General features: G+C 71.5%; 61 protein-coding genes. 31 read left to right on the top strand and 30 right to left on the bottom strand.

The window, feature by feature from the left end; all coding sequences use genetic code 11:
* Positions 1-265 precede the first annotated feature (265 nt).
* Complete coding sequence (locus VM324_17145; protein HVM01020.1) at positions 266-628, bottom strand: hypothetical protein; 363 nt, start codon at positions 626-628, stop codon at positions 266-268.
* A gap of 87 nt (positions 629-715) precedes the next feature.
* Between VM324_17145 and VM324_17140 the strand changes: the two genes are divergently transcribed.
* The 3 genes from VM324_17140 to VM324_17130 are packed head-to-tail and all read left to right on the top strand — an operon-like array spanning position 716 to position 5,796.
* Positions 716-2,509, top strand: coding sequence for a DNA polymerase (locus VM324_17140; GenBank protein HVM01019.1), 1,794 nt, complete (start codon positions 716-718; stop codon positions 2,507-2,509).
* 35 nt (positions 2,510-2,544) lie between these two features.
* Positions 2,545-3,723, top strand: coding sequence for a thiolase family protein (locus tag VM324_17135; protein ID HVM01018.1), 1,179 nt, complete (start codon positions 2,545-2,547; stop codon positions 3,721-3,723).
* 6 nt (positions 3,724-3,729) lie between these two features.
* The gene (locus VM324_17130) at positions 3,730-5,796 is read left to right on the top strand and encodes a 3-hydroxyacyl-CoA dehydrogenase NAD-binding domain-containing protein (protein ID HVM01017.1); all 2,067 of its coding nucleotides are present in this window, start codon (positions 3,730-3,732) and stop codon (positions 5,794-5,796) included.
* Positions 5,797-5,866: 70 nt separating this feature from the next.
* On the opposite strand, the gene VM324_17125 is transcribed toward VM324_17130, so the two are convergent.
* Positions 5,867-6,958 (bottom strand): heparan-alpha-glucosaminide N-acetyltransferase domain-containing protein, encoded by a 1,092-nt coding sequence (locus tag VM324_17125; protein HVM01016.1) that lies wholly within the window; start codon positions 6,956-6,958, stop codon positions 5,867-5,869.
* Positions 6,959-7,021: 63 nt separating this feature from the next.
* Here VM324_17125 and VM324_17120 point away from each other — a divergent pair, with 63 nt between their 5' ends.
* Positions 7,022-7,180 carry a hypothetical protein gene (locus VM324_17120; protein ID HVM01015.1) on the top strand — a complete coding sequence of 53 codons (159 nt, stop codon included), beginning with the start codon at positions 7,022-7,024 and terminating at the stop codon, positions 7,178-7,180.
* Between the two features lie 31 nt (positions 7,181-7,211).
* On the opposite strand, the gene VM324_17115 is transcribed toward VM324_17120, so the two are convergent.
* Both VM324_17115 and VM324_17110 read right to left on the bottom strand, forming a co-directional pair.
* A complete protein-coding gene (locus VM324_17115) occupies positions 7,212-8,780 on the bottom strand; it encodes an SPFH domain-containing protein (protein HVM01014.1) in 1,569 nt (522 codons plus the stop codon).
* 44 nt (positions 8,781-8,824) lie between these two features.
* Positions 8,825-9,334, bottom strand: coding sequence for a hypothetical protein (locus VM324_17110; GenBank protein ID HVM01013.1), 510 nt, complete (start codon positions 9,332-9,334; stop codon positions 8,825-8,827).
* Between the two features lie 48 nt (positions 9,335-9,382).
* On the opposite strand from VM324_17110, the gene VM324_17105 reads away from it, so the two are divergent.
* Together VM324_17105 and VM324_17100 are read left to right on the top strand one after the other, a co-directional pair.
* Positions 9,383-10,630, top strand: a complete 1,248-nt coding sequence (locus tag VM324_17105) for an arginine deiminase (protein ID HVM01012.1) — start codon at positions 9,383-9,385, stop codon at positions 10,628-10,630.
* A 107-nt stretch (positions 10,631-10,737) separates the two neighbouring features.
* Positions 10,738-11,283, top strand: a complete 546-nt coding sequence (locus VM324_17100; protein ID HVM01011.1) for a YceI family protein — start codon at positions 10,738-10,740, stop codon at positions 11,281-11,283.
* A 76-nt stretch (positions 11,284-11,359) separates the two neighbouring features.
* Here the strand turns inward: VM324_17100 and VM324_17095 are convergent, their stop codons facing one another.
* Positions 11,360-11,770 carry a helix-turn-helix transcriptional regulator gene (locus VM324_17095; GenBank protein ID HVM01010.1) on the bottom strand — a complete coding sequence of 137 codons (411 nt, stop codon included), beginning with the start codon at positions 11,768-11,770 and terminating at the stop codon, positions 11,360-11,362.
* A 71-nt stretch (positions 11,771-11,841) separates the two neighbouring features.
* On the bottom strand, positions 11,842-14,109 hold the full coding sequence (gene hypF, locus VM324_17090) for a carbamoyltransferase HypF (GenBank protein ID HVM01009.1): 2,268 nt from the start codon (positions 14,107-14,109) through the stop codon (positions 11,842-11,844).
* A gap of 73 nt (positions 14,110-14,182) precedes the next feature.
* Between hypF and VM324_17085 the strand changes: the two genes are divergently transcribed.
* Genes VM324_17085 through VM324_17075 form a run of 3 tightly spaced genes read left to right on the top strand, consistent with a single transcriptional unit; the run spans position 14,183 to position 15,675 of the window.
* Positions 14,183-14,941: an ArsA-related P-loop ATPase gene (locus VM324_17085; GenBank protein HVM01008.1), complete on the top strand. Its 759-nt coding sequence runs from the start codon at positions 14,183-14,185 to the stop codon at positions 14,939-14,941.
* Complete coding sequence (locus VM324_17080) at positions 14,938-15,255, top strand: AAA family ATPase (protein HVM01007.1); 318 nt, start codon at positions 14,938-14,940, stop codon at positions 15,253-15,255. Before VM324_17085 ends, VM324_17080 begins: the two co-directional genes overlap by 4 nt.
* A 51-nt stretch (positions 15,256-15,306) precedes the next feature.
* The gene (locus VM324_17075) at positions 15,307-15,675 is read left to right on the top strand and encodes a hypothetical protein (GenBank protein ID HVM01006.1); all 369 of its coding nucleotides are present in this window, start codon (positions 15,307-15,309) and stop codon (positions 15,673-15,675) included.
* 58 nt (positions 15,676-15,733) lie between these two features.
* On the opposite strand, the gene VM324_17070 is transcribed toward VM324_17075, so the two are convergent.
* The 3 genes from VM324_17070 to VM324_17060 all read right to left on the bottom strand — a co-directional run bounded on the left by VM324_17070 (position 15,734) and on the right by VM324_17060 (position 17,354).
* Positions 15,734-16,030, bottom strand: coding sequence for a hypothetical protein (locus tag VM324_17070; GenBank protein HVM01005.1), 297 nt, complete (start codon positions 16,028-16,030; stop codon positions 15,734-15,736).
* A gap of 25 nt (positions 16,031-16,055) precedes the next feature.
* Entirely contained in the window at positions 16,056-16,502 is a 447-nt protein-coding gene (locus tag VM324_17065; GenBank protein ID HVM01004.1) for a heavy metal-responsive transcriptional regulator, read from the bottom strand.
* A gap of 78 nt (positions 16,503-16,580) precedes the next feature.
* On the bottom strand, positions 16,581-17,354 hold the full coding sequence (locus VM324_17060) for an AAA family ATPase (GenBank protein ID HVM01003.1): 774 nt from the start codon (positions 17,352-17,354) through the stop codon (positions 16,581-16,583).
* A gap of 168 nt (positions 17,355-17,522) precedes the next feature.
* Between VM324_17060 and VM324_17055 the strand changes: the two genes are divergently transcribed.
* From VM324_17055 to VM324_17040, 4 genes are read left to right on the top strand one after another with little or no spacing between them, the layout of a single operon-like run.
* Positions 17,523-17,771 carry a hypothetical protein gene (locus VM324_17055; GenBank protein ID HVM01002.1) on the top strand — a complete coding sequence of 83 codons (249 nt, stop codon included), beginning with the start codon at positions 17,523-17,525 and terminating at the stop codon, positions 17,769-17,771.
* Positions 17,772-17,788: 17 nt separating this feature from the next.
* Complete coding sequence (locus VM324_17050) at positions 17,789-18,040, top strand: hypothetical protein (protein HVM01001.1); 252 nt, start codon at positions 17,789-17,791, stop codon at positions 18,038-18,040.
* Between the two features lie 40 nt (positions 18,041-18,080).
* A complete protein-coding gene (locus VM324_17045) occupies positions 18,081-18,254 on the top strand; it encodes a DUF1059 domain-containing protein (GenBank protein HVM01000.1) in 174 nt (57 codons plus the stop codon).
* 11 nt (positions 18,255-18,265) lie between these two features.
* Complete coding sequence (locus VM324_17040; GenBank protein ID HVM00999.1) at positions 18,266-19,150, top strand: hypothetical protein; 885 nt, start codon at positions 18,266-18,268, stop codon at positions 19,148-19,150.
* A 34-nt stretch (positions 19,151-19,184) separates the two neighbouring features.
* Here the strand turns inward: VM324_17040 and VM324_17035 are convergent, their stop codons facing one another.
* The 4 genes from VM324_17035 to VM324_17020 form a co-directional block, all read right to left on the bottom strand.
* Positions 19,185-19,988 carry a biotin--[acetyl-CoA-carboxylase] ligase gene (locus VM324_17035; GenBank protein HVM00998.1) on the bottom strand — a complete coding sequence of 268 codons (804 nt, stop codon included), beginning with the start codon at positions 19,986-19,988 and terminating at the stop codon, positions 19,185-19,187.
* A 2-nt stretch (positions 19,989-19,990) separates the two neighbouring features.
* A complete protein-coding gene (locus VM324_17030) occupies positions 19,991-20,434 on the bottom strand; it encodes a hypothetical protein (protein ID HVM00997.1) in 444 nt (147 codons plus the stop codon).
* Positions 20,435-20,511: 77 nt separating this feature from the next.
* Positions 20,512-21,810 carry a tetratricopeptide repeat protein gene (locus VM324_17025; protein ID HVM00996.1) on the bottom strand — a complete coding sequence of 433 codons (1,299 nt, stop codon included), beginning with the start codon at positions 21,808-21,810 and terminating at the stop codon, positions 20,512-20,514.
* 107 nt (positions 21,811-21,917) lie between these two features.
* The gene (locus VM324_17020) at positions 21,918-23,000 is read right to left on the bottom strand and encodes a helix-hairpin-helix domain-containing protein (GenBank protein HVM00995.1); all 1,083 of its coding nucleotides are present in this window, start codon (positions 22,998-23,000) and stop codon (positions 21,918-21,920) included.
* 99 nt (positions 23,001-23,099) lie between these two features.
* Here VM324_17020 and VM324_17015 point away from each other — a divergent pair, with 99 nt between their 5' ends.
* From VM324_17015 to VM324_16990, 6 genes are read left to right on the top strand one after another with little or no spacing between them, the layout of a single operon-like run.
* Positions 23,100-23,945 carry a hypothetical protein gene (locus VM324_17015; protein HVM00994.1) on the top strand — a complete coding sequence of 282 codons (846 nt, stop codon included), beginning with the start codon at positions 23,100-23,102 and terminating at the stop codon, positions 23,943-23,945.
* On the top strand, positions 23,945-24,439 hold the full coding sequence (locus VM324_17010; protein ID HVM00993.1) for a hydrogenase maturation protease: 495 nt from the start codon (positions 23,945-23,947) through the stop codon (positions 24,437-24,439). The genes VM324_17015 and VM324_17010 overlap by 1 nt, the downstream gene beginning before the upstream one ends.
* Positions 24,440-24,470: 31 nt before the next feature.
* Complete coding sequence (locus tag VM324_17005) at positions 24,471-24,803, top strand: hypothetical protein (GenBank protein ID HVM00992.1); 333 nt, start codon at positions 24,471-24,473, stop codon at positions 24,801-24,803.
* 37 nt (positions 24,804-24,840) lie between these two features.
* Positions 24,841-25,722, top strand: a complete 882-nt coding sequence (locus tag VM324_17000) for a MoxR family ATPase (protein ID HVM00991.1) — start codon at positions 24,841-24,843, stop codon at positions 25,720-25,722.
* Entirely contained in the window at positions 25,715-27,079 is a 1,365-nt protein-coding gene (locus VM324_16995; protein HVM00990.1) for a VWA domain-containing protein, read from the top strand. The genes VM324_17000 and VM324_16995 overlap by 8 nt, the downstream gene beginning before the upstream one ends.
* Entirely contained in the window at positions 27,076-27,513 is a 438-nt protein-coding gene (locus VM324_16990; protein ID HVM00989.1) for a hypothetical protein, read from the top strand. Before VM324_16995 ends, VM324_16990 begins: the two co-directional genes overlap by 4 nt.
* 15 nt (positions 27,514-27,528) lie before the next feature.
* On the opposite strand, the gene hypE is transcribed toward VM324_16990, so the two are convergent.
* From hypE to VM324_16960, 6 genes are read right to left on the bottom strand one after another with little or no spacing between them, the layout of a single operon-like run.
* Complete coding sequence (gene hypE, locus VM324_16985; protein HVM00988.1) at positions 27,529-28,734, bottom strand: hydrogenase expression/formation protein HypE; 1,206 nt, start codon at positions 28,732-28,734, stop codon at positions 27,529-27,531.
* Positions 28,731-29,855, bottom strand: coding sequence for a hydrogenase formation protein HypD (hypD, locus tag VM324_16980; protein HVM00987.1), 1,125 nt, complete (start codon positions 29,853-29,855; stop codon positions 28,731-28,733). Before hypD ends, hypE begins: the two co-directional genes overlap by 4 nt.
* Positions 29,852-30,541: an SIS domain-containing protein gene (locus VM324_16975; GenBank protein ID HVM00986.1), complete on the bottom strand. Its 690-nt coding sequence runs from the start codon at positions 30,539-30,541 to the stop codon at positions 29,852-29,854. The genes hypD and VM324_16975 overlap by 4 nt, the downstream gene beginning before the upstream one ends.
* Position 30,542: 1 nt before the next feature.
* Positions 30,543-30,791, bottom strand: coding sequence for a hypothetical protein (locus VM324_16970; GenBank protein HVM00985.1), 249 nt, complete (start codon positions 30,789-30,791; stop codon positions 30,543-30,545).
* Positions 30,788-31,414, bottom strand: coding sequence for an SIS domain-containing protein (locus VM324_16965; protein ID HVM00984.1), 627 nt, complete (start codon positions 31,412-31,414; stop codon positions 30,788-30,790). The genes VM324_16970 and VM324_16965 overlap by 4 nt, the downstream gene beginning before the upstream one ends.
* Before the next feature lie 10 nt (positions 31,415-31,424).
* Entirely contained in the window at positions 31,425-31,703 is a 279-nt protein-coding gene (locus tag VM324_16960; GenBank protein HVM00983.1) for a HypC/HybG/HupF family hydrogenase formation chaperone, read from the bottom strand.
* A 193-nt stretch (positions 31,704-31,896) separates the two neighbouring features.
* On the opposite strand from VM324_16960, the gene VM324_16955 reads away from it, so the two are divergent.
* The 4 genes from VM324_16955 (at position 31,897) to VM324_16940 (ending at position 35,105) form a co-directional block, all read left to right on the top strand.
* On the top strand, positions 31,897-32,688 hold the full coding sequence (locus VM324_16955; protein ID HVM00982.1) for a DUF6390 family protein: 792 nt from the start codon (positions 31,897-31,899) through the stop codon (positions 32,686-32,688).
* A 325-nt stretch (positions 32,689-33,013) separates the two neighbouring features.
* Positions 33,014-33,697 carry a hypothetical protein gene (locus VM324_16950; protein HVM00981.1) on the top strand — a complete coding sequence of 228 codons (684 nt, stop codon included), beginning with the start codon at positions 33,014-33,016 and terminating at the stop codon, positions 33,695-33,697.
* Between the two features lie 11 nt (positions 33,698-33,708).
* Positions 33,709-34,422: a hypothetical protein gene (locus VM324_16945; protein ID HVM00980.1), complete on the top strand. Its 714-nt coding sequence runs from the start codon at positions 33,709-33,711 to the stop codon at positions 34,420-34,422.
* An 8-nt stretch (positions 34,423-34,430) separates the two neighbouring features.
* On the top strand, positions 34,431-35,105 hold the full coding sequence (locus VM324_16940) for a hypothetical protein (protein HVM00979.1): 675 nt from the start codon (positions 34,431-34,433) through the stop codon (positions 35,103-35,105).
* A 40-nt stretch (positions 35,106-35,145) separates the two neighbouring features.
* Here VM324_16940 and VM324_16935 read toward each other — a convergent pair whose 3' ends face one another.
* Complete coding sequence (locus tag VM324_16935) at positions 35,146-35,745, bottom strand: PsbP-related protein (GenBank protein HVM00978.1); 600 nt, start codon at positions 35,743-35,745, stop codon at positions 35,146-35,148.
* 50 nt (positions 35,746-35,795) lie between these two features.
* Between VM324_16935 and VM324_16930 the strand changes: the two genes are divergently transcribed.
* From VM324_16930 to VM324_16910, 5 genes are read left to right on the top strand one after another with little or no spacing between them, the layout of a single operon-like run.
* Positions 35,796-36,083, top strand: coding sequence for a hypothetical protein (locus VM324_16930; protein ID HVM00977.1), 288 nt, complete (start codon positions 35,796-35,798; stop codon positions 36,081-36,083).
* The gene (locus tag VM324_16925) at positions 36,080-36,352 is read left to right on the top strand and encodes a hypothetical protein (GenBank protein ID HVM00976.1); all 273 of its coding nucleotides are present in this window, start codon (positions 36,080-36,082) and stop codon (positions 36,350-36,352) included. Before VM324_16930 ends, VM324_16925 begins: the two co-directional genes overlap by 4 nt.
* Before the next feature lie 5 nt (positions 36,353-36,357).
* A complete protein-coding gene (locus VM324_16920; protein HVM00975.1) occupies positions 36,358-36,615 on the top strand; it encodes a hypothetical protein in 258 nt (85 codons plus the stop codon).
* 12 nt (positions 36,616-36,627) lie between these two features.
* A complete protein-coding gene (locus tag VM324_16915; GenBank protein HVM00974.1) occupies positions 36,628-36,873 on the top strand; it encodes a hypothetical protein in 246 nt (81 codons plus the stop codon).
* Positions 36,874-36,883: 10 nt separating this feature from the next.
* Positions 36,884-37,126, top strand: coding sequence for a hypothetical protein (locus tag VM324_16910; GenBank protein HVM00973.1), 243 nt, complete (start codon positions 36,884-36,886; stop codon positions 37,124-37,126).
* Between the two features lie 355 nt (positions 37,127-37,481).
* Here VM324_16910 and VM324_16905 read toward each other — a convergent pair whose 3' ends face one another.
* The 9 genes from VM324_16905 to VM324_16865 form a co-directional block, all read right to left on the bottom strand.
* Complete coding sequence (locus VM324_16905) at positions 37,482-37,967, bottom strand: hypothetical protein (GenBank protein ID HVM00972.1); 486 nt, start codon at positions 37,965-37,967, stop codon at positions 37,482-37,484.
* Between the two features lie 61 nt (positions 37,968-38,028).
* Positions 38,029-38,802: an AAA family ATPase gene (locus VM324_16900; protein HVM00971.1), complete on the bottom strand. Its 774-nt coding sequence runs from the start codon at positions 38,800-38,802 to the stop codon at positions 38,029-38,031.
* A complete protein-coding gene (locus tag VM324_16895) occupies positions 38,799-39,179 on the bottom strand; it encodes a helix-turn-helix transcriptional regulator (protein HVM00970.1) in 381 nt (126 codons plus the stop codon). Before VM324_16895 ends, VM324_16900 begins: the two co-directional genes overlap by 4 nt.
* Before the next feature lie 53 nt (positions 39,180-39,232).
* The gene (locus VM324_16890) at positions 39,233-39,646 is read right to left on the bottom strand and encodes a hypothetical protein (GenBank protein ID HVM00969.1); all 414 of its coding nucleotides are present in this window, start codon (positions 39,644-39,646) and stop codon (positions 39,233-39,235) included.
* Entirely contained in the window at positions 39,639-39,956 is a 318-nt protein-coding gene (locus VM324_16885) for a hypothetical protein (protein HVM00968.1), read from the bottom strand. The genes VM324_16890 and VM324_16885 overlap by 8 nt, the downstream gene beginning before the upstream one ends.
* A gap of 4 nt (positions 39,957-39,960) precedes the next feature.
* Positions 39,961-40,221, bottom strand: a complete 261-nt coding sequence (locus VM324_16880) for a hypothetical protein (protein HVM00967.1) — start codon at positions 40,219-40,221, stop codon at positions 39,961-39,963.
* Positions 40,218-40,496 (bottom strand): hypothetical protein, encoded by a 279-nt coding sequence (locus VM324_16875; protein ID HVM00966.1) that lies wholly within the window; start codon positions 40,494-40,496, stop codon positions 40,218-40,220. The genes VM324_16880 and VM324_16875 overlap by 4 nt, the downstream gene beginning before the upstream one ends.
* Before the next feature lie 90 nt (positions 40,497-40,586).
* Positions 40,587-42,308, bottom strand: coding sequence for a nickel-dependent hydrogenase large subunit (locus VM324_16870; protein ID HVM00965.1), 1,722 nt, complete (start codon positions 42,306-42,308; stop codon positions 40,587-40,589).
* Positions 42,309-42,519: 211 nt separating this feature from the next.
* Positions 42,520-42,993 (bottom strand): hypothetical protein, encoded by a 474-nt coding sequence (locus VM324_16865; protein HVM00964.1) that lies wholly within the window; start codon positions 42,991-42,993, stop codon positions 42,520-42,522.
* A 126-nt stretch (positions 42,994-43,119) separates the two neighbouring features.
* Between VM324_16865 and VM324_16860 the strand changes: the two genes are divergently transcribed.
* Positions 43,120-43,287, top strand: a complete 168-nt coding sequence (locus VM324_16860) for a hypothetical protein (protein HVM00963.1) — start codon at positions 43,120-43,122, stop codon at positions 43,285-43,287.
* Between the two features lie 117 nt (positions 43,288-43,404).
* Here the strand turns inward: VM324_16860 and VM324_16855 are convergent, their stop codons facing one another.
* Entirely contained in the window at positions 43,405-43,899 is a 495-nt protein-coding gene (locus VM324_16855) for a hypothetical protein (GenBank protein ID HVM00962.1), read from the bottom strand.
* Between the two features lie 369 nt (positions 43,900-44,268).
* Here VM324_16855 and VM324_16850 point away from each other — a divergent pair, with 369 nt between their 5' ends.
* Entirely contained in the window at positions 44,269-45,384 is a 1,116-nt protein-coding gene (locus VM324_16850; GenBank protein ID HVM00961.1) for a hypothetical protein, read from the top strand.
* A gap of 34 nt (positions 45,385-45,418) precedes the next feature.
* The coding region (locus VM324_16845) for a nickel-dependent hydrogenase large subunit (GenBank protein ID HVM00960.1) at positions 45,419-46,156 on the top strand (738 nt) is incomplete at its 3' end.

The following is a 46,156-nucleotide window of genomic DNA, read 5'->3' as shown; positions in this document are numbered from 1 at the left end:
ACGCCGGCCCGCCCGCGCACGCCGGTCCGCCCGCGCACGCCGGTCCGCCCGCGCACGCCGGCCCGCCCGCGCACGCCGGTCCGCCCGCGCACGCCGGTCCGCCCGCGCACGCCGGCCCGCCCGCGCACGCCGGCCCGCCCGCGCACGCCGGCCCTCGGGCGCCGAGCCCCCGCACCTGACCGCCGCGGAGGGCCAGGCCGGCGGCCCACCCCCCAAGGCCAGGCCTGGCCCTCACCCGCGTTTCCGCCACAGGTGGTGAGGGCGCCTATTCGCCGTTGAGGACCTCCTCGGCCCGGAAGACCGTGCCGACCTGGCAGACCGTCATCATCTCGGCGTCGATGTGTCCGCGGACGCGCAGCACCTCGCCCTCCTCGGCGACGACCTCGCCGTCCGGACCGACCACGCGGACGGGGTCGAAGGCGATCGTGTAGCCGTCGGGGTACATGACGTCGTAGCGGCCGTCCGCCGCCTCGAGCCAGGCGCACCCTCCCTCGAGATCGGCATCCCCCCCGAGGGTGCCCTCAACGAGCTCGCCCTCCGTCGGCTCCTCCGGGGGCGGGGCCGTGGCGGGGTCCTGCCCGCAGGCGACGAGCAAAGCTCCGCCCAGCACGAGCGACATGAACCGCATCCCCGTCCTCCTTCGCTTCGAGCTTCCCACAGCCCATGGGACGCCGGCGGGTCATCGGGGGTTCCCGCCTGGTGCACACTGGCCGCCATGGCCGAGCCGCAAGCCTACGTCCACGCGACGACCGCGGCGCAGGTAGCCCAGTGGTTGGCCGGGGTCGACGGCGCGGCGTACGTCGCCGTGGACACTGAGACGGCCGGCTGGGACCCCTATGCCGACCGGCTGCTGCTCGTGCAGGCCTGCGCCGGGCCCGACCGACCGGTGCTCGTCCTCGACGCGACGCGGGTCGACCCGCGGGCCCTGCAAACGCTGCTCGGCGACCCCGGCATGCTCAAGGTCTTCCACCACGGCTCGTTCGACCTGCGCTTCCTGGCGGTCGCCGGCGTCGAGGTCCGCCGCGTCGCCGACACGATGCTCGCCCAGCAGCTGCTCGACGGCGGCGAGAAGACCGACGCGGGCGTCGGCCTCGCGGGCCTCGCCGAGTTCCGTCTCGGGATGCGGCTCGACAAGTCGGTGCGCGAGACCTTCGGGTCGCCGGCGCCCCTGACCGGCGAGCAGCTGCGCTACGCCGCCGACGACGCCGCCGCCACGTGGGGGGTGTTCGACCAGCAGTGGCGCGAGCTCGTCGGCCACGGACTCACCCGCGTTGCCCGGCTGGAGTTCGCCGCGCTGCCGGTGCTCGCCGACCTCGCCCTGCGCGGTGTCGCCTTCGACGCGCCCCGCTGGCGGGCGCTCGTCGGCGCCCTGGAGGCGCAGCTGCCGGAGGTCGAGCAGCGGGTGCAGGCCGCGCTCGTCACCGACGACAGCCCCCGCGACCTGTTCGGCCCCGAGCCGGTGAACCTCGACTCGCCCGAACAGGTACGTGAGGCGCTCGCCCGCACCGGCGTGCACGTGGACGGCACCCGGGAGGCCCTCCTGCGCGACCACACCGACCACCCGGCCGTGGCGGCGTTCCTCCACTACCGTCAGGTCCGCAAGGTCACGACGAGCTGGGGCGGGGACTGGGCGGAGCGGGTCGTCCATCGGGTGACCGGACGGGTGCACGCGGACTGGCGGCAGATCGTCGGGGCGGGGCGGATCGCCTGCAACGAGCCCAACCTCACCCAGGTGCCCCGGGATGCCGACTACCGGGCCTGCTTCGGGGGCCAGCCGGGGCGGGCGCTCGTAATCGCCGACTACTCCCAGCAGGAGCTGAGGATCCTCGCCGCGGTGTCCGGCGACGCGGCACTGACGGAGGTGTTCCGCCGCGGCGGCGACCTCCATGCCACGACCGCGGCCATGGTGTTCGACGTCGCGGAGGAGTCGGTCGACGCCGAGCAGCGCGCCGCCGCGAAGCAGCTGAACTTCGGACTCATGTACGGGATGGGCGCGCCGGGCTTCGCGCGTGCGACGGGCATGGACGTCGCGACCGCGGAGCGGACCATGGCGCGTTACTTCTCCGCCTTCCCGAAGGTCGCCGCCTGGCTCGCGGAGGCGGAGGCCACCGCCAAGCGCACGGGGCGGGCGCGCACGCCCCTGGGCCGGGTCCGCGCGCTCACCGGCGACGGCGGGCCGCCCCCCGCCTCACTCGCGCGCAACGCCCCGATCCAGGGTGCGGGGGCGGACATGACGAAGCTCGCACTCGCGGAGGTCGCCCGCCGTCTCCGCGACCGCTTCGGGAGCCGGGGTCCCGTCGCCGCCGACGGGCTGGTGCTCGTCGTCCACGACGAGCTCGTCGCCGACGTGCCGGCGGGCGATGCCGAGGAGGCCGCAGCGCTCGTCACCGACGGCATGCTCGCCGCCGCCCGGGAGGTGCTCGGGGAGGTCCCGGCGGCGGTCGACGCCGCGGTCCGCCCCCGCTGGGGGACTTCCGAGTCGGGAGCGCACGAAGTTACCGCGCGGTAACATGAGCGGCGACGCCGACAAGAGGAGCAGACCCGATGCCCGAGGTACGCGACGCACTCTATGTCGACGGGGTGCGCCTGCCCATCGGGCGGGCCAAGCCGGACGGCTACTACGCCCACACCCGCGCCGACGACATGGCGGTGCGCACCATCCGCAAGCTGCTCGAGCGCAACCCCAGCCTCGAGCCGGCGCGCATCGACGACAACGTGTGGGCGGCAACCGCGCAGGTGGGGGACCAGGGCCTGACCCTCGGGCGCTCCACGGCCGTGCTCGCCGGCCTGCCGAAGTCCGTCCCGGGCTACGCCCTCGACCGGATGTGCGCCGGCGCGCTGACCGCGATCACCAACGCCGCGAACGCCATCCGCGTCGGCGCGCAGGACGTCGTCATCGCCGGCGGGGTCGAGCACATGGGCCGCCACCCGATGGGCAGCGACATCGACCCCAACCCGCGCTTCCTGTCCGAGAAGATCGTCGAGCCCTCGGCGCTCGTCATGGGCACCACCGCCGAGAACCTCCACGACCACGCACCCGACATCACCCGCCAGCAGGCCGACGCCTACGCCCTGCAGTCACAGGAGCGCGTCGCCAAGGCGTGGGCGGACGGCGCGTTCGACGACCACGTCGTGCCGATGACGGTGTGGAGCGACGGTGGCTGGCGGGTGGTCGCCCGCGACGAGCATCCCCGCCCCGGCGTCACGATCGACGACCTCAACCGCCTCCAGCCGGCGTTCCGTGAGGGAGGGCGCGTCACCCCCGGCAACGCGGCCGGCCTCAACGACGGCGCCGGCTGCACCTTGCTCGCCAGTCCCGGCGCGGTCGAGGACATGGGCCTGGTCGCCAAGATGCGTCTCGTCGACTACCAGTTCGTCGGCGTCGAGCCCGAGACGATGGGCTGGGGACCGATCCCCGCCACCGACAAGCTGCTCGGCCGCAACGGCCTCACGATGGACGACATCGACGACGTCGAGATGAACGAGGCGTTCGCGGTGCAGTGCGTGGCGTTCCTCGACCACTACGGCCTCGCCCACGACACGACGAAGGTCAACCCCTACGGCGGGGCCATCGCCCTCGGGCATCCCCTCGCGATGTCGGGTGCGCGCCTCGCCCAGCAGCTCGCGCACTACTTCTCGACGCACGACGACGCCCGCTACGGGATCACGACGCTGTGCGTGGGGCTCGGCATGGGCGCGAGCGTCCTGTGGGAAAGGGTCTGAAGTCCGATGGCCGACAGCCCCGTCACGCAGTTCAAGCTCACCCACTACGACTCCCGCCGCGCGGGACGCCTCGCCCTGCTCACCATGGACAACGGCCAGGATCACCGGAAGCCGACCACCTTCGGCCCCCTCGCCCTCGAGAGCCTGTCGCGGGCGCTCGACACCCTCGAAGGAGAAGGTGACGTCAAGGGCCTGCTGCTCACCGGCAAGCCGTTCGTCTTCGCCGCCGGCGCCGACCTGAAGAGCTTCCACGGCGCCGACGAGACGTTCGCCCGCGGGGCCGCCGAGGCGGGGCATGCCGCGTTCCAGCGCCTGCAGAACCTGCCGTTCCCCACGCTCGCGGCGATCAACGGCGCCTGCCTGGGGGGCGGGCTGGAGATTGCCCTGCACTGCGACTACCGGACGCTCTCAACGGGGGCGGGGGCGATCGCCTTTCCCGAGGTCTTCCTGTCGATCTTCCCGGCATGGGGGGGAACGCAGCTTGCTCCCCGCATCATCGGCGCCGAGAACGCACTCACGGTGATCGTCCACAACGCCCTGAGCAACAACAAGCTGCTGCGGCCGAAGGAGGCCTTCGCCCTCGGCCTCGCCGACCGGCTGTTCGACGCGGTGGACTTCCTCGACCGCTCCGTGGCGCTGCTCGAGCGCCTCGTGACCGGCGAGGAGACCATCACCCGCGCGGAGCCGCCGGCCGGCGACCTCGACGAGGCCCTCGCCGCCGCACGCGAGGCCGCCGACAACCGGGTGCGCGGCGCGACCCGCGCCCCGTACGTCGCCATCGACCTCATCGCGTTCGCCGCGCGGGGAGGCGACCTCGACGAGGGCCGCCGCAAGGAGATCGACGCACTCGCCGAGCTCCTGCCCGCACGCCAGGCACAGGCGGCCGTCTACAGCTTCGAGCTCACCCAGCAGCGGGTGAAGCGCCAGCCGTGGCGTCCCGACGTGGCCCCGCGCAGGGTCCGCAAGGTCGGCATCGTCGGGTCGGGCTTGATGGGCGCGCAGCTCGGCAGCCTGTTCCTGCAGCGCCTCGAGGTTCCCCTCGTCATGAAGGACATCGACCAGGGGGTTCTCGACCGCGCAAGGCTCCACATCGAGGGCGAGCTCGACAAGCGGGTCGAGCGGGGACGGCTCGGCCAGGGCAAGGCGCGGTTCCTGAAAGAGATCGTGACCTACACGCTGGACGACGAGCCGCTCGGCGGCAGCGACTTCGTCCTCGAGGCGGTCCTCGAGCGCATGGACCTGAAGCAGCGGGTGTTCGCCGACGTCGAGCGGGTCGTCGACGAGGGTGCCGTCCTCGCCACGAACACCTCTTCCCTCTCGGTCACCGAGATGGGCTCGCGTCTCGCGCACCCGGAGCGCCTCGTCGGGTTCCACTTCTTCAACCCGGTGGCGGTGCTGCCGTTCCTCGAGATCGTGCGCACGGAGCGTACGAACGACGGCACGCTGTCCACCGCGTTCGAGGTGTCGAAGGGGCTACGCAAGTCGGGGGTGCTCTGCGCCGACACGCCGGCGTTCATCGTGAACCGCCTCCTCACCCGCTTCAACGGCGCGTGCATCGACGCCCTGCGGCGCGGAAACGACTTCGCGGAGATCGACGACGCCGTCAAGGCGCTCGGCCTGCCGATGGGCCCCTTCGAGCTGCTGGGGTTCGTCGGCGTGAAGGTCGCCTTCCACACCGCGGAGACGCTCCACGCGGCCTACCCCGACCGTTTCCCGATCAACGAGAACTTCCGACGTCTCGCCGCCCTTGACGTCGACGGGATCTACGACTGGAGCAAGGGGCGCGTGCCGCACGAGGCGGTGACCGCGGCGGTCACGACCGAGCCCGGCGCCGAGCGGCTCACCGCCGAGCAGATCCGCAGCCAGGCGATCGAGGCGGTCGCCGACGAGGCGAATATCATGCTCGACGAGGGCGTGGTCGCCGACGCCCGTGACATCGACACGGGTCTGCTCCTCGGGGCCGGCTGGCCGTTCTTCATGGGGGGCGTGTGCAAGTACCTCGACGAGACGGGGTTGTCGGAGAAGCTCTTCGGGCAGCGTCTCGTCGCCGAGGAGGACCGCGCGTTCGTCTGAGGTCCGCCAGTAGGGCAGTCATGACCATCGCGACGACGATCGGCCCGCTCCTGCCGCCTGACCGCGGGCGTCACCCCGCGGCGGCGCGGCGCCACGCCCACGGCAGGCGCAGCACCGCCTCCAGGGGGCCCCGGGAGGCGACCGCCCGCCAGGCCACGCAGAGGGCTGCGGTCACGGCGGTGAAGCCGAGAACCGTCCGCACCGCCTGGGCCGCCGTGTCGCGCTGGAGGAGCTCCGGCGCGGCGGCGAGCACGAGCAGGTGGCCCACGTAGACGGTGAGTGCGAGCTGACCCAGCGCGACGAGCGGCCACGTCAGCCGCGGCAGGCGGTCGACGACGAGGAGGCAGACGGCGAGGACCGCGGTCGCCACCGCCGTGGCGCCCGCTAGCCAGGGCGGCATCTGGCTGTGCGCCTCGGCGACCATCAGCCGCCCCCAGGACGCGCCGCGCGCCGGTCCGCCCGTCGCCGCCACGAGCAGCGTGGACGTGCCGTAGATGACCACGGCGCCGACGACCCCGCCGGCGAGCAGCCGCCAGCGGACGGCCGCCGCGCGCAGGTCGCGACGGCCCAGCCAGACGCCGAACAGCACCGGCCCCGACCAGGTGAGCAGGGGATAGGAGCCCGTGAGGAGCAGGTCGCGGGTGATCTGCGCCGGCCCGTCGGTCCACGCCGCCGGGCCTCCCACGGCGAACCAGCCGGGCCGGGACATGCCCAGCGCGAGATAGGCCACCGGTCCCCCGACGACGACCAGGACCGCCAGGGCAAGCAGGACCCGGTCGCCCATACGCACGGCCGCAGCCGCGACGACGAAGTAAAGGGCGTAGTACTGCAGGATCACGAGCACGTTCGTGTCGAGCTCCTGGAGCGCGAGGCCGAGGGGGAGGAGAAGCGCGGCCCGGTAGAGGAGCTTGGCCGTCGCCGTGCGGCGGCGTCGGGGGGCGCCGTCGCCCGCGAGCAGCGTGACGCCGACGCCCGCGAGGACGACGAAGAGGATCGACGCCCGGCCGTGCGACAGGACGTAGAGCCGGTAGAGCGGGTCACCGCCGACGGGTTGGGTCGGGCCGAAGTGCACCATCACCATGCCGATGATGGCCAGGGCGCGGGCCGCGTCGATGCCCCGGATCCGCCCGGACACCGCGGGCGCTGCGGGGTAGGTGCTCACCGTGGCCAGGATACGGACGATGGGACGACGGATGGCGAGGATGCTCGCGAGGACGGCGCCATCGTGCCGGCCTCGCAGAGCCGGCGGGTCTACGAGGCGGCCCCGGGTCCGAAGCGCTGCATGCTCGTGACCGGCGCCGACCACAACGACCGGGCGCTGCTCGACGGGCCGGAGGTGCTCGGCGCGGTGCGGGGCTTCCTCGACGAGGTCGTGGCTCCCTGAGGGGCGACGACCGCCGGAGCGGTCCGGTGCGCTAGGAGGAGGCGGCGCCCCCGTCGCCGACCGGCGACCCGTCACCCGGCGACGACCGGGCGGCGGCCAGTGCCTCGCCTGCGCCCCCCTGACGACCCAGCCGGGACAGCAGGGCGCGCAGGTCGAGGCCGAGCAGGTCCGAGCCGACCTGAAGCCCCTGCTCGAGGTTCGAGGCGACGTTGCGGGTCAGGTGGGAGGCCCCCTCGGTGGATATCACCGTCATCTTCTCGACCGCGGCGATGGGCTCGGCGGCCGCCCGCACGGTGTCGGGCAGGATGCCGGCGAGGATGTCGAGGACCGCGGCGTCGTTGTAGTGCGCGAAGGCCTCGGCATTGCGCCCGCGCGCCTCCGCCTCGGCCTGGCCCTTTGCGAGGATCGCCGCGGCCTCCGCCTCGCCCTCGCGCTGCACGGCCGCGGCGATCGCCTCGCGCTCCGCACGCTGGGCTGCGCCGCGGCGCTCGCCTTCGATCTGCTCGGCGTCGGCGAGCGCCGTGCGGCGCGCCTTCTCCGCCTCTCCGGACAGGCGTGCCTCCTCCGCCCGCGCCTGCGCCTCGGCGATGACGCGCTGGCGCTCGGCGTCGGCGTCGAAGACCGCGGCGTTCTTGCGCCCCTCGGCCTCCTGCTCGACGCGGTAGCGCTCGGCGTCGGCGGGCTTGCGGACCTCCGCGTCGAGCTGGCGGTCGCGCAGGAGGGCCTGGCGCTCGGCCACCCGCTCCTGCTCGGCGATGACCTCCTGGTCACGAGCGGCCTCCTGCAGCGGACCGGCCGCCGCTGCTCGGGCGTTCGCCTCGTCGATCTCCGCGCGGATCTCCGCGCGGCGCAGCTCGAGCTGTCGCTCGGCGTTGGCGATCTGCTCCTCGGCCCGGAGCCGTTCCTGCTCGCTCGCCTGACGGGCACGGGCCTCGGCGATCTGGGCGTCCTGCTGCACGCGCGCGGCCTCGGGCCGCCCGAGGTCGGCGAGGTAGTTGCCCTCGGCCTGGATGTCCTGCAGCTGGAACGTGTCGAGGGTGAGCCCCTGGTTGGTGAGCGACGTCTCCGCCTCCTCGGCCACGGCGGAGGCGAACGCGGCCCGGTCCTTGATGATCGCCTCGACGGTCAACCGGCCGACGATGGCGCGCAGGGAGCCGGCCAGGACCTCCTGGGTGAACTCCTCGATGCCCTCCTGCTGGGTGAGGAAGCGCTGCGCGGCGGCGCGGATCGCGTCCTCGTTGCCGCCGACCTTGACGATGGCCACGCCTTCGAGGTCGCACTTGATGCCCTGCTCGCTGACTGCCCCGGTGATCCGCACGGAGATGCGTCGGCTCCGCAGGTCCATGATGTGGAGCCGCTGCACGAACGGCAGGACGAAGACGCTTGCGCCCATGATGACGCGCTGGCCCGACATGTCGGTGGAGACCTCACCCGTCTCGGGGTTGCGGACCGGCCTGCCCTTGCGCCCGGTGATGATGAACGCCTCGTTGGGACCGCCCACCTGGACGCGCTGGACGATGAGGTAGCCGACGAGGATGAGCAGGACGACGGCACCGAGGATGCCGAGGATGAGCGGGCTCTCGAAGACGAAGTCGAGCATTGCGGGCTCCCTGTGTCGCTTGCGTCAGGGCCGGAGGACTCCGGCTAGGGTTCGACGGGCCGGACGATGACCGAGGACGACGACGTCACCTGGGTGACGACGACGGTGCGGCCCGCGGGAACCGGCTCCGCGGCGCGAGCCGACAGCTTCTTCACCTGGCCCGAGTGGATGAGGGTGATCTCGCCGAAGCCGTCATCGGGGATCCGGGTGACGACGACGGCGGTGGCCCCCACGACGTCCGCCGTGCGCACCGGCGGATCCGTCGGCATGTCGATGAGGGCGCGGGTCATCATGAGCGCGAGCGCCCCGATCACGACGCCGCTCGCGAGGCCGCCGAGTGCCCCACCCGCCGCCCCGATGCCGGTGCCCGTCATGATGAGGGCGGCCCCGAAGCCGAACGCGGCGAGGAACGAGCCGATCACCGGCGCGGAGAACAGGCCACTGCCGAAGTCGACGTCGAACGCGTCGAACAGCCCCTCGAAGATGTCTCCGAGGATGAGCGACGCGAGGACCACCGCCAACCCGACGGCGCCGATGACGAGGAATCCCGTCACGCCGGCCCGCTCCTTCCCTCTCGCCGGGCGAGTATAGGCTGCACGGTCGTGACCGCGCCCGGCGTCTCCGTCGCATCCGAGACCGGTCGGCTCCGGGAGGTGATCCTGCACCGCCCCGGGCTCGAGCTTCGTCGCCTCACCCCGGCGAACAAGGACGCGCTGCTCTTCGACGAGCTCGTGTGGGTCAGCGTGGCGCAGGCGGAGCACGACCGGTTCGCCGCGCTGCTCCGTGCCGAGGGCGTACAGGTGCACCTGTTCGCAGAGCTGCTGGCCGAGACGCTCGCGGACGACGGTGTGCGCGCCGACCTCGTCCGTCAGGTCGTGACCGCTGACACGTGCGGCGTGGAGCTCGTCGAGCGGGTGCGCCACCACCTGGCGGACCTCCCGCCCGAGGACGTCGCCACCGCCCTCGTGGGCGGTGTCACGGTGGCCGAGGTGCCCGGCGCGCGCGAGGGCTTCGTCGGAGGGGTGCTCGGCACCGCCGCGTTCCTCGTCCCGCCGCTGCCCAACACGGTGTTCACGCGTGACCCGTCCGCCTGGATCGGCGACGGCCTCGTGCTCGGGCCCCTCCACAAGACCGCTCGCCAACCCGAGCGGCGGCTGTGGCGCACCGTCTACCGCCACCATCAGCGCTTCGCCGGCGCGCCGACGCGCACGTGGTACGGCGAGGACGAGGGCGACCTGCTCACCGCGACCATCGAAGGCGGCGACATCCTCGTGCTGTCCCCGGAGTGCGTCGCGATCGGCCTGTCGGAGCGGTCGAGCCCCGTGGCGGCGGAGAACCTCGCAGCGCGCCTGTTCGCGGCCGGGGCGGCGCGCTGGGTGCTCGCCGTCGACCTGCCGAAGGCCCGCGGGACGATGCACCTCGACACCGTCCTCACCGTGGTCGACACCGACGCCGTGGTCCTGTGGCCGCCTGCGCGGACCGCACTGGCGGCCTACCGCATCGCTCCGGGGGCGCCGCGCATGCGCGTGACCGAGGAGCCGGATCTGGCGCGCGCGCTCGCCGACGGCCTCGGCGTCGACCGGATCCGCGTCGTGACGACCGGCGAGGACGAGGTCACCGCCGACCGCGAGCAGTGGGACGACGGCAACAACACCCTCGCGCTGCGCCCCGGCGTCGTCGTCGCCTACGAGCGCAACGTGGACACCAACCGGCGCCTGCGGGAGGCGGGGGTCACCGTCCACGAGATCGCGAGCCACGAGCTGCCGCGCGGACGGGGTGGACCACGCTGCATGTCGTGTCCCGTCCGGCGTGACGGCGGGCCGTCCAGCGTCACGGCGGCCACCGTCTAGAGTGATCCCGCCTCGCGGCTCTGCCTTCTCGTCGAGTGGAGCGCCGAGGCGCGTTGCCCCTGCCGGTACGTCGAAGCGCCCACACGCGCGAGAGAGGACGATGACCCATGATCAGTCCGGGAACCTACGAGTTCGGGCCACACAACGCCAAGCTGCAGTTCGAGACGTTCCGCGAGGGGATGGCGAAGAAGGTCGGCCACGACCTCCTGCTCGAGGCCGGGCAGTGGCAGGCGACCGTGGAGGTGCCCGATGACCCCACCCAGTCGGTCGTCACCGCGTCGATCGACACCCGGTCGATCAACGTGGTGCAGGGCACCGGCGGGGTGAAGCCCCTCTCCGACGGTGACCGCGCCGACATCAAGAAGAACATCGACAAGAAGGTGCTCGACACCGCCAAGCACCCGGAGATGACGTTCCGCTCGACGAACGTCGAGGTGAAGGGCGACACCGCGCGCGTCGACGGTGACCTCACCCTGGTCGGCAACACCCGCCCCGTGACCCTCGACGTCACGCTCGACCAGGGACGCCTGATCGCGACGACGAGCATCGTGCAGTCGCGGTGGGGGATCAAGCCGTACAGCGGCCTCATGGGGGCGCTCAAGGTCCGCGACGACGTCGCGGTGACCATCGAGGCGTCCCCGCCGAACGGCTGACCGCCGAGGTCCGTGGCGGTGCCGAGGGACTGACGTCCCGTGCGCTCGTGCACCGCCTGGCACCCCGGCCCTCGGGCTAACGCGCCTGCTCGGAGGTCCCCTTCGTGGCCTTGTGGTAACGCTCGAGGTACTCACCGAGCATGCGCGCGCTGCTGCGGAGCGACTCCGCCCATGCGGACAGCATCTCCTCACCGTACGGCGTCAGGGCATAGCTGCGCTTGGCCGGTCCGGAGTGGGAGTCCTCCCAGGCGGATTGCACCAGGCCTTCACGTTCGAGGAACCGCAGGGTGCGGTAGACGACGCCGCGGTCCCGCCGGCTGCCCATCTCCTCGAGACGCTCGATGAGCGCGTACCCGTGGGAAGGGGCCTCTCGCAGAAGCAGCAGGAGGCACGCCTGGAGGAAGTTCTTCGGTTGGGCACTGTCGGAGTCACCCGGGGTGGCAAGACGCCGCTGCGTCTGCGCCCGGGTGTCCTCGGCTTGTCGCATGGTCTTCTTTGGGCCGCGGGACGTCGGTGGAACTCTCGAGACCGGCATGCACGCACAAATTGACGCGCGCGTCAATCCCTGCGGTCGGCGGCTGCGGCGACCGCAGCCTGGCCAAGGCTGATCCCACCGTCGTTCGGGGGCACTTGGCGGTGGAGCAGCACGGCGAGCCCACGCGCCTCGAGCCCGTCCACCGTGCTGCCGAGCAGGCGCAGGTTCTGCCAGACGCCTCCCGACAGCGCCACCGTGCCGATGCCCGTCTGCTCGCGCACCCTCGCGCACACCTCGGCGACGGTTGCCGCGAGGCTGTTGTGGAAGCGGGCCGCGACGACCGCGACATCGGTGCCGGCCCGTTGGTCGGCGACGACGGCCCGCACGAGGTCGGTGGTCCGCACCCGCAGCGGGGCGCCGGCGTCGAGGGTGACGGGATAGGCCCCTCGCTCGGCCGGGTCTGCGCGCTGCTCGAGCTCGACCGCCGCCTGCCCCTCGTAGTGGACCCGGTCGCGGACCCCGAGCAGCGCCGCCACCGCGTCGAACAGGCGCCCCGCGCTCGAGGTGAGCGGGGCCGAGACACCGGACCGCGCGACGGCGAGCACGCGATCCCACCACTCGGCGTTGCGCTGGGCGACGTCGTGGTGCTCGGCCGCGAGGCCGGCGGCGTCGAGGTAGGACGCCGCCATCCTCCAGGGCTCCCTGATGGCCTTCGCCCCTCCGGGCATCGGCAGGGTCGCGAGGTGCGCCGCCCGGTCGAAGCCGTGGAGATCGCAGACGAGCACCTCGCCCCCCCACAGCGTGGCGTCGGTGCCGTAGCCGAGCCCGTCGAAGGCCACCCCGATCACCGGTCCCGGGTGCCCGTTGTCCGCGAGGCACGACGCGATGTGGGCGTGATGGTGCTGGACACCGAGCAGCTCCGCGTCGGGCAGGTCGAGGGCGTACTTGGTGGACAGGTACTCGGGGTGGAGGTCGTGGGCGACGAGCTCCGGGACGATGTCGAACAGGCGGCTGAAGTGCGCGATGCCGTCCACGAACGACCGCAGCGTCTCGTAGTTCTCGAGGTCGCCGATGTGGTGGGACACGAACGCGTGCCGTCCGCGGGCGAGGCAGAAAGTGTTCTTCAGCTCGGCGCCGCAGGCCAGGACCGGGCGGCGGGCGGGCGCGGCAAGCGTGATGGGCCGGGGCACGTACCCGCGCGAGCGCCTGATGACGAGCTCGCGCTCGCGGAACACCCGCGTGACCGAGTCGTCCGTGCGGATGTGGATGGGTCGGTCGTGCACGAGGAACCCGTCGGCGATGGGAGACAGGCGCTCCCGGGCGTCCCCGTCGCGGTAGGCGATCGGCTCGTCGGAGACGTTGCCGCTCGTCAGGACGAACGGCTCGCGGACCTCTGCGGCGAGCAGGTGGTGCAGTGGCGTGTAGGGCAGCATGAGGCCGAGGTGGCGGTTGCCGGGCGCGACCGCCGCGGCGACGGGCGCGTCCGGGCGGCGCCGCAGGAGGACGGCGGGACGACGGGTGCTCGTGAGCAGCGCCTCCTCTGCGGGGGTCACCGTGCACAGGGCACGGGCAGCCGCGACGTCGGTGACCATCACCGCGAACGGCTTGTCCTCGCGGTGCTTGCGGTCACGCAGAGCGGCGACCGCGTCCTCGTCGGCGGCGACCGCGGCGAGGTGGTAGCCACCGAGGCCCTTCACGGCGACGACGCGCCCGGCCCGCAGCAGCGACGCGGTCGCGGTGATCGGGTCGCCCTCGACCGGCTCGTAGCCGGCGTCGAGCAGGGACAGCGCCGGACCGCAGGCCGGGCAGCACACCGGCTGGGCGTGGAAGCGGCGGTCGGCGGGGTCGTCGTACTCCGCGGCGCAGTCGGCGCACATCGGGAAGGCCGACATGGTGGTGTTCGGCCGGTCGTAGGGCACGTCCCGCACGATCGTGAAGCGGGGCCCGCAGTTCGTGCAGTTCGTGAACGGGTAGCGGTGACGGCGATCGGCGGGATCGGCCATCTCGGCGAGGCAGTCGGCGCACGTCGCGGTGTCGGGCGACACGAGCGTGTCGCGGCGCCCGCCCGTGGCGCTGTCGACGATGACGAAGCCGCGCTCCCCCCGCAGGGGCACCGGCTCCGTCTCCACGCGTTCGACGACGGCCAGCGGCGGCGCCTCCCGGTCGAGCGCGGAGACGAAGTCCGCAACGTGCTCCGGCGCGCCCTCGACCTCGATGAACACCCCACGCGTGTCGTTGCCGACCAGCCCCGCCAGGTGCCACCGCGTCGCGAGCGAGTGCACGAAGGGACGGAAGCCCACGCCCTGGACGATGCCGTCGACCCGGACGCGGGTGCGCACACGTGTGGCCATCTGCCCGCCATGATAGGAGCAGCGCGCGCCCGGGCTGTTACCGCCCTGCTCACCGACCGGATACGGTAGCCGGATGCGCGTTGCATTCGTAGGCAAGGGCGGAGCCGGCAAGTCCGCGATCGCGGGGACGTTCGCCCGCCTCCTCGCCCGACGTGGGGAGCCGGTGCTCGTCGTCGACTCCGACCCGCTTCCCGGCCTGGCCTACTCGCTCGGCGTCGAGACCACCGACGCCGGGATCCCCGACGAGGCGGTGGTCGAGAACCCGGCGGAGGCCGGCCCCCGGTACGTGCTGGCCGGGGAGCTCACGGCCGCCGACGCCGTCGAGCGCTACGCCGTGCGCGGGCCCGACGGTGTGCGCGTCCTGCAGTTCGGCAAGATCCGCGACTCCGGGCGCGGGCTCATTCGCTCGCAGTTCGCGTTCCGCCAGATCACCGCCCAGCTGCCCGACGACAAGTGGAACATCGTCGGCGACCTCCCCGGGGGCACCCGCCAGCCGTTTCTCGGCTGGGGTCGCTACGCCCGCACCATCCTCGTGGTGGTGGAGCCGATGGCGAAGTCGATCCTCAGCGCGAAGCGCCTGGCGCGCCTCGCGCTGGCCGAGGACGCGCCGCGGGTCGTGGCGGTCGTGAACAAGGTCTGCGAGGACGGTGACGTCGAGCGGGTGCAGGACCGCACGGGCCTTGAGGTCGTCGGTGCCGTGCCGCTCGACGAGGAGCTCGCCGAAGCGGACCGGAAAGGCCGTCCCCCGATCGAGGAGGCCCCGGACTCACCGGCGGTCAAGGCGATAGACTTGCTGGTGGAACGGCTCCGTGCTGAGGAGGCAGGCGCATGAAGATCGCGGTCGTCGGCAAGGGCGGCTCTGGCAAGACGACGACGTCGGCCGTGCTGGCGCGCACCATCGGCCGCCAGGGCCGCGGGGTGGTCGCGCTCGACTGCGACAGCAACCCGAACCTCGGCATCTCGCTGGGCATCGGTGACACGGAGACCGAGCGGCTCGACGCGATGCGTCAGGCGCTCGCCGAAGGCGAGGAGGAGCACGCCCCTGGCTGGGCCGAGCTCATGGACCGCTTCGGCTCCGACGCGCCGGACAACGTGCGGCTCGCCGTCGTCTCGCGTATCGAGAACCCGGAGCCGGGCTGTCCCTGATGCGGGCTCTCACCCGAGCAGTTGCTCGGGTCCGGGGAGTTCGGCGCATCGGTGGTCATCGCGGACTGCGAGGCGGGGATCGGCACGCTCACGCGCCTGGCGGAGAACGCCGTCGACGTGGTCGTCATCGTCGTCGAGGCGATGTCGAAGTCGCTCGAGGTCGGCGCCCGTGCCGCCGAGCTCGCGGGGGAGCGCGCGGCGATGCGCACGGTGGTCCTCGCCAACCGCATCCGGGGCGAGGACGACCTCGAGCGGATCCGTGCGGCCTTTCCGCCCGGGGTGGAGGTCGTGGGTGTGCCCGACGACCCGGTGATCGTCGAGGCCGACCGCAAGGGGATCGCGCCCCTTGACCTCGACCCCGACGCGCCGGCCGTGGCGGCGCTCGCGGCGCTCGCCGAGGACCTCCTCCCCGCGTCCTAGCTGAGGCAGCAGGGCGGGGAGGTCGGTCCTCCGACGGCTGCCGGCCGAGCCGGCCGGGTCAGGAAGCGACCTGGCAGCAGTCGCAGCCGCAGGCGCACGGTTCGGCCGGGCCGGAGCTGCTCGCGCTGCCGCAGCCGCAGCCGCATGCCGCGGCGGCGCCTTCGCCGCTCGCCTGGAGCGTCTGCAGGCGCTGCTCGACGTTCTCGCGAAGCTGACGCAGCTGGGTGATCTCCTCCTGGGCGCTCTGTGGGACGGCGGCGCAGCACTCGCAGCCGCAGCCGCAGGGCTCGGCCGCCTCCGTGACGACGGTCATCGTGCTGCAGCCACACTGGCAGCCGGTGTCGGTGGTGCTCATGGTCGGTGTCCTTTCTCGTCTCTCATCAGGCTTCAAGGTTGGTGTTGGCGTGGTGATCGGGGGGGCGGCGGGTCAGCGTGACGAGCTCGCCGCCGCAGGCCCAGTCGGCGCGGTCCTCGCTGGACGGCAGGTCCTCGACCATGCGCTCGATGTCCTGGCGCAGCCGGGCGAGGCCGGCCATCTCCTCGTCGATCTCCGCGAGGCGCCCCGCGAGGAGGTCGCGGGTGTGCCCGCACGGACACTGCCCGCGCTCGCGGATGGACAGGAGGTCACTGATCTCGTCGAGGCGCAGGCCGAAGCGCTGGGCCCGTTTGATGAACCGCACGCGCTCCTCGGCGGTCTCGTCGTAGAGCCGGTAGCCCCCGGCGCTCCGCCGGGGGGCGGGCAGCAGGCCGATGCGCTCGTAGTAGCGCAGCGCGGACGGCGTGCTGCCGACGCGTTCAGCGAGCTTGGAGACGGTGAGGCGGGTCATGCCCCCAAGGTAGACCCTGCATCCAGGTTGAATGTCAACCGGGTTGGCGAAAAAAACTTCGCCCGCCCCCCGTGGGGGTCAGCGCACGGGGGCCTGGTCGCTCACTGAGGAGCCCTCGATGAGGTCGATGACGGCGTCGAGCGCCGCACGCACCGCCTCGGGGGGTGTGGCGGTCACCGCGGACCCCGCCCGGTCGGCGTCGGCCACGGCGGGATCGAGGGGGATGACCCCCGCGAGGGGGACGTTGTACTCCGCAGCCAACTCGGCGAAGAACTCGGCGTCCTCGGGCATGCGGGCCTTGTTGCCGAGGCCGTACACCCTGGGGATGCCGAGCTCCTCGGCGAGGGCGAGGGTGCGCGCAGCGGTGATGACCGACTTGCGGCTCGGCTCCATCACGACGAGCAGGACGTCGGCGTACGCGAGGGTGCCGCCGGAGCGGCTCAGGTGCTCGAGGCCGGCCTCCATGTCGATGAGCGTCACGTCGGCCTCCTCCGCGAGCACCTCGCCGAGGAAGTTGCGCACCGTCGCGTGGCCGGAGCAGGTGCAGCCGGAGCCCGCCTGGGTGACGCGGATGGCCGAGAGGAGGACCGGGCCGGCCGGTGTGGGGCGACCGTACTTCTCGATCACCTCCTGGGCCGTCAGGTCTCCCTCGCTGCCGACGATCAGGGCACGGGGCATGACCGGCACGGCCTCCATCTCGTCCCAGTCCATGCCGAGCGACATGCCGAGGTTGGGGTTGGAGTCGGTGTCGATGGCAACGACGCGGGCGCCGCGCGCGGCGTAGGCCTGCGAGATGAGGGCGGACACGGTCGTCTTGCCTACCCCGCCCTTCCCGACGATTCCGAGCTTCATTTGCGTCCTCCTCGTCCAGCGGCGGCATCCGCACTGCCCCGGACCTCCCGAGCGCGCGGTGGGTGACTACTCCGCAATGATATAGTCGGGTCGTCCGCCGGGGGCAGGTATCCCGGCTTTGGGCAGCCAGGCGAGGTGCGGACCGGCACGACGACGAGGAGGTCGCGCGTGACGCTGTGGTGGGTCGCGAACGCCGTCGGGCTGCTCGCGGTCATCCCGCTCGTCGTCCTCCTCGCCAACCGGGTCATCGCCCAGGCGTTGGAGATCCGCCAGTACGCCGACGAGATCCTCGAGCACGGCGTCCGGCTGACCGGTACCCTCGACCCCCTGCCCGCCCTGGCCGACACCCGCGACGTGGCTCGTCGCGTCACCGACAACGCGGCCCGCTACGTGAGCGCGCTCCGCCGTCTCGCCTGACCGAGAGGAATCGGCCGATGTCCGCAGCGGCGATCGTCACGCTCGGCCTCGTCGCCCTCCTCGTCGCCGCGCTGGCCTTCTACCTCATCTGGATCGTGGTCATCCTCAGCCACGTCAACGACACGCTCGGCAAGGTCACCTTCGGCGTGCGCGCGGTCGCGCACCGCACGGGGCCTGCCGGACCGGCGCTGGCCGACGTGAGCGGCAACCTCACCGCCGTCGCCGACGCCCTGGAGGACTTCGCAGCGAAGGTCGACGCGGGGACGTAGGCGTCCCCCACGCACACACCAACACCTATATGGGAGCGATATGGCCGTCCAACTCGCCTGCGCCGACGTGGGGGTGGCCTGCGGGGCCGTCCACCGAGCCGCGACCGTGGAGGACCTGCTCGCGCAGGTGGCCGCGCATGCGCGCGAGAAGCACGGCGTCGTGCTCACGCAGACGCTCATCGACTACGCGGCCGACGAAGCGAGAACGACGTAGGAGGACCTGCGATGACCTCCTCGGTGAAGTTCGCCGTCACCACCCGGTCCCGCCTCCGGGGCGTGTGGCGGTTCCCCCAGATGTTCCTCTCCTCCCGCCGGATCCGCCGTCAGCTCGCGGTCACCCCCGGCTGCGTCCGCTTCGCGAGCATCATCGCCGGCCCCCGCGAGTTCTGGACGATCACCGTCTGGGAGACGCGGGACAAGATGTTCGAGTTCATGCGCTCGGGTGCGCACGAGGACATCATGTGGGAGTTCGGCAAGTGGCTCGAGAGCTTCTGGCTCATGCGGTGGAGGCCGACGACCGAGGAGGTGGGGCGCTGGAGCGACGCGACCCTCGGGCCCACGGGCCAGGGCAGGAAAGCGCGTGCCCGCACCCCTGAGGAGCAGCGGGCCCTCGACGCCGTGCTCGACGCGCTGCCCGTGCTGAAGGCCTCCGCCGGCCCTGAGGGCGCCCCCACCTACGACACGTCGCCCGCCGCACGCCGGCACCGCAGAGCGGTGAGCGGGGCCGGTGCGATCGTCGTCCGGATCGAGGCGGACGACCTGGGGCAGTCCCTGTGGGCCTGGTGGGACATCCGTCGGGTCGGGCGGCGCCTCACGGCTGACGGCGGCGTGCTGCGCAGCGTCACCGGCTTCTCGGGCTGGTCCGACCACTACGCGCTCGCCGTCCTGCGCGACGAGCAGGCGTGCTCCAAGTTCCTCTGCGAGCCCGCGCAGCAGGAGCTCCACGAGCGCTGGGGCGACCGCTGCTGGATGATGCGCTGGCAGCCGGAGAACGAGTTCGGTCACTGGGACACCCTGCGCCTGCGACGCGAGCCGCTCGGCACCGGTGGCTCGGCGATCCCGGTGCCGGAGGAGGCGGCGCGCGCGGCGGCCCTGCCCGACGAGGAGTGAGCGGTCGCGCGCCGCCCTCGAGCGCCCGTGACGTTCAGGCCCGCTCGAGGCGCTGCACCCGGTCGACGCCGATGCCGCCGCGCCCACCGGGTGTCTCGAGCACGAGCGCCCCGTGGTCGTCGACGTCGGCCGCGAGGCCCACGGCCTCGCCGGTCGGCATGAGCAGCGCCCGCACGCGGGTGCCGATCGTCTCGCAGCGCGCCCGGTAGTCGTCGAGCAGGCTCGCCACACCAGCCTCGTAGCGGGCCGCCAGCCGGTCGAGGACGGCGGCCAGCACGTCCGACCGGGCCCGCTGCGCGCCCTCCATCGCAAGGCTCGTGACCCCACCGCGAAGCTCGGCGGGGAAGTCGTCCTCGTGCAGGCCCACGTTGACGCGCACGGTGACGACCGCGGACTCGATGGAGCCCGGGCCGAGGTGGGCGTCGATCCGGATCCCCCCGATGCCCCGCCCGCCGACGAGCAGGTCGTTCGGCCACTTGAGCCGCACGTCGAGGTCGGTCACGGCCTCGAGCCCCTCGGCGGCGGCCAGCGACGCGAGCAGCCACAGCAGGCCCTCTCCCGCGGGCGGCAGCCCCGGACGCAGCACCACCGAGAACGCCAGCGAGCGACCGGCCCTGGAGACCCAGGTCTGGCCGCGCCGGCCGCGTGCGGAGAGCTCGACGTCCGCCACGACGAGGGCGCCCTCGGGAGCGTCGTGCTGGCGGGCCCACCCGAGCGCGAGCGACTCGGCCGACACCGCGACGCCGTAGTGCTGCACGGGTCGCCCCAGCGACGCGTCCGGGCCGAGCGCCGCGGCAACCCGGTCGGGGGAGAGGTCGTCGCCGTCTGCCGGTTGCACGGCTAGCCCGGCCGGGGAATCAGCCGCTCCACCTTCCATTCGCCTTCCTGCGGCGCGACGAGCACCGACCCGGCCGGGATGGAGGGACGTTGATCGCCGATGGCGACGTCCATCTCGAGGAGGTAGACGACCCGCACCATCCCGGCGGTCTCCGGCTCCGGCGTCGCCTGGAATTTCAAGCGGGCGAGGTCCACACCGCGCAGGTCCCGGCGCAGCCCTTCGAGCAGGTCCTGGAGGTAGTCGTCGAACTGCTCGTCGGAGGCGGCGCCCTGGCGGATCGCGCTCATCAGGTCGAAGTCCATGCCGCGGTCCACGGCGCGGTTGAGGACGTAGGCCTGGGCGTTCTCGGAGAACAGGTCCCAGACGCCCCGGTGGTCGCCCTCCCCGACGAGGGTGAGGAAACGCTGCGCGACCGCCTGCGCCTCCTCGAGATCGTCGTCCCCCACAGGCTTCCCGTTGCCGCTCACCACGGATGAACCCCCTCGCTCGCCTCGTCGGTGATCCCCGTCGGAACTGCCGCACGTCATGGCCGCTCGTACCCCATGGTCTCGAGCATGTCGCGAACGCGGATGCGCTGGGGGGCGAGCAGCTCGGAGGAGATGACCCGTTCGAGTGTCTCCGCCGCCTGCTCGCGCTCCTCGTCGTCGTCGAGGTGCGCGAGCGCGTTCATGCGGGCCTTCAACCCGGCGATGAGCAGATCGTCGGGCAGCTCCATGAGCACCTCGAGCCACGTCGCGGTGACCTGCTTCCCCGCCTGCTCGTCGAGCCTCAGCACCGCCAGGTCGAGCTCCGCCAGCTGCTCGTCGCGCTGCTTGTCGGGCTGCCCGAGCAGGTCGAGCAGCCGCCGGCGGAGCAGCGCGAGCCGCTCGCGGTCGTCGACCTCGGCGAGCAGGGCGACGAAGTGCTCGGTCCGCGTGGCCTTCAGGCCCTGGGCCTCGAGCGCCGACTCGGCGAGCTCGAGGTTGCGGTAGGTCTGCTCCCACTGCGGGCGGTGCAGTCGGGGGTCGAGGAGGCGCACCGCGTCGCTGTAGGCGGCGAGCGCCCTGCGCAGCGACGTGACGTCGCCGAGCTGGGCGTAGGCGAGACCGAGGTTGTTCTTCGCGAGCGCGTGCGGGAACGGGTAGCGCTGCCGCGTGAACACCCCTAGAGCAGCCTCGAACGCCCCGGCGGCCTGACGTCCCTCGCCCAGCGCGGTGAGCGACACGCCGCGGGCGTGCTGAAGCAGCGCCCACTGGTAGGGCAGTGACTCGTCGTCGGTCTCGCTGATGGCCTGCTCGTAGGTCTCGACCGCTCCTGCGTGGTCGCCGGAGGCCGCCTGCGCCTGCCCGAGGTTGTGCAGCGCCATCGGCCGCTGACGCGACTCCTTCGCGGCGGTGAACACCGCGACCGCCTGCCGGAGGCTTACGACCGCCTCCTCGTGCCGGCCGAGGTCGCTCTGCGTGAGCCCCAGGTTGTTCAGCGCGGCCCCGAGGTCGCCCGGCGCCTGTCCGCCGGCGAGCAGCTCGACCGCTCGGGCGCACGCCTCGACCGCCTGGTCCCGCTCACCGAGCTCGCGCAACGCCGCGCCCAGGGCGGTCTGCACGCGGCCGTGCTCGACGGGGAAGCGCTGGGCGCCGAACAGCTTCAGGGCCTGCCGGTACGACGCGACCGCGCGCTGGAGGTTCGTGTGGCGGTCCCCCGAGGGAAGCTCGGCATAGGCCAGACCGATCGAGTGGCGCAGCGCCGCGTGCTCGAGGGGCCGCGCCGCACGCGGCGTTGCCTTCAGCCGATCCTCGAGGTCGGCAAGCTTCTGCTCCGGCGTCGCCGGTGCCCTCATCTCCATGGAGTCAGTACCTCCATGGCGGCCGCGGGGACCGCCACACCCTGCACTGTTGACCGTCGCCTCCGCGAGTGCTTCGGCGATCCGGATTTCAGGGTACTGCCTGCCTCCTACAGCGAGGACTGGATGCGCGCAGCGAGCGCTGGGCCGATGCCGTTCACCGCGGTCAGCGCGGCGAGGTCGGCTTCCTTGATCTCCTGCACCGAGTCGAAGTGCTCCTCGAGCCCGCGCAGGATCTTCGGCCCGACGCCCTTCACCCCCGTGAGCGCAGCCGCGATCGACGGGGCTCCGTTCGCGGCAGGGGCCGGGGCCGCGGGCGGTGCCGGGGTCGGCGCTGCGGCGGGGGCCGCCTCGGGAACTGCGGCGGGCTTGACGAGCTTCTTCAACGCGCGTCGCGGCTGCGGCGCCGCGGTCTCCTGCGGTGGTGGGGCCGCGGCCTGCTGCAGTGCCGCGGCCGGGGCCGGGGGTTGCGACGGCGCTGTGCCGCTCACCGCGCCCGGCGCGGGCCGGCTGAGCTTCTTGCGCGCGAGCCCGTGGAGCTTGGTCTTCGGACCGGTCGGAGCCGCAGGACCTGCGAGGGCCGCCGGCGCGCCGGGCGCGGAACCTTCTTCGCCACCGCTCACGCCGTGCTGCTGCGCCTGGCGTGCCCGGTACTCGCGGTCAAGTCGTTCCTTGCGCTCGAGGATCTCGCGCAGCGCCTGATCGCGGAGATCCTCCGAGGGGATGTGGGGAGGGGGAACGCCGGGAAGCGACTCCCCCGGCGCCGGCGGGCGGCGCCGCTCGAGCTCGTTCTCGGGAAGGCGGGCGGTCTTGATGTAGGGGGTCTGGCTCGGCGCCGACTGACGCTGGCGCTGGAGGTCCTGCAGGGCCATGTCGGTGATGCTCCGGCGCTCCTCCTGCGGCGTCGCGGAGGCGCCCCCCGTGGCGAAGGGGTTCGCCGCGGGCGGCGTCGGGAAGCCCGGCGGCGGTGTCGCCGGCGGGGCCGGCTCGGGTGTTGCCGCCGGAGCGGAAGCCGTCGGCGGGCGGGAGCCGAGCGACATGGGCGGTGCACCGGAGAACCCACCGCCGGTGCGGCTTCCCCCGAGCTGCTGCGCGGTGTCCCGGCGGGCGGCCTCGAGCTGCCGGGCAGCATCCTGCTCGACGTTGCTTTCCTCTTTGTCCGGCTTGCCTGCGATCTTGTCGAAGAGCCCCATCACACACCTCTGCTTTCGATTCTTCCGTCGAGCCTGCCATAGGTCCGACCGTGGGTAAACACCAAGCGGCATCGTGCCCGGCGTCGGCATCGTGCTAGCGTGGCTGTCGACGTGGCGCGCATCCTCGACACCACCCCAGACTTCGTAGCCCTCGCCCGGGCGGCTTTCCTCAAAGATCGCGTGACCCGGGGCGTGCTGTGGGAGGAGCGCTACCGCGCACGTCATCCCGAGGTCTTCGCCGCCTACTTCGCGACCTACGGCGACCCCGAGCAGGTGCCCGCGGTGACCCACAAGCTGTCCGACGTCCGCCGGACGGTCGAGCAGGCGGCTCCGGTGATGCCCGGGCTCATCGAGGAGGTCGAGCCGGCGGTCCGCGACGCACTCGGCCTGGATGACCTGCCCGAGCCGCTCCACGTCCTCATGGTCGGCACGTTCTCGACGAACGCGTGCGTCGCCCGTGTCGACGGGGACGTGGCGGTCCTCCACTGTCTGGAGTGGTTCGGGGGCCGCGACCCGGCTCGGGTGCTCGTCGCACACGAGGACACCCACGCGTGGCACGAGACGCTCCTCGGCGCGCGGCCTCCCGAGGACCTCGCCTGGACGGCTTTCGCGGAGGGCCTCGCCATCCGGGTGTCGCGGGAAGTGGTGCCCGACCGCCCGCCGGCCGACTACTTCTGGTACGGCGTGGGGGGGTTCGAGGACTGGCTGCCGTGGTGCGAGGAGCACCGGGACTTCCTCATGACCGCGTTCAGGGACGCGCTCGATGCGGAGGGCGCGACGGAGGCGTTCTTCGGGGCGGGCTTCGTCGACGAGCAGTGGCGGACGGGCTTCTACGTCGCCGACCAGCTCGTCAGCGGTCTCGGCGCCGACACTCCCGAGCTCGTCCGCATGGGTGTCGACGAGGGGCGGGAGGCGATCCGAGCCGCCCTGCGGGACATCGGCTGATGGACGTGCTCGTGGCCGGTGTCGGCCAGGTGCTGCGGGGGGACGACGGGTTCGGGGTGGAGGTCGCCCGCCGTCTCGCAACGCTCGACCTCGGTAAGTCGGTCCGGGTGATCGAGACCGGCACGGGTGGGATCAACCTCGTGACGGCCCTGTACGATCCGACCGACGTGCTCATCGTCCTCGACGCGGTCGACCACGGCCGCCCGCCGGGCACCGTGATGGTCATCGAGCCGGAGGTCGCCGACGTGGACGACCTCCCTCAGCTGGCCCGGTGGGACTTCCTCGCCGACATGCACTACACGAAGCCCGAAAGCGCCTTCATGCTCGCCAAGGCCCTGGGCGTGCTGCCCGAGCGGTTCCTGCTCGTCGGCTGCCAGCCGCAGGAGACGGAGACGCTCGAGGTCGGGCTGTCACCGGCGGTCGCCCGAGCGGTGGAGGTCGCGATCGCGGAGGTCCGGCGTCTGCTCGACCAGCTGCTCCAGGGCAACTCATGATCGGCGACGCGCGCGGGAACGGGAGATGGCGATGACCGATCCGGGGGAATGTCCGCAGTGCGGCCGGGTGGCGGAGCCTGACGGGCGCCGCCCCGCCCAGATCGCCGAACTGCCGTTCCGTTCGTTCACCTGCGACCGCCCGCCTTCGGGGCTCACCGATCACCCCTTTCCGGTCCGCTGGCTCGAGAGCGTCGTCCCGGGCCAGGACGAGGTCCAGGCCTTCAACGAGCGCTTCGTGCGGGTGCGGGGCCCACTTCCCGAGGGCAGCGCGATCGCCGAGGCGTTCGGTGACGTGGATCCCATCCACGCCTGGATCGAGCGGCAGCCGACAGCCGACGGCATTCGCGTCCTCATCCGCCTGTAGCCTGGCCGAGACGTACGAGACGTACAAAGGAGGCGCCATGGCCGCTCCCGCGACGGGGGTCGAGATCGCGTCGGTCGAGCAGGCCGCCGACGTGCTGCGCCGGGGGGGCTACCTCGCCGACGCCGCCACGGCCACGACCGTGTATCTCGCGGCGAGGCTCGGCAAGCCATTGCTCATCGAGGGCCCGGCCGGCACCGGCAAGACCGAGCTCGCCGTGGCACTCGCGAGCTCCACGGGCGCGCGGCTGGTGCGGTTGCAGTGCTACGAGGGCCTGGACGAGACGAAGGTCCTCTACGAGTGGAACTACCGCAAGCAGCTGCTCGGGCTGCAGGCCGGGGGCAACGGCCAGGGTGCCGGCCTCGACGACGTCTTCAGCGAGCCGTTCCTGCTGTCCCGTCCGGTCCTCGACGCCATCCGGGCCCCCGATCCCGTCGTGCTGCTCATCGACGAGGTCGACCGCATCGAGATGGAGACCGAGGCGCTGCTGCTCGAGGTGCTGGCGGACTTCCAGGTCACCATCCCCGAGCTCGGACGTATCAGCGCGACGGCCCGGCCGGTCACCATCCTCACCTCGAACGCCACGCGCGAGCTGTCCGAGGCACTCAAGCGCCGCTGCCTCTACCAGTGGATGGACTACCCGTCGGTGGAGCGCGAACGGGCGATCATCCTGTCCCGCGTTCCGGGCATCTCCGAGCAGCTCGCCGAGCAGGTGGTGCGCATGGTCCAGGCCATGCGCAGCCTCGAGCTGAAGAAGCCACCGTCGATCGCCGAGACGCTCGACTGGGCGGCGACCCTCGTTGACCTCGGGCTGTCGCCCACGGACCGGGAGACGCTCGTCCGCACCGGTGGAACGCTGCTCAAGCACCGTGTGGACCAGGCGACCGTGGAGCGCGAGCTCGCTGAGAGAGACGATGGATGACCCGAGCGACCACGGCCTGGCGGAGCACGTCGTCGCCTTCTCCCGCGAGCTGCGGGCCGCCGGCATCGCGGTGTCGGCGCCGGAGATCGTCGACGCGCTCGAGGCGTTGCCGACCCTGCCGCTCGAGCACCGGGAGGTCGTGCGGGCGGGCCTGGCGGGAACCCTCTGCAAGGAACCGGCGCTGCGCCCGCGTTTCGATCGCGCCTTCGACCTCTACTTCCCGTCGCGCCGCGGCCCGTCGACGGCCGAGCGCGTGGCGCGTGGCGGTGACCCGACCGAGACGCTCACCGACGCGCTGCGCACGAACGACCGCGAACGCCTGCGTCACCTTGCCCACGACCGGGTCCAGGAGCACGGCGACATCGAGTCGGGGACGAACCTCAGCGAGGACGCGTCGGTCTTCCGGGCCCTGCGGGGCCTGAACCTCGACGCCATCCTCAACCAGCTCTACGAGGACGAGGTGAGCGGCAAGGGCTACTCCGTCCTCGAGCGCCGGGCCATCACCGAGGACCTCACCGAGCGGATGCAGGCCTTCCGGGACATGCTCACCCAAGAGGTGTTCTCGGAGATGCTCGCCGTGCTCAACCCCGAGGAGCTCTCGGGACGCAACCGCAGGCCCCCGCCCGACGAGGTCGACTTCCTCTGGGCCAACCAGTCCGACCTCGAGCGCATGCGCGCGGCCCTCGTACCGCTCGCCCGCAAACTCACCATGCGGTTGTCCCACCGGCGCCGGCGTGCCAGGCAGGGGCGGCTGGACCTTCGCCGCACCATCCGCGGATCGCTGTCCACCGGCGGCGCGCTCGTCGAGCCGCGATTCCGCCGCCCGGTCGCCGGCAAGCCCGAGATCGTCCTGCTCTGCGACATCTCCGGCTCGATGCGGGCCTTCGCCAAGTTCACGCTGGAGCTCACCTACGGGCTCGCCACGCAGTTCCAGCGGGTCCGCACCTTCGTGTTCGTCGACGCCCTCGACGAGGTGACCGGCCTGCTGCAGTCCGCGGGGAGCTTTCCCGCCGCGCTCGCCCGGGTCGAGAGCGAGGCGAACGTCGTGGAGGGCGACGGGCAGTCGTGGTACGGCAACTGCCTCGAACAGTTCTGGCAGTGCGCCGGCAGGGACATCGCGCCACGCACGACGGTCCTCGTCATGGGCGACGCGCGGGGCAACTTCCGCAGCACCGGCGTCGAGTACCTCGAGCGTGTCGCCGACCGCGCCCGCCGGCTGTACTGGCTGAACCCCGAGCCACGGGACCACTGGGACACGGGCGACTCGGTCATGAGCGCGTTCGCGCCGGCGTGTGACGAGGTCGTGGAGGTACGCAACCTCGCCCAGCTCGAGGCGTTCGTGGCGCGGGCGCTGTGAGCGACCTGCGCGTGGTGGTGAACTTCCCCGACGGGGCCTACGACGTCGAGGAGCAGACCACCACGCTGAACGAGCTGCAACAGGCGCTCAAGAACCAGATGGGGCTCCAGCAGCGCCTCACCCGCCTGCCGGAGCTCTCACTGCCGGGGGCCGCGAAGGCCGTCGGTCCGCGCCTCACCCCGACCGCACCGCCGGAGGAGGTCACCCTGCGGGTGTTCCTCCTCGAGTTCCCCGACAAGGCGGCCTGCGCGAGCGCCCTGCGCGCCGTCGGCGGCTGGTACATGCGCCACCCCGACGTCTCGCTCAGCCTCAAGGCCGACGGGCCGCGGGGCGGGGTGAACCTGCGGCTGAAGACCTTCTCCACCGTCGCGTTCGCTCGGGCCGTCGCGCAGGTCACCGAGCTCATGGACGAGCCCGAGCCGACAGGGCCGTAGCCCTCTGGCGGCGCCTCAGCAGATGCGGGGGAGCGGGTCGCCGACGAGGACGTCGACGATCCGGGTGCCGCCGAAGGTCGTCTTCAGCAGCACGAGCCCCGGCGGGTCCTCCTTCACCGAGCCGATGACCGCAGCGCCCTTGCCGAGCGGGTGCGAGTGGAGGGCCTCGAGCGCGGCGTCGGCCTCCGCGCCGTCGACGACGACGACCATGCGCCCTTCGCAGGCGACGTAGAGGGCGTCGATGCCGAGGATCTCCGTCGCCCCGAACACGTCCGGGCGCATCGGCACCTTGCCCTCATCGAGCACCGCGGCCGTCTGGGACGCCTTTGCGATCTCGTTGAGCACGGTGGCGACGCCGCCGCGGGTGGCGTCGCGCATGCAGCGCACCCCCCTCGTCGCGTCGAGCAGCCGATCCACGAGCTCGTGGAGCGGCGCGGTGTCGGAGACGACGTCGGACTCGATCTCGAGCTCTCCGCGGGCGAGCATGACGGTGACCCCGTGCTCGCCCACCGGGCCGGAGACGATGATCGCGTCGCCGGGCTGCGCGCTCGTCGCGGACAGGCTGATGTCCCGCTCGAGCACGCCGACGCCGGCGGTGTTGATGTAGCAGCCGTCGCCCTTGCCGCGGGGCACCACCTTCGTGTCCCCGGTGACGATCTGGACCCCGGCCGCAGCGGCTGCGGTCGCCATCGTCTCGACGATGCGTCGCAGGTCCTCGATCGGGAAGCCCTCCTCGAGGATGAATGCGGCTGACAGGCTCAGCGGGCGCGCGCCCGACACCGCGAGGTCATTGACCGTGCCGTTGACGGCGAGGTCGCCGATGTTGCCACCGGGGAAGAAGAGCGGCGAGACGACGAACGAGTCGGTCGTGAATGCCAGGCGGGTGCCACCCACGTCGAGCAGCGCCTGGTCCTCCATGCGCTCGAGGGTGGGGTTGCGGAAGCTTTCGAGGAAGACCGCGTCGATGAGCGTCTGGGTGGCCTTGCCGCCCGCCCCGTGCGACATCGTTATGCGCGTTTCCTTGATCCGCGCCCGGCGCGCCCGGGCCCGCTCGATCTTCTGGAGCACCTGCTCCTCACGGGACAGGTGCTCCTCGCCCGGCGTGTGGGGGGCGAGCTCGTGGAACTCCTCGTGCTCGCGGATGGCCTCCTCCGCCCAGTCGGCGGAGCGCTCCTGCACGTCGCCGGGGACGGGGGGGCCGGAGTGCGCTTGGTCGGTCATGTGACGGTCGCCTCCCGGACGCGCTCACGCGTAAAGCGCCCGAAGTTGTAGTACGCGGCGCAGGCGCCCTCGCTCGACACCATGCAGGTGCCGATCGGGGTCTCCGGTGTGCACGCGGTGCCGAACACCTTGCACTCCCACGGCCTCAGCACACCCTTCAGGACCTCACCGCACTGGCAGGCCTTCGGGTCGGCCACGCGGACCCCGGGGACGTCGAAGACGCGCTCGGCGTCGAAGGCGGCGTACTCCTCGCGGACCTGCATCGCCGACTGGGAGATGAAGCCGAGCCCGCGCCACTCGAAGTACGGGCGGAGCTCCATCGTGCGGCCGATGACCTCGAGGGCACGGCGGTTGCCGTCCCAGGGCACCACGCGGCTGTACTGGTTCTCCACCTCCGAGCGGCCCTCCTGGATCTGCTTGAGGATCATGTAGACGCCCTGGAGGATGTCGAGCGGCTCGAAGCCTGAGCAGACGATCGGCTTGCCGTAGTCCCGGGGAATGAACTCGTAGGGGCGGCAGCCGATCACCGTCGACACGTGGCCGGGTCCGATGAAGCCGTCGAGGCGCAGGTCCGGTGAGTCGAGGATCGCCTTGATCGCCGGGATGATCGTCACGTGGTTGCAGAAGATGGAGAAGTTGTCGAGGCCCTCGGCGGCCGCACGCAGCACGGTCGCCGCGGTCGAGGGGGCCGTGGTCTCGAAGCCGATCGCCATGAACACGACGCGCTTGTCACGGTTGTTGCGCGCGATCTTCAGCGCGTCGAGCGGGGAGTACACCATGCGGATGTCCGCCCCGGCGGCGTTCGAGTCGAAGAACGAGCCGCGTCCGCCGGGCACGCGCATCATGTCGCCGAACGAGGTCATGATGACGTCGTCCTGCTCGGCGATGGCGATCGCGTCGTCGACCCGCCCCATCGGGATCACGCAGACGGGACAGCCGGGGCCGTGGATGAGGTGCACGTTCTCGGGCAGGTAGTCCTCGAGGCCGTGGCGGTAGATGGTGTGCGTGTGACCCCCGCACACCTCCATGAACTTGTACTCCCGAGACCCCGCGAGCTCGGCGATCTCCTTCGCCAGGCGCTTGGCGATCTCGGCGTCGCGGTACTCGTCGACGAACTTCATAGCTTCGCTCCTCGCCCTTCCAGGGCCGTCTGGGTGAGTTCCCACAGGACGTGGTACAGCGTGGTCTGGGCCTCCTGGATGCGGTGCACCGAGGAGGACGGCACAACGAACAGGTAGTCGATGGTGTCGGCGTCAGCCATCTGGCCCCCGTCGTAGCCGGCGAGCCCCACGGTGACGAGGCCGCGTCGCGAGGCCTCGTCGAACGCCCGCAGCACGTTCGCCGACCCGCCGCTCGTCGACAGCCCGAACGCGATGTCGCCGGCGCGGGAGAAGGCGGCGATCTGCCGAGCGTAGACGACGTCGAACCCGACGTCGTTGGACAGGGCCGTCAGCACGGCCACGTCGCCGGTGAGCGACAGCGCCGGCAGCGGACGGACGGCCGGTCCGGTGGGGAGGCCGGGGTGGAGGAAGGTGTTGACGACGTCCTGGGCGTCCGTGCTCGAACCGCCGTTGCCGAACGCGAAGAGCCTGCCGCCGGCGGCAAAGGAGGCGGCCATCGCCTCGGCGCAGGCGACGAGCCGCTCGGCGTGGAGGTCGAAGACCTCCTCGCGCAGCGCCACGATCTCGGCGGCCTTGGCCACCGTGGAGCGGCGCACCTCGGCGAGCACGGCGTCGACGTTGGACGCGTCGGCGTAGAGGAAGGGGTAGAGGGCCTCGATGCCCCCGACCTGGTCGTCGGCGTCCACCTCAGTCCTCCAGACGGACGATGGCTTCTTTGGCGTGCACGAGGATGCGAGCGCCGACCTCGGCGTCGACGAGCATGACGCTCACCACCTCGACGCTCTCACCGGTGTCCACCCGGGCGAGCCCGTCGTCGAGCATCTCGAGGACCGTCACCTCCACCGCCTCGTCGGAGCACGTGATGCAGACGTCTCCGTAGCACTCGGGGACGGGCGGCGGGAGCTGCGTGCCGAGAGGGATCGGATCGGTGCTCACCGCAGGACCTCGGGGCTCAGCACGCCCGGCTGCTCGAAGAACACGTGCACCAGCTCCCACAGGATGTGGTAGAGGGTCACGTGGACCTCCTTCACGACACGGGGATCGGGGGACCTGGCGAGGAGCACGTGGTCGACGGCGGGATCCGCGGCGATCGGCCCGCCGTCACCGCCGACGAGCGCGACGGTGAGCAGCCCGCGCTCCTTGGCGACCTGGAGGCCCCGCAGGACGTTCGCGCACCGCCCGTCGGAGGAGACCCCCAGCGCGATGTCCTCGGGGTTGGCGAGGTAGCGCAGCTGGTGGGCGAAGACCTCGGTGAAGCCCTCGTCGTTGGCCACGCCGGTGATCGTCGCGACGTCGCTGGTGAGCGAGATCCCCGGCAGGGCGCGCTTGCCCACGATGACGGGGTGCACGAACTCCACCGACACGTGCTGGGCGTCCGAGGTCGTGCCGCCGTTGCCGAAGCCGACGAGCTTGCCGCCCTGGTGGAAGCGCGCCGCCATCGCGTGGCAGGCTCGCGCAACGCGCTCGGCTTCGGCCGCCACCGCCTCGCCGGGTGCCCGCCGGCGGGCTCTCGCGTCATCGATCGCCGACCGCACCATTGCCGTCGACTGCTGGCTCACAGTGAGCCTCCTACTCGATGTCGCTCTTGGCGAGGTCGGAGAGCTCCTCCTCGTACATGGCACCGAGCTGCTCGAGGAACCGGAAGGTGTCCTCGGCCTCCTGCTCGTCGATCTTCGACATCGCGAAGCCGACGTGGATCAGGACCCAGTCACCGACCTCGACGCCGCCTTCTTCCTTGGGGATGAGCTGGATGGAGACGTTGCGGCGCACCCCGTTCACGTCCGCCTTGGCGATCCCGTTGTCGGGGTCGACCAGCTCCACGATCTTGCCGGGAATGCCGAGACACATACGTGGTCCTCCGCGGGTTGGGACATCCATCGTACTGGTCGCCACCCCTTCGCACAGGCCTTCGCGGCTGCTCCGGGGGGACTAGTAACGCTGCGCTCCATGTTAGCCGCATATAGTTGACGTGGAGGCTTCTCGGGCTCCTTTCAGCCCGAGGTCGCGGGGAGAGGACGGCGAGACGAACATGGGTCCCACCATGGCTCCGACATCCACGGCACCGGGCAACGCCGGGGCCCTGCTGTTCGCCCGGTACGCCTACCCGCCGAACGCCCGCGGCTACTGCGGCCCGGCGGACCACCGGGCCCTTCTCGAGTACGGGGCGACCGGAGCCGTCGACCCCGGCCTGCGCGAGCTCGCCCGGGGCTTCTCCGGCGCGTGGCCCTACTATCAGCTCATCGCCACGGCTGCGGGGATCGACGACCCGCTCGACCCCCGGGTGGGAGAGGCTTACTGGGTGGGCAGCCCGCTGCTCGACCAGGTCGACATGAGCGTGTTCGGCCGGTCCCTCGAGAGCCGCTTCCGGGGCCCGGCGGGCAAGGCGTGGGGCCGCCTGGCCGAGGCCGTTCCCGCTGGTGGGGTGCCCCATCACAGCTTCCACGTGTTCTGCGTGTACCCGTGGATCGGACTGCTCGGGGCGGGGGTCCAGGGGGAGAAGGCGCTCGAGGTCCTCGACCGCTGCCGCATCCGCTGGGGACAGGTCGTGACGGCGAGCGGGGACCAGGTCGTCGTGGGCAGCCGGCCCCTGCGCTGGGACGGCCGGTCGCTGAGCCTCGGGCCGCGGCGGCTGGAGACGGCCACGCGGGCCGAGCGCGGACTGGCCTTCGTCGCGAAGCCGGCGGCCGGCGACTGGGTGTCGCTGCACTGGGACTGGATGTGCGAACGGCTCACGCCCGCCCGCCTGCGCCATCTCGTCACCTACACCGCGCGGACGCTGCGACTCGCCAACCAGCGGTTGAGCCGCTCAGGGGCGGCCGCCCTCCTGGGCTGAACCCCTGAGGCTGAACCCCGCTGCAGGGGTTCGGGGGGGCCTGGCGGGCTTTTCTGGCCTTCCGCTGCCCGGGGACTAGTCAGGGGTCCTATGTGTGTGGTACACGTACGTCCGGCCCGATCGAGGGGAGGGCCACATAACAGTGCAGCGCCCGGAGTTTGCGTGAGGGTTCGCCTCTCGTGCGGAGGTGGGGTCTCGCCGGCTCGGTCTCCTCGTCGTGCCCGGCTGTCCCCCAGGAGGTTGCGTTGACCGGAGAGCTCAAGGACATTGCGACGAGCACCATTCCTCACCACGACATTCCCACAGACCAGGAGGTGGTCCAGTGATGGGCATGACCCGACAGGGACCAGGTAAAGCACGGCGGCATGCCCAGCACGGGCAGGTCGAGATCGCGAGTGTTCTCGTCCTGGTGGTCGTCCTCGGCGCCGTCGCGGTGTCCGCAGGGCTCCTCTGGCGGACGCTGTCGACCGCGCGGAGCATCAACGCCAAGGCCGACAACATCGCCGCCACCGGAACGGGGATCAACACCGCCACGGACTCCATCGTGCAGCTGAACCGCACGAACGAGACCGCGGCCTCGATCCTCAACACCGCGCAGCCCCTCGAGGGCCTGCTCGCCGAGATCGTCGCGCTCGCCCAGGCAGTTGACGGCCTGGCCAGCTCGATCAACTCGACCGCGGGCGGCATCCTGGCGTCCGCCGGGACGATCAACCAGACCGCCGCGGCAGGCGGCATCGGCGGGACCGCGCAGGACATCGACGCGACCGCGGTCGGCATCAACCAGACCGCTGCGGCCATCCTCGACGTCGCCCGGCGCATCGACGCCGACGTCGTGCAGATCAACACCAGCCTCGACGGCACGCTCGGGTTGGCCCAGGGCATCAAGAACGACACCGGCAACGTCCTCACGACCGCGCAGTCCATCGAGTTCACTGCCTGCGGTATCGACACGAAGCTCTTGCTCGGGCCGATGGCCGGTCAGGGCGTCTGCGCCGGCGGCGGCAGGTAGGAGGCAAGAACATGGCAACCAAACTTGAGAGCAGGTACTCCGGGACCGCCGACCGCACATCCCAGGTCTCGTCGGGGCAGAGCGGAGCGGTCGAGACCGCCGGCACCACCCGGTGGCTGTGGGTGTGGGTGACCATCGGTCTCCTCGTCGTCCTCGTCGTCATCGCGTTCCTCATCGGCATCACCAACGCGCTCGTGTCCATCGACAACGCGCTGGCGACCGCCGACGAGGACCTCACCGGTGTCGGCGGGCACGTCCAGCCGCTGCCCGACCAGATCGCGACGGTGAACGACTCGCTCGGTGCGATCGACCAGTCGCTCGTCCCGGTGCCGGGGCAGGCGCAGACCATCATCAGCGAGCTGCAGTCCATCCGCGGCTCGCTCCAGCAGGTCGACGCGTCGCTGTCGAGCACGCTCGCGTCGCTCAACAACACGTCGGGCTCGCTCGTCGGGACCGGTGGCGGCCTCACCGGCACGTCGGACACGCTGAGGTCCGTGCTGTCGCTCGCCAACCAAATCCTGGCCTCCCTCGAGGCGACGCAGTCCACCGGCATGCCCGCCGGCACGGGCTTCTCCTCGGAGAACATCTGGATGCGCGTCGACATCGCCAACGGGATCCTCACCGGCGTCAAGGGCGACACGGGCACCGTCGTGCCGCGACTCCAGCAGACCGACCGGCACCTGGAGAGCATCTGCACCGCTCTGCCCACGCCGGGTCCGTGCTAGGAGGCCCCATGACCACGAAGAGACTTCACGCGCGGCTGTACAGCGACGAGCAAGGGCTCGCCGGTGCGGCGCTGGTGATCGTCATCGCCTGGGCGCTCGCCGCGGTGCTGATGCTCACCGGCACGCTCGTCGCTGCGCAGTCGATCGACGAGCGGGTCTTCGAGATCCGCAACCTCGTCACCGACATCGGCAGCGGCACCGAGCACGTCGCGCTCACCCAGGAGATCAACGCGAGCGCCGCGGCCATCCGCGACGCGGCGGCGCCCCTGTCCGGACAGCTCGATCAGGTGATCGAGTCGGCCGGGAGCATCGACGGCACCGTCACCCAGATCCTCGACACCGCCGGGCAGATCAACCAGATGGCTGCCGGGCAGATCAACCCGAACGTGCTGGCGATCGGCACGTCCGAGGCAGCCATCCAGCAGTCCGTGAACGGCATCCACGCGACGTTCTCGACGCTCCTGCCGGTCGTCCACTCGATCCAGCAGGGCGTCGCGGACATCAACAGCCGCGCCGACGGAGTGATCGCCCTCGGGCAGGGCATCAAGAGCGACACGGGCGCCATCATCGAGGTGGTTGGCACCGAGAACACCCCGAGCATCCTGGGGCACGCCGCCTCCATCGACTGCAACTCGATCGTCGTGGTCCTGGGCCTGCTCTCGGGCTCCGGCTGCGTCAGCTAGCGAACCACAGACCGTGCCTCCCGCTCGCCCCCGCCCCGGGTCAGGTCGACACCTCGAAGCTGTCGATCACGACCCGGAAGGCGGGGGCGAGCTCGGCAAAGCGCTCGACCGGCAGCGCCTGGAGCACGATCGTGTACATCGTGCTCCCGTCGAACAGGAAGTAGTGGGAGTGCACACCCTGCCGGCCGGACTCCGCGTCCTCGAAGGTGTAGAGGTACTGGATGCCCGGCAGGCCCCCGATCTCGACGCGTGTCGGGTCGCCGAGGACCTCCACCGTCTCGCCCTCGCGGACGAGCTGGTCGGTGAAGGTCCGTACGGCGGGAAGATCGTCGCCGGTCACGTCCGCCTCGAGCGTGACGACCCGGACGAGGATGGAGTCGTCGCCGTCGGGTGGCGCGACGAGCAGGCGGACCGCGGGGCTCCCGACGGGGACCCTGCGCCAGTCCGCCGGGTAGGACAGCGAGAAGCCGGTTCGCTCGTCCGTGAAGGATGCGAAGGCCTCGCCGTCTCCCGCCGTCGACGTGTCCGGGGGCCCGGCGACGTCGGGTCCGGTGATGAGCCGCTCGCCCGCCGTCGCCGCCACCACGGCTACGAGCCCCGCCACGAAAGCCACACCGAACAAGATGAGTACGCGCCGCATCCGTCGATCGTAGTCGGAGGGCAAACCTCCGGCACAGTAAGGAGTGATGAATGCTCGTTACGTTAGCTGAGCACGCCCCTGGCGAGCCGCACCTTTTCGGGTGGTGGCTCGGCCTCGGAATCGGTTTCGCCATCGTCTGGGTCGTCGTCATCGTCGTCTCGGCGATCCTGTCGCGGGCGGCCCGGATCGCCAAGCAGGCGCAGGAGATCCTCGTCGGCCTCGACCAGGGTCGGCAGACGACGCTGCCCCTGTGGGACATCGACTCCGTCAACGCCACCGCGAAGGCGATCCTCGAGCGCGCGACGGAAGCCCGTGAGGCACTGGAGGCCCAGGCATGAGGGTTCTCGCGTACGCACCGCAGGAGATCGCGATGTGGTCGGTGGCGCTCGGCATCGGCGCCGTCGTCATCGCCGTCGTGATCGCCCTCCTCACCCTGCTGCTGCGGTTCGTCCAGGACATCGACCGCGGTCTCGCCGACGTGTGGCAGATGGCGACGAAGCTCGCGGCGAACACCGCGACGGCCTGGCAGCTGCAGGGCACGGCCAACACCGTGGACAAGCTGAAGGAAGAGATCAAGCGGCACGATCAGCTCTGGAGTCAAGTATGAGTGGTTTGCTCGTCGTCCTGACCTTCATCGAGGTGGTCCTCCTCGTCCTCGTGCTCGCGATCTACCTCGTCGTCATCACCACGAGGCTGAAGTCGATCTCGGCTACCCTCGCCAACGTCGCCTTCGGCGTGCGCGCCGTGGAGGAGCAGGTGCTGTCGATCGGCCCGCCCGTCCAGCGCGTGAACCAGGGGCTGCGGGAGATCAACCAGATGCTGCCCCGCATCGCGTCGAACGTGCAGCGCTACGCCCAAGCCGTGCGGTAGGGAGGAGCGACAATGTTGTGGTTGTGGGTACTCGGCATCATCATCCTGGCCGTCATCCCGGTCGTCATCACCCTGCTGAACAACCTCATGGAACCGATCGTGGAGATCAAGCGGTACGCGGACGACGTGCTCGAGCACGGCGTGCTGCTCATCGCCGCCCTCGACGGGGTCGACCTGCTCGAAGAGACCCGCGACCAGACCGCACAGGTGGCCGCGGGGGTCAAGAGCTACGGCGCGGCCCTCCAGCAACTCGGATAAGGAGCATCGCATGCCACTCGCAGGCTGGTTCGTCCTGGTGCTCGTGTTCGCCACCGTCGCGGTGCTCGCCGCCTACCTCATCCGTGTGGCGGTCATCCTGAACCACGTCAACTTCACCGTCGGCACGATCAACGCCGGTGTCCGCGCGATCGCGCAGGGCGGCGAGCCGCTCGAGCCGCTCATCGGCGAGATCTACTCCAACCTGGAGGAGGCCCGCGTCGCGCTCGACCAGACCCTCGGCGTGCAGGGCTGACGCCAAGGGGTAAGACTTGGAGACAGGCAGTCCCAAAGGGAGGAGCAGAGCACATGCCCGAGTTCCGCTGAACGGATGCAGGCGCAACCTGCAAGGGCCACTTCAAGGCCTCGAGCGAGGACGAGCTGCTGAGCAAGGTCGCTGACCACCTCCGCACCAAGCACAAGGTGCAGAACGTGAGCAAGACCCTCCAGCGCTTCGCCCTCCGGTCCGCCAGGAAGTAGGCGAACAGGTTGCGACGGTCCCAGGTCCTGGGACCGTTGAGCAAGACCATCGTTGAGCAAGACCATCGTTGAGCAAGACCACGGAGAAGCCCCCCGCCGATGCGGGGGGCTTCTCGGTTGCCGGCGGGCTGCTAGTCGGCGGCGTAGTGGTGATGGAGGTCGTCGACCTGCTGCTGGGCCTCGAACATGCGGAGCAGCAGGTAGAGGGTCCGGATCACGGCCTCGCGGCGCGCGTCGGTGTGCTCCTGGCGGCGCCGGCGCGGGCCCACGCAGCCGCCGACGAGGGCGTGCACGGCGATGCCGAGCAGGACGTCCTGGCGTGCGGTGCGCGAGAGGTAGCAGCACACATCGTCCATCGGCCGAGCCTCGTCGCGGGCGAGGACCCGCATCGCCACGGGCAGGGACAGGCACGGCGCCTCGGGCTCGTTCGCGCGGAGGAGGTCCAGCAGGAAGGCCCCGGCATCGCGCACGGCGTGCTCGTGGCGGTCGCTGGCCTTCGCCATGCTCTCGACGATGAGCCCCGCGACGGGATTGCGCTCGTAGAGTCGCGGAGGCGTGCGGCGCTCGCGCGTGACCACGACGCGGAGCCGCTCTTCACTGACGGGCGTAACCGGCATGGCGAACCGCTTTGGTCGAGCTGCCCGGAGCAGCCCGCAGTCTAACCGGTTTGCGGGTGCCCTAACCCGCCGTCTGGAACTGGTACGCGACGAGTCCCCGAGCGAGCTCGGCGATGGCCTGGACAGCGGGACCGTCGGGGTCGCGCTCGACGAGGGGGACGCCCTGCGCGTCGGCCTCCGTCACGGCGTCGCTCCACGGGACGTAACCGGCCACCTCGAGGCCGTGTCGCTCCGAGAAGGCGCCGATCGCCTCGGCGTCGCCCTCAGAGCGGATCTTGTTGCCGACCACGGCCACGCGGGAGATCGGCAGCTCCGCGGCGAGGGCCGCCATCCTGCGCGCCGTCTCCAGCGACCGGTAGTAGGGCTCGGTGATGAGCAGCAGCTGATCGACGTGGCGGGCGGTGCCCCGGCTCAGGTGCTCCGGTGACGCTTCCATGTCCATGATCGTCACCACCTCCTGCCGGGTTCCGAGGTCCTCGAGGACCGCGCTGACCGTCGCGTGCGCCGAGCAGAGGCATCCCTCCTCCGCGTGCGCGGGCATCCCCATGAGCAGGACGCGGACCCCGTCGGGCGCGACGATCGCGTGCCGGTCCAGGGCGGTGTCGAGCGACTGGGTCAGGCCCGGGCCACCGAGGCGGCGGGAGACGAGCGAGGTCGGCAGGCCCCTGGCCTGCGTCGCCTCCTCCCGCGGGACGCCGAGGGCGAAGGAGAGGTTGGGGTTGCTGTCGGCGTCGATGGCGACGACGGGCGTCCCGCCCAGGGCGAGAAGCCGTGCCAGCGTCGCCGACGTCGTCGTCTTGCCGGCACCGCCCTTGCCGGCGAGCGCGATCCTCATGACGTGAGGGTCGAGTGCGAGCCCTCGACCAGGGCCTCGTAGCGGTCGAGGTAGAGCCCGAGCAGCCGGTGCACCTCACGCAGGGATCCAGCCCAGGCGTGGAGCCAGTCACGCCCCTCCTCCGTGAGGTCGTACGTCCGCCGCGCGGGACCCGACTCGGAGTGCTCCCACCACGAGCGCACGAGCTCTTCCTGCTCCATGGCCCGCAGAGTGCGGTAGAGACCACCCGGGTCGGCCTTCTCGAGCCCGAGGACGCCCACCTGCTCGAGCAGCTCGTAGCCGTGCGAGGCTCCCTCACCGAGGAGGAGGAGCAGGCAGGGCCGCAGGTAGTTGCGGGGCAAGCCGCCCGGCGCGTCGTCTATGCGTGAGGTGGACATGGTGGGCTCCCCGGGGTCCGGCTCGGCTTCCAGGGCCGCTGCGACGCAGCGGCTCAGTGGTCGTGGTCGTGGTCGTGATCGTGGGAGTGGCTGTGAGCGCCGCGCTCGGCGGCACAGGCGTCCGCCTCCTCCGGCGAGTTGTGGCACCAGCAGTCGGCGCTGCACTCGCCGTGGGTGGGCCGGGTGAGCTCGGCGAACGAAGACGCGAACTCTGCCGCCCCCTCCTCGATACCGCGGGGAGACAGGGTGAACCCCCGCTCGGTGCGGTCGAGGTAGCCCTCCTCGACGAGCCGGTTGAGGTAGGTGACCCCGACCTCCGCGCCCACGCCGAGGAAGCGCTCCATCATCCGCGGGGTGATCTCGTCACCGAGGCCCTCCCCCCGCAGCCAGTACATGACCTGGAGGATCTCGCTCCTCCAGAACAGGGCGCGCAGCGCCTCCGACTTCGGGGTCTGCAGTTCAGCCACGGCTCTTTCTCCTTCTCCGGGAGGAGGTGTGCTTGGGGTCCCGACCGTTGGTCTGGGTCGGAAGCCCCTCGGCGAGGTCGGCGAGGCCGCCGAGCGCCGACGAGATGACGCCCAGCTGCGCGTTGATCCTCGTGACCGCCGGCCCGATCGGGGCGCACTGCGACTCGATCGCGCGCACGCCGAAGTTCGTCTTGCCGAGGAACCCTGCGGTAGCCCGCAGCGATCCCGCGATCTTGTGGAGGTACACGGCGAGCACGACGACGACGAGGGTGATCTCCGCGGCGGTCAGGGCGACGAGCAGGGGACGCATCGGCTCATGCCCCCTTGACCGAGCGCAGGAACGCGTCGTGGCGCGCCGCCTCGGCGGCGAGCTCGTCGAGGCGCTCGGAGGTCTGCCCGAGCATCCACGTCGTCGAGGTGTTGCGCGCGACCTGCTTGCCGGCCTCCCAGATCGCCTCCGCCCCCCGTTCGACCCGGCGGACGTACCCGAGGAACACCTGAAGGAGGGCGACCGCGACGACGGCGACCACCGCCCCGAGACCGAGAGCGGTCCACCACAGGGTCTCGTCGGTCATCGCTGACCGACCTCCCCTACGCGGTACCCGGCCCGGCGGGCGAGCGCCTGCCGGGCGGTGGTGGCGGCGACGAGGATGCGGGTGGTCAGGGTGTTGATGCGCTCGATCTCCCAGAGTCCCTGGGTGTTGTCCCGAGCGGCGTGGAGGGCGGCCAGGATCGACTCCGCCCGGATGGCCGCGGCGCGCATACCGGCGATCATGAGCAGGAGCAGCACGACGACGACCACCACCACCGCCGCGCCCACCCCGAAGCCGATGACCCAGCCGGTGCTCATCGACGCTCCTTGCGGTCAGGCTCGTTCGCCTCGGTTTCCTCCGTCCCGAGTATATGTGGACTTCACGTATGGTCCACCCGCCTGCGGAAACTAGTGCGTGCCGCAGTGCATACACGGATCAAAGCCGTGAATGGTTCGGATGGCGTCGATACCGGTCAGGCGGCCGTCTGCGGGTTCCTCGATGATCGGCGTGCCGATGAGCGCCTCCTCGAGCGGCCCGGGCTGGCCCGTGGCGTCGCGCGGCGAGGCGTTCCACGTGGACGGGCCGACGACCTGCATCGTGCTGATCCGGCGCTTGCCGTCCGTCCGGAGGTAGTGGGCGTTCATGCCACGCCCGGAGTCCAACAGTCCGACGCCGGCCGTCTCGCCCTTCGGGACGGTGAAGCCGTGCGACACGTCGGTGCGGCGGTGGCGCATGAGCGTGAAACCGTCGAGCACGCAGAGCGCCGCGCAGAGGCCCGAGAACGCGACCCCGTAGGCGTCGGCGCGCAGGCGCTCGAGGGTGTTGACGCGCTTGGGGATGTGCCACTCGACAATGGTCTCGGGAAGGAAGTTCTCCGGGACGAGGATCCGGACACTCGTGCCGGTCGGCTCGATGTAGTCGTTCGGCGGGAAGTCCGTCCGCTGCGCGGTGAGCCACAGACGGCCGAGTGGCGTGCTCTCGACGACGTTGCCCTGCCAGCGCGGTGCGGTGCACCAGGAGTAGGCGCCGGCGAAGTCGCGCGGTGCCGGCGCGGCGATGGTCGTCTTGTTCCACGGATGCCCCGAGGACAGCGCGCCTCCGCTCGGGTCGGTGCCCCCCGACGACTCCCAGCCGCTGTAGAAGGAGTGCGCAACCGACTCCTCGACGCCGGCGTTCACCTCGCTCAGCCGACCGGTCGCGAGCCGACCGTCGAGCATGACCCCCGGCGGAGCGAGGCGCCGGCGACCGTCGTTGTCCAGCCCGGCCCAGCTGCCGTCGTAGCCGCTCGCGGCGTCGTGGTCCCAGGCGCCCGCGTGGATGAAGCTCGCGGGGCGCTCCCCCTGTTCGGCGAATCGCGGGTCGGCCGCGTAGAGGAAGTCGACGAGGTCGTCCCAGATGGCGATGACCTGCTTGACGTAGTCCACCGACTGGTAGAGGCGGGTGTAGTAGTAGGTGAAGTTGCCCACGGTGAGGGTGGAGCCGACGCCGCCGGGGCTCAGCACCGACGGGTGGGGGTACTTGCCGTACATGAGGTTGATCATCTCGAGAACCTTGCGGCCCGCCGGGATGGTGTTCCACCAGTACTTGCCCTCGAAGTAGCGCAGCTCCTCCATGAGCTCGGCGATGGTCTTGTAGCCGTGCGTCGCCGCCCCGGGCGCCTCGGTGCGTTTCGCGAGGTCCCACACCCACGGGGTGGTCCTCCGCACGACCGGAGCGGAGTAGTCAGGCCCCGCCCGCACGGCGAGGTGCGCGGCGTGGATCCAGATCGCCTCGGTAGCCTGAGCGATCCCGCGCAGCGCGAGCGCCATCGGCGGCGGCCTCAGGCCCCACGCCATCTCCTCGGCCACCGACGCGGTCGTCTGGTGGATGCTGCCGCACCAGCCGCACGCACGGGAGATGAGCGGGAGGAAGTCGCGGGGGTCGCGTCCCAGCAGGATCGGCTCGTAACCCCGGAACGAGGTCCCCGAGACGTGCGCGTCGGTGATCGTGGAACCCTGCGTCTCGACCCGGACGCCGAGCCCTCCCCCCACGCGGGTCACGGGGTCGTGGAGGATCGTGGACCGGCCAGCGCGCGCGCTGCCCTCCCGCGTGGTCAGTGGCCGGGTTGGAGTGGGCGCCGCAGCCGCCATCGTGCGTCCTTCCGCTGTCGTCACCCCGACGGACGTCGAGGCGGTTTCACCGGCATGGTGGGGCGGAAACCGGACTTGCTCAATACGTGGAATGTCCAATTAGCAGCGCGGGACACAGTGCGGGGAACATCGAGTTAGCAGGTCCCGACACAGTGTCGGGGACACCGACCGGGCAGCGCCCGGCGCCTCTCGGGCCCGCGAGCGGGCGGGCCTACCGGTCGGCGAAGGCGGCGGGGAACATCGACCGGATGCTGCCGCGCAGCTGGCGGACGTACTCCACGTCCTCCGGCGCGAGGCGTGCCGCGGCCATGACCGACGAGGCGGCGCCGTCGGCGTCGCCCGCCCGGCTCAGCATCTCGGCCGCGGCGCACAGCACCTTCCACGCGTCGTTGCCCTCCGCGGCGACGTCGAGCGCCTCGGCGGCGAGCGCCCGGATGCGCCCCACCGCCGCGGTCGCCCCCACCGACTCGAGCGCGAGGATGGCGGTCACGCGCGCGTAGCAGAAGGCCTCGACCACCGCGCGCCGGTCCTCCGGCGAGCGCGCGACGAAGTCGAGGCTTCGCAGGGCCTCCGCCGTCTCGTCGAGCAGCGGCTCGACGAGCGCGAGGGCGTCCGCGGGGTCGCCGGTGCCGAGCTCGGCCTGGGCGGTCCGCACGCGCTCGAGGATGTCGCTGCCTGGGGTCATGCGGCAAGGATACGCACGCGTGGGAAAGCGAATCCACGAAGTTGGTCTATGAGGATCGCTCTGTGCAGGTATCATGTAGTGACCGGAAGTCCCGGCAGGGATTGCGACCGTGCGGAGGATGGCTACATGAGGACCAAGTCGTCGGAACGAGTGAGTCTCTTGCAGCGCTACACGAAGCCGAACCGCGGCGTCTACGTCTGCACCGTGCCCGGCTGCAAGACGAAGGCGAAGTCGGACGGCTTCTGCCCCACGCACGACGGTATCCCCCTGCGCCTGCTGAAGGCGGAGTACTAGGACCGCGTTCCTCCTCGGGCTCGCCGCCGCCCTCGGCGGCCGGTGAGCCCCGTCCGGGGTCGCGCCGCTGGCGCGGCCCCGATGCATGTCCGGGGGGCGCCGCTGGGGGTGCGACCGCTAGAGCTCGCGCTCGATCTCGGACAGCGCGGCGTCGATCTCCGACTGCGCCTGCCGGCGAGCCTTGTCCTCCTCGAGGATCCCGACCGCGTCCGGCATGTCCCCGAGCGCGCGCCTCGCGAGCTCGGCCCGGCCCTCCTGCGCGTCCTGCGCCCAGAGGTCCCAGGGATCCGCGCGCCTGCCGACGAGCTCGATCTCGACGAGGTTGGCCAGAGGCGCATCCTGCTCGACGAGGTCCGCGCCGGCCTGCCGCAGAGTGGCGCAGAGCGCGGCGCGCACGGCGTCGGCGTCCTCGGTCATCTCGGCGCTCCGAACGAGCACCGCCCGCACGATGCGCATGGCCACGGGTTGGTGACCGCTCATGAGCACCGCCCCCTCGATGTGGGCGTCGGGAGCGCTGCCCGCGTCCGCGCCGGAGAGGAAGGCGGCGAGCAGCTCGGGCCTCGCGAGCGACGGCCCGCGGGGGCGGCCGTAGGGCGGCGGCAGGTCGGTCATCACGTCGGTCCTCGGCGGGCGCGGCCCGGGGAAATCCGGCATCGGACCAGCCTGACGGTATCCTAGTGGTAGCGGAGATGACTAGACCAAGGCCCGACAAGACCCCGTGCGACGGGGAGCCGACAAGCGGGCAGGTTGACTAGACACCCCCGACAGAATGACTAGACCCTTGACGGCAGCGGACTACCTGTTACCGTCATCTACCTGAAAACTACACGTCGTCCCGCACCGTCCTGCTTCTGTTGAGAGAGAGGCGCGCAAATGGTTGAACGCATGGGGGCTCAGCCCCATCCAGGCACGTCGACGGGTCGGGATGTCCGAGAGCTCTCGGACTACGACCCGTTCGCACCGATCGCGATGCGGAGCCGGGTGCCCTCCACGGACCCGCCGAACCGGATGCGGCTCGGCCCGCTGGAGAAGCTCTACCTCATCTGGATGGTGGGCGGCTCCTGTGACGGGTGCACCATCGCGGTGGCCGGTGCCACGAACCCCCCGGTGGAGCACCTCCTGAACGGCATCGTCCCCGGGCTCCCGAAGCTCGAGCTCATTCACACGGTCGTGTCCGTCGAGTCGGGCGCGGAGTGGATCGAGAACCTGCACATGGCCGAGCGCGGCGAGCTCGACGCCCCCTTCGTCATCACCTGGGAGGGGAGCATGTTCGACGAGACGAAGTCGGGCGACGGCTTCTTCATGGGGCTCGGCGACGACCCGGCGACGGGCCAGCCCATCACCTCCGCGGAGTGGATGAAGCGCCTGGCGCCGAAGGCCGCCGCCGTCGTGGCGATCGGCACCTGCGCCACCTGGGGTGGCATCCCCGCCGCCGAGGGCAACATCACCGGTTCCATGGCCGTCATGGACTTCCTCGGGCGCGACTACCGCTCGGCGTTCGGCGTGCCCGTCGTGAACGTTCCGGGTTGCTCGCCGATTGGTGACAACTTCATGGAGACCGCAGCCGCGGTCATCCTCTTCCTCCAGGGCCTCGCCCCGCTGCCGGAGTTCGACGAGCTCGGACGGCCCGCGTGGCTCTTCGGCGAGACCGTCCACCGCCACTGCCCGCGTGCCGGCTACTACGAGGAAGGCGTGTTCGCGGAGGAGTACGGCGACAAGGAGTGCCTCGTCGAGCTCGGCTGCTGGGGCCCCGTCGTGCAGTGCAACATCGCCGAGCGCGGCATCGTGAACGGCACCGGCGGCTGCATGAACATGGGCGGCATCTGCATCGGTTGCACGATGCCGGGCTTCCCCGACAAGTTCGCCCCGATCTACGCGGCCTCCCCGGGCTCGTTCGTGTCGAGCAGCGCCTCCAAGGTCGTGGGCGGCGCCATCCGCAGGATGCGCGCCATCACCATGGAAGACAAGAACATGACCACCCGCTGGACCGAGGACGGCGCGCCCTCCGGCTGGGCGCGCTACAAGTCCGAGCCCGGCAGTGCCAAGAAGCTGTTCTACAAGGCCTACCGCGCCCGCCAGCGGGCGAACAAGACCTGAGTCCCACCCACCCCGAAGCCCAGGAGCCCCACACATGTGCTTCAAGAACCTGCCCGTTGAATTCGACGACCTCGGAAGAGCCAAGCTGAAGGAGGGCGTGGCCAACCCCTGGACGGTCGACGGCGCGAAGCCCAAGGGCTTCACGAAGACCAAGACCGCCCGCGTGGCTGGTGGCGCCGTGGCGACCGAGCCGAAGGTCCGCGACTGGATGATCGACCCGATCACCCGGGTGGCCGGCGCGCTCGCGGTCCACGTCCAGCTCGACCTCGAGAAGCGCGAAGCCGTCGAGTGCCACTCGATGGCGATGCTCTTCCGCGGCTACGAGCTCATCCTCGAGGGCCGCGACCCGCGCGACTCGATCGACCTCACCTCCCGCGCCTGCGGCGTGTGCGGTGGCGTGCACGCGACCACGTCCGCGCAGTGCATGGACATGGCGTTCGGCGTGCGTCCGCCGCCCATGGGGATTCTCGCGCGCAACCTCGGCGAGCTCGCCGAGATGCTCTACGACGCGCCGATCCACCTCGGGCTGCTGTCGGGTCCGGACTACTCGACCCCGCTCGTGGAGGTCACCAACCCCGAGATCGTCCGCAAGGCCGAGACGACGCTTGCGCCGCACTCGGGCCTGCACGGTTACGAGACGATCAAAGACATCATGGACGCGATGGCGCCCCTGACCGGCAAGATCTATCTCGAGGCCATCCAGATGACCCGGCTCGGCCGGGAGATGGTCAACCTGTTCTACGGCAAGTTCCCCCACCCCTCCACGCTCGTG

The organism is Egibacteraceae bacterium (assembly GCA_035540635.1).
GTDB lineage: Bacteria > Actinomycetota > Nitriliruptoria > Euzebyales > Egibacteraceae > DATLGH01.
This window is presented reverse-complemented; position numbering and strand designations above follow the sequence as displayed.

Bases quoted from the DNA above. Each gene is read 5' to 3' on its own strand.
- hypF (HVM01009.1), bottom strand. From the start codon at position 14,109: ATGGCCACACGTGTGCGCACCCGCGTCCGGGTCGACGGCATCGTCCAG.
- VM324_17045 (HVM01000.1), top strand. From the start codon at position 18,081: ATGGCCGTCCAACTCGCCTGCGCCGACGTGGGGGTGGCCTGCGGGGCC.
- VM324_17040 (HVM00999.1), top strand. From the start codon at position 18,266: ATGACCTCCTCGGTGAAGTTCGCCGTCACCACCCGGTCCCGCCTCCGG.
- hypD (HVM00987.1), bottom strand. From the start codon at position 29,855: ATGAAGTTCGTCGACGAGTACCGCGACGCCGAGATCGCCAAGCGCCTG.
- VM324_17070 (HVM01005.1), bottom strand. From the start codon at position 16,030: ATGAGCACCACCGACACCGGCTGCCAGTGTGGCTGCAGCACGATGACC.
- VM324_17080 (HVM01007.1), top strand. From the start codon at position 14,938: ATGAAGATCGCGGTCGTCGGCAAGGGCGGCTCTGGCAAGACGACGACG.
- VM324_17060 (HVM01003.1), bottom strand. From the start codon at position 17,354: ATGAAGCTCGGAATCGTCGGGAAGGGCGGGGTAGGCAAGACGACCGTG.
- VM324_17000 (HVM00991.1), top strand. From the start codon at position 24,841: ATGGCCGCTCCCGCGACGGGGGTCGAGATCGCGTCGGTCGAGCAGGCC.
- VM324_17010 (HVM00993.1), top strand. From the start codon at position 23,945: ATGGACGTGCTCGTGGCCGGTGTCGGCCAGGTGCTGCGGGGGGACGAC.
- VM324_16935 (HVM00978.1), bottom strand. From the start codon at position 35,745: ATGCGGCGCGTACTCATCTTGTTCGGTGTGGCTTTCGTGGCGGGGCTC.
- VM324_17135 (HVM01018.1), top strand. From the start codon at position 2,545: ATGCCCGAGGTACGCGACGCACTCTATGTCGACGGGGTGCGCCTGCCC.
- VM324_17100 (HVM01011.1), top strand. From the start codon at position 10,738: ATGATCAGTCCGGGAACCTACGAGTTCGGGCCACACAACGCCAAGCTG.
- VM324_17130 (HVM01017.1), top strand. From the start codon at position 3,730: ATGGCCGACAGCCCCGTCACGCAGTTCAAGCTCACCCACTACGACTCC.
- VM324_16945 (HVM00980.1), top strand. From the start codon at position 33,709: ATGGCAACCAAACTTGAGAGCAGGTACTCCGGGACCGCCGACCGCACA.
- VM324_17095 (HVM01010.1), bottom strand. From the start codon at position 11,770: ATGCGACAAGCCGAGGACACCCGGGCGCAGACGCAGCGGCGTCTTGCC.
- VM324_17140 (HVM01019.1), top strand. From the start codon at position 716: ATGGCCGAGCCGCAAGCCTACGTCCACGCGACGACCGCGGCGCAGGTA.
- VM324_16995 (HVM00990.1), top strand. From the start codon at position 25,715: ATGGATGACCCGAGCGACCACGGCCTGGCGGAGCACGTCGTCGCCTTC.
- VM324_16900 (HVM00971.1), bottom strand. From the start codon at position 38,802: ATGAGGATCGCGCTCGCCGGCAAGGGCGGTGCCGGCAAGACGACGACG.
- VM324_17020 (HVM00995.1), bottom strand. From the start codon at position 23,000: ATGGGGCTCTTCGACAAGATCGCAGGCAAGCCGGACAAAGAGGAAAGC.
- VM324_16940 (HVM00979.1), top strand. From the start codon at position 34,431: ATGACCACGAAGAGACTTCACGCGCGGCTGTACAGCGACGAGCAAGGG.
- VM324_16960 (HVM00983.1), bottom strand. From the start codon at position 31,703: ATGTGTCTCGGCATTCCCGGCAAGATCGTGGAGCTGGTCGACCCCGAC.
- VM324_16930 (HVM00977.1), top strand. From the start codon at position 35,796: ATGCTCGTTACGTTAGCTGAGCACGCCCCTGGCGAGCCGCACCTTTTC.
- VM324_17085 (HVM01008.1), top strand. From the start codon at position 14,183: ATGCGCGTTGCATTCGTAGGCAAGGGCGGAGCCGGCAAGTCCGCGATC.
- VM324_16860 (HVM00963.1), top strand. From the start codon at position 43,120: ATGAGGACCAAGTCGTCGGAACGAGTGAGTCTCTTGCAGCGCTACACG.
- VM324_17005 (HVM00992.1), top strand. From the start codon at position 24,471: ATGACCGATCCGGGGGAATGTCCGCAGTGCGGCCGGGTGGCGGAGCCT.
- VM324_16875 (HVM00966.1), bottom strand. From the start codon at position 40,496: ATGAGCACCGGCTGGGTCATCGGCTTCGGGGTGGGCGCGGCGGTGGTG.
- VM324_16955 (HVM00982.1), top strand. From the start codon at position 31,897: ATGGCTCCGACATCCACGGCACCGGGCAACGCCGGGGCCCTGCTGTTC.
- VM324_16925 (HVM00976.1), top strand. From the start codon at position 36,080: ATGAGGGTTCTCGCGTACGCACCGCAGGAGATCGCGATGTGGTCGGTG.
- VM324_17115 (HVM01014.1), bottom strand. From the start codon at position 8,780: ATGCTCGACTTCGTCTTCGAGAGCCCGCTCATCCTCGGCATCCTCGGT.
- VM324_16865 (HVM00964.1), bottom strand. From the start codon at position 42,993: ATGACCCCAGGCAGCGACATCCTCGAGCGCGTGCGGACCGCCCAGGCC.
- VM324_16915 (HVM00974.1), top strand. From the start codon at position 36,628: ATGTTGTGGTTGTGGGTACTCGGCATCATCATCCTGGCCGTCATCCCG.
- VM324_16905 (HVM00972.1), bottom strand. From the start codon at position 37,967: ATGCCGGTTACGCCCGTCAGTGAAGAGCGGCTCCGCGTCGTGGTCACG.
- VM324_17050 (HVM01001.1), top strand. From the start codon at position 17,789: ATGTCCGCAGCGGCGATCGTCACGCTCGGCCTCGTCGCCCTCCTCGTC.
- VM324_16880 (HVM00967.1), bottom strand. From the start codon at position 40,221: ATGACCGACGAGACCCTGTGGTGGACCGCTCTCGGTCTCGGGGCGGTG.
- VM324_16910 (HVM00973.1), top strand. From the start codon at position 36,884: ATGCCACTCGCAGGCTGGTTCGTCCTGGTGCTCGTGTTCGCCACCGTC.
- VM324_17025 (HVM00996.1), bottom strand. From the start codon at position 21,810: ATGGAGATGAGGGCACCGGCGACGCCGGAGCAGAAGCTTGCCGACCTC.
- VM324_16870 (HVM00965.1), bottom strand. From the start codon at position 42,308: ATGGCGGCTGCGGCGCCCACTCCAACCCGGCCACTGACCACGCGGGAG.
- hypE (HVM00988.1), bottom strand. From the start codon at position 28,734: ATGACCGACCAAGCGCACTCCGGCCCCCCCGTCCCCGGCGACGTGCAG.
- VM324_16885 (HVM00968.1), bottom strand. From the start codon at position 39,956: ATGCGTCCCCTGCTCGTCGCCCTGACCGCCGCGGAGATCACCCTCGTC.
- VM324_16855 (HVM00962.1), bottom strand. From the start codon at position 43,899: ATGACCGACCTGCCGCCGCCCTACGGCCGCCCCCGCGGGCCGTCGCTC.
- VM324_16950 (HVM00981.1), top strand. From the start codon at position 33,014: ATGGGCATGACCCGACAGGGACCAGGTAAAGCACGGCGGCATGCCCAG.
- VM324_17145 (HVM01020.1), bottom strand. From the start codon at position 628: ATGCGGTTCATGTCGCTCGTGCTGGGCGGAGCTTTGCTCGTCGCCTGC.
- VM324_17065 (HVM01004.1), bottom strand. From the start codon at position 16,502: ATGACCCGCCTCACCGTCTCCAAGCTCGCTGAACGCGTCGGCAGCACG.
- VM324_16895 (HVM00970.1), bottom strand. From the start codon at position 39,179: ATGTCCACCTCACGCATAGACGACGCGCCGGGCGGCTTGCCCCGCAAC.